The organism is Ruegeria sp. BG8 (assembly GCF_056538325.1).
Genome location: NZ_JBQFSZ010000001.1, coordinates 392986 through 447124 on the forward strand (window position 1 = coordinate 392986; position 54139 = coordinate 447124).

The window sequence follows — 54139 nt, forward strand, 5'->3', positions numbered from 1 at the left end:
CACGCGAGATACCGAGAAAATAGTTGAAGTGACTTAATTTGACCCCGCCCTACGTTTTTGTTATGCCCCGCCCTAGCCGAAAAGCGCCAGACAGCGCTTGGCCATCCGGGCCCGGCACATTTTCGACGCGCGGGCCAGGTCTAGTGTCCGCATATACCGGACATACATGACAAAGTTTAACGAACTGAACTTGAACCCGAAGGTCCTCAAAGCCATTGAGGAAGCTGGATACGAAACCCCTACCCCGATCCAGGAAGGAGCCATTCCGCCTGCGCTTGAGGGTAAAGACGTTTTGGGGATCGCCCAGACCGGAACGGGCAAAACCGCCAGTTTCACCCTGCCGATGATCACCCTTTTGGCCCGTGGCCGCGCGCGTGCGCGGATGCCGCGTTCGCTGGTGTTGTGCCCGACGCGGGAACTGGCGGCGCAGGTGGCGGAAAACTTCGACACCTATACCAAACACCTGAAACTGACCAAGGCACTGTTGATCGGTGGCGTCAGTTTCAAGGAACAAGAGGCTCTGATCGACCGGGGCGTCGACGTTCTGATTGCCACTCCGGGCCGTCTGCTGGACCACTTTGAGCGCGGTAAGCTGCTGCTGACCGGCGTTCAGATCATGGTGGTGGATGAGGCCGACCGTATGCTGGATATGGGCTTTATCCCCGATATCGAGCGCATCTTCTCGCTGACGCCATTCACGCGCCAGACGCTGTTCTTCTCGGCCACTATGGCGTCCGAGATTGAGCGGATCACCGACACTTTCCTTTCCGCCCCTGCGCGGATCGAGGTTGCCCGTCAGGCCACCGCATCCGAGACAATCGAACAGGGCGTGATCATGTTCAAAGGCGGTCGCCGCGACCGTGAGGCCAGCGCCAAGCGCAAGGTTCTGCGCGCGTTGATCGACGCCGAGGGTGACGGATGCACCAATGCGATCATTTTCTGCAACCGTAAGACGGATGTAGATATCTGCGCCAAGTCGTTGAAGAAATACGGCTATAACGCCGCTGCAATTCACGGCGACCTGGATCAGTCGCAACGGATGAAGACACTGGACGGTTTCCGCGACGGGTCATTGCGCCTGTTGGTGGCATCAGATGTGGCCGCGCGTGGTTTGGACATCCCCTCTGTCAGCCACGTTTTCAACTTCGATGTTCCCGGCCATGCTGAGGACTATGTTCACCGCATCGGCCGAACCGGCCGCGCCGGACGCGAAGGCAAAGCTGTGACCATCTGCTCAGGTCGCGATGAAAAAGCGTTGGATGCAATCGAAAAGCTGATCCAGAAGGAAATTCCGCGTCTGGACAACCCGGTTAAAGAAGAACCTAAGGCGGATGCGCCTAAGCCCGAGAAGAAGACCAAAACGTCGGACGCTCCGAAAGGCGAAAACAAGAAGGGCGACCGCAAAAAGGACAAAGACAGCAAGGGACGCGGTCGTCGCGACGACAAGGGCCCAACCGTTGTCGGAATGGGTGACCACCTGCCCAGCTTTATTGCCCTTAGCTTTGATGAGCGCCGCGCAGGCTAAATCGCCAGCACAAGGGCCAGTATTGATACTCCCAAAAGTGTCATCCCGGCGATCTCACGCCGGGTGATAGTTTCTCGGAAAAACAAGATCGAAGCGACAAGGCTCAGGATCAACTCCACCTGCCCCAGCGCTTTGACATAGGCGGCGTTCTGCAAGGTGAACGCCAGAAACCAGCAAAACGATCCGCACAGACTGGTCAGCCCCACAAAAACTGCAGTTCGGCGTGTATCCCAAACCGCGCGCAGCTCGGCCCGGTCGCGCCAGAGCAGCCACAGCCCCATGCTGACGAACTGAAAGGTCACAACGACCGCCAACGTCACAAGCGCCCGAAACCACGCGTCGATATCACCCAGTTCCAGCGAAGCACCGCGATAGCTGACCGAGGAAAACGCGAACAACACGCCAGACCCCAACCCAAGGCGCGATGCGCGGTTCGTCAGGTGCTGCCACCAACGCCCGTCGCCGCCGGGTGTTTTCGACAGCAGCAATACCGCCGTTAGCCCAAGCAGGATCGCCGCAAGTGCCCCAGCTGAGACCTGATCGCCTAGCACTATGAACCCAAGGACCGCAGTTTGAATGACTTCGGTTTTCTTGAACGTAATGCCGACCGCGAAATTACGTTGTTTGAAAAGTGCGACCACACAGATTGTGGCCAGTATTTGAGATGTGCCACCGATGGCCGCGAAGACCCAGAACCAAGCTGTAAAACTCGGTAAACTGTATCCACTGGTCGTCAAAGCGACGATCAGAGCCAAAACCGCCAACGGCATTGAATATGCAAAGCGCGCGAATGTGGCCCCCGCTGCGGATAGCTTCACGCTGCTCAGCGATTTTTGCAGCATGAAACGCACAGTCTGAAAGGACGCAGCGGCGATGGTGACGGGAATCCAAAGGCTCATGCGGACCCTTGTGACCGCAAATCAACCTCTTGGCCAGAGCGGGTGCGGTACAGGATCCTTGGCACGCATGAAATACGCCCGAAAAATATCGGCATAGGATCGGTAAACGTAAGCGTCGTTCTGGGATAGGTAGCCTTCTTTTCCAGACCGATATAGCGCGGGCAATCTGTACCATGGCGCGGATGGGTGCGTGTGATGGACGACGTGCAAATTATTGTTAAGGAACAAAAAGGCCAGAACACTTTGGTCTTCAATGATCACGGTACGCGCCTGTGGGTCATAATGCGCACGATGTTCAAGGAAGGTTCGAATTTTAACCAGACCCAGACCGATGTAAGCGGACAAGATATAGGCCCAAAGGGGCATGCTCGACAGGGATACGATCCACAAAACAACGATCACGCCGAGTATGTGCAACATCCACGCGCGCAAAACGCTCAGATCCTTCAGTCGCCGCGCATCCGAACGCATAAATGCGATCTGGCCGATCGCAGGCCCTAAAATAATCCGTCCAAGCAGGGTGTTATTGGCGGACAAAATCCGTTTTTGACAGGTTCGCAATCCGGCCCAGACCTTTGGATCCATGTAGTTTGACTCAGGGTCGTCATAGGGATCGGTCAGGGTTTCGTCGCGATGGTGGGCCAGATGCATATCGCGAAACCGCTGGTAAGGGATAAACAACGTCAGAGGCAAAGCCATCAATGCCTCATTCAGCCATCTTTGCCGAAACGGGTGCCCATGCAACGCTTCGTGCGTCAAGGAAGAGTGCAATGCCGCGACCATCCCCATGAAAGGGATCGACATCCAAACCGGCAATAAGAAGATCGCGACACCCCACGCCGCGTAGCAGGCCAATATCAGGGCGAAGGTACACCACTCGGGTCCAACGCGCTCAGACATTGCGACCCCAGGAAATCCCGGCCCAGACACGTTCGTAAATGACGTACATGGTTAGCCCGATGGCCGTATTCACAACCGCCAAAGTTCCACCGACTGCAGCGGAACCAGTGGCTATCAGGCCAACCACGGTCATGACCGCAAGCCCCATGGCGTTCCACACCACCGCTTTCACGACTGATCTGCGTCGCGTTTCCATTCCGTTACCCATATTATTGTTATGATTTAAGAATTACGGACCGGCGATTGGTTTGAAAATTCTGAATATGATTAACAACATTCATCATATGTGATAAAATCAAACACATGACGGAAAAAATCGACAAACGAGATCGCGCGGCACAGTTTCGACGACGTCTTGCCCGAGCGATGGAAGACAAACACATAAGCCAAAGCGCTTTAGCACGCGATATCGGGGTCGACAGGTCAACCGTGTCTCAACTGCTGACTGACGAAGGTGCCAGACTGCCCAATGCACATGTCGTTGGCAGTTGTGCCGCTGCACTGGGTGTATCTGCTGACTGGTTGTTGTCCTTGTCTGATCGACCCGAAAGCGCCGCCGAACTGTTGGCAAGTTCCATGTCGATCACAGAAGCCCCACGCGCATTGGTCGACGAACGTATCTTTCAATGGCACAAAGAGGCCGCCGGTTACAAAATCCGTTATGTTCCAGCGACTTTGCCGGACATGTTGAAAACCCGAGCGGTGCTGGAGTGGGAATATGCCCCTCATCTGGGTCGTACCGCAGATCAGGCGATCGGCGCCTCAGAGGATCGGCTAACATGGATGCGTCGCGCCCAATCGGATTACGAGATCGCGATGCCGCTTTACGAAATCGACAGTTTTGCCAATGCAACCGGCTACTATCAGGGGCTGGATGTCGATACACGGCACGACCAAATCAACCATCTGACTACACTGTGCGATCAACTGTACCCGCGATTGCGCATCTATCTTTTCGACGCAAAACGCCTCTATTCCGCCCCCGTCACGATATTTGGATCGTTGTTATGCGTGTTCTATGCAGGCAGCCACTATATGGCGTTCCGAGATCGTGACCGCGTTGAAACCTTTACCCGGCATTTTGACGCTTTGGTGCGCGAGGCGGATGTAGCGGCACGGAATTTTTCAAGCCACCTCAGACAATTGCAGGAAAAGATGCGCTGAATCTGATCCTGTGCTATCGTCAATTGGCGCGAACTTTCGGGCATTCCGACCAAAGACGGAGGAGCACAGGAATGGACGCATTACAAACAGCTCAATATGCGCGCGCCTTGTATTCGGCGCATGGCGACCGCGCCGAGGCCGAAGCGGCGCAGAAGATGCGCGAATGCGAGGCCGCGGGAAACGTACAGCAAGCACAAGATTGGCAGGCGGTCCGTCAAAGCATCCGGCAGATGCGCGGGCCAAATCAGGGCTAGTCAGAGCTTCGGATCGGGGTTCACGGTATGGCCGTCCACGGCGATCACCTGCCCCGAGACCAAACGCGCCGAGTCCGAGGCCAGAAAAACGGCCATATTGGCGATGTCATGCGCCTCGACGAAACGCCCCATAGACGTGCCGGACGCATAGCCGGCATAGACCTGATCGCGGGTCATGCCTTTGGCATCGGCTTCACGTTGTAAGACACCATCCATCCTTGGGCCCTCTACCGCGCCAGGACAAATTGCGTTGGCCCGAATTCCATGCGGCCCAAGCTCCATGGCCAAGGTTTTCATCAGACCGAGCACGGCCCATTTCGCCGCAGCGTAGGGCGCGCGGTACGGATAGCCATATTGCCCAGCGGTTGAGGATGTAAGAACGATGCTGCCGGAGCCCGCAGCTTTCATCATTGGAACAGCGTGTTTGGCGGCAAGGAAAGCACCATCAAGATTGACTGCTACACAGGAACGCCAAGCCGCCAAATCCATGTCTTCAACGGCGTTTGTTGGGCCTGCAATACCCGCATTTGCACACAGCACGTCAATGCCGCCCTTCTCCTTAACGTCTTGGAAAACGGCGATCATGTCTTTTTCGTCAGCCACATCGGCCAGGTGGCTTGTCCAATGCGCAGGCAATTCAGCCAGCGCACTTTCGTCAATATCCGTCACGACAATTGCATAACCGGCGGCATCAAAAGCCTGCGCCATTGCCAGCCCAACACCCGATGCGCCAGCCGTAATCAGGGCACGTTTCTTCATGTGGGTTTGCGGATCGCAGCGCCTGCGCCTTCTGGATAGGGCAATCCTGCCTGCGCTTGCGCGATCCGGGCCATTGCGGCTTCGATCTCGGGCGAAGGCGCGCTGGGACGACGGGATTCCAGGCTGACATGCAGCAAAAAGCTCTCGCCCGTGGCCAGCAGTTTGTCACCTTCATACATGCTGTGAAACACATGCAGTTTTTTACCCTGCCCCAACAACATCTGCGTACGCACCTGGATCTTTGCACCGGCGTGAACCTCATCCACGTAACGGATATGGTTTTCTGCGGTGAAATAGCTGCCACCCGAGGCAATGTAATCCGCGTCACAGCCGATGATTTCCATGAACCGGTCAGTGGCGGCGGCAAAGGCTTCCAGATAACGCGCCTCGTTCATGTGGCCGTTATAGTCGGTCCAGTCCAGCGGCACGGCACGCGACAGTGTGAGGATCGGTTGCGTCAGGTCTGCCTGCTCCAACGTAGGCAGCGCGCCCGGTTTCAAGAGCGCATCATGTTGGTTCAATACCGCACCTGCGCCATAGTTCTGCGCCTTGAGCGCCCGCATCATGCCAACAAGGTTGTTGTCGCGGATACGCTCCAACTCGCGTATCGAATGCATGCCTGACTGCGCATCGGACTGATCCGCGATCAGATCGACCAGTTCGTCGGTAAATTCGGGCACATCCATCAGTTTGGTCCACGGCCATTTAAGTGCCGGACCAAACTGCGCCATGAAATGCCGCATCCCAGCCTCGCCCCCGGCCACGCGATAGGTTTCGAACAGCCCCATCTGCGCCCAGCGGATGCCAAAGCCCATGCGAATGGCCTCATCAACCTCTTCGGTGGTGGCGATGCCGTCCTTGACCAGCCAAAGCGCCTCGCGCCAGACGGCCTCAAGAAACCGGTCCGCAATATGCGCGTCGATCTCTTTTCTGATGTGCAGGGGAAAGAAACCGACGGATTTCAACAGCTCTTGGGCACGTTCGACCATTTCCGGCGGGTTCTTATCGGTCGGCACCAATTCGATCAGTGGCAGCAGGTAAACCGGGTTGAACGGATGCGTCACCACGATCTGTTCGGGCCGCAAAGCGCCGTCTTGCAGTTCCGACGGTTTGAACCCGCTGGTCGACGACCCGATAATCGCACCCGGATCACATGCCGCCTGCAAACCTTTGTAAACCTTTAACTTCAGGTCCAGCCGCTCTGGCACGCTTTCCTGAATCCAAGTAACACCCTGAACCGCCTCGGCCAAATCCGTATGGAACGTCAAGGTGCCCTCAGGGGGCAAAGGCACATCACTCAACCCCGGCAAAGAGCGACGCGCGTTGTCCAAAACCTCTCCGATCTTGCGCTCAGCTTCGGGATCCGGATCAAAGACCCGCACATCCCACCCGTTTAGCAAGAACCGAGCGGCCCATCCGCCGCCGATGACCCCACCGCCGATGATTGCAGCTGATTTTGTCATTAGTCTTAACCCACTGCCGCGACTGGAGCGCGCTTGGTCAGCCCCAGCTTTTCGCGCACCTCTTGCGGGCCGATAACCCGCGCGCCCATGTTTTCGATGATGGTTCCGGCGCGTTCTACCAGTTGCCAGTTTTCAGCAAGAACGCCCTTATCCAGCCAAAGGTTATCCTCAAGCCCCACACGCACATTGCCACCCGCCAACACGGTGGCCGCCACATAGGCCATCTGGTTTCGACCCAAAGAAAACGCGCTAAACGTCCAATCCTGGGGCACGTTGTTCACCATCGCCATGAACGTATTCAGATCATCTGGTGCGCCCCACGGAACCCCCATGCATAGCTGAACCAAAGCGTTCGGCTCCAGAATCCCCTCTTTCACCAGTTGCTTGGCGAACCACAGATGACCGGTGTCAAAGGCCTCGATCTCGGGCTTCACCCCCATATCCGTCATCATCTGCCCCATCGCCCGCAGCGCACCGGGGGTATTGGTCATCACATAGTCAGCTTCGGCAAAGTTCATGGTGCCGCAGTCCAGGGTGCAGATCTCGGGTAGACATTCGGCAATATGCGCAACGCGCTCGGACGCGCCGATCATATCGGTCGCGGCCTCATTGACCGGAAACGGGCTTTCCACACCGCCAAACACGATATCTCCACCCATCCCAGCGGTCAGGTTCAGCACCACATCCACGTCTGCATCCCGAATACGGTCGGTCACCTCGCGATACAAGTCCAGACGACGGCTTGGCGCACCGGTTTCGGGATCGCGAACGTGACAATGAACAACGGCGGCGCCCGCCTTGGCGGCCGCGATCGCACTGTCCGCAATCTGCTGCGGCGAACGCGGCACATGCGGGCTGCGATCCTGTGTCCCCCCCGAACCCGTGACGGCACAGGTGATAAAGACTTCGCGGTTCATTTCCAGCGGCATAGCGTTCTCCCCAAGATATACCGTGATTTAACCAGAGTTTTCCCCAGGCTTGTCCCCGGATTCCGATTTGCGTTCCAACCCGACTCTGACGCAGCCTTGAGGAAACACTTGTCAGAATGCGAATCGAACTTGATGCAATCCGCAAAAAACATACTGCAGCCAGAACATCGCGCCCTGAAAACGGCAGTGCTGGTGCTGGACGAATGCAACACGCTCAGCTTTGCGTCGGCCGTTGACCCGATGCGCGCGGCGAACCGTCTGGCCGACCGTCCCGCTTTTGACTGGGACTACGTTACGGCGACGCCGGAACCTGCAACGCTGACCAGTGCCTTGCAGGTACCCGGTATACCACTTGCGCGACTGCAATCCTGCGACCTTCTGATTGTCGTCGCGGGTTTCCAGCTGGTACGCCATGCAACACCAAGCTTGCTGGCCGGGCTGCGTCGCATTGCAGGTACCGGTGCCGCTCTGGCAGGTATCGACGGCGGCCCTTGGCTCTTGGCCGAAGCGGGGCTTCTGGATGGTCATGCGGCAACCACGCATTGGGAAGACCTCGACAGTTTCGCCTCGCGGTTCCCGGATGTAGACGTGCGCCCCGACCGCTTTACTGTCTCACACAACCGGCTGACATCCGGCGGAGCGATCCCCGCGGTCGAGATGATGTTGCACATAATCGCGGCTCGTCACGGCGCCGGCTTTGCCGCACGTGTGTCCGGTTTGTTTTTGTACGACGGGGCGCCAGCGCCAACAAAACCACAAAGCCGCACCGGCGCACCGCACCGCCATACCGCATTGACCGCAAAGGCGAATGCGCTGATGCAAGCATCTTTAGATGACCCCCTGCCCTTGGCGGACATCGCGGCGACGCTGCACACAAGCCCTCGCACTCTGCAGCAACAATTCCGACTGCGGTTGAATACAACGCCTCAGGATCATTACCTGCAGCTCAGACTGGCCGAAGCGCGCCGACTGGTCACCGACACTGAGATGCCACTGATGGATATAGCCCTTGCCACGGGCTTTGCCTCGCAATCCAGTTTTGCGCGCGCCTTTCGTACGGCCCACGGTCTGTCAGCCCGCGACCTCCGGCAAGAGCGGACCTTCCCCACCCATCACTGACGGGATCCGCTTCATCTGGCCCTAAATATCCCGGGGGAGTCGCGCGCAGCGCGGCGGGGGCAGCGCCCCCTAAAAAGGCAGCGGATGCGCGCGGTGCGCCTCGGAAATATCGGACAGCACTTCAGAAGACAGCTGGACATCCTTGCCATCCAAGATCCGCTCAAGTTGCTCCACTTTAGTGGCCCCAAAAATCGCGCTGGTCATGAAAGGCCGCGTCCGGCACCAGGCAAGCGCCATGTGTACAGGGTCCAATCCGTGCCGCTCAGCAATCGCGAGGTAGGCTGCAACGGCTTCGAACGCGCGCTCGCCCCGCCGCCCACCAACGTCGGGAACCAAGGACATACGCGAGCCTTCGGGCACCGCCCCGCCTTGATACTTTCCGGTCAAAAACCCGGCCGCCAAGGGGGAAAAGGCCAACAGGCCCACATCCTCATGAACGCTTAGCTCGGCCATATCCGTATCAAAGTGGCGACACATCAGCGAGTATTCATTCTGGATCGACGCGACCCTTGGCGCACCCTGTTCCTCGGCGATGCGTAACCACTGCGCGGTGCCCCAGGCACTTTCGTTTGACAGACCAAAGGCTCGGATATTGCCCTTTTCGACCTGGGCCTGAAGAACCGCAAGGCATTCCGACATGTTCTCCAACACCTCAGCAGTGTTGTGCCCGCTGGGCGCATAGCTCCAGTTCTGGCGGAACATGTAACTTCCGCGATTTGGCCAGTGGAACTGGTACAGATCAATGCAGTCCGTTTGCAACCGCCGCAGCGAACCTTCGATTGCCCCGGGAATTGAAGCGGCCGTAATCGGGGCACCATCTCGAACATGCGACATGCCCGCACCCGAATGTTTGGTCGCAAGAATATACCCCGATCGACGCGCCGGGTTTGCGGCATTCCAATTGCCCAGATACGCCTCGGTCCGTCCGATCGTCTCCTTGGCGATTGGGTTTACGGGGTACATCTCGGCCGCATCAACAAAGTTGATCCCCGCATCCAACGCCATGTCCATTTGCCGATGCGCGTCTGCCTCAGAGGTTTGCGACCCAAAAGTCATGGTGCCAAGACACAGATCCGTCACCATCATGCCGGTGCGGCCCAAGGGCTTCAATTCCATCTGTCGATCTCCTGAGAATTTCTTTTGATGCCAGACCTCAAGCCTCGGCCTTCTTTTCCCACCGGCCCGATTCCTCGGACCAGTACTGCGCCGAGCAACCCGCGGACGTCAGGTCTTTCCACTGCCCGCGCGCGTGTTGAACTGCTTGCTCATCATTGCCGTCGAACAAGATACAGACCCGTTCAAGAGCCGTGACCTCTTCGGCTGCGACGGCGGCTCCGTCTACGGCCATGACGCATGCCGGGTCGTTGGTGGCCTCTGGTCCGGTCGTTAGCAAGATCGGCTGGGCCCGGTCATGGGTACCACCGGCACGTCCGTGCGGCAGGAACCCTTCGTCGGGTCCCAACCACAGTTTTTCATCCAGCCAGTCCATCCGTGCAGGATCAGTACCACGCACGGCAATCTTCCACCCAGCTTGCAGCGCCTTTTCCAGCAGCACAGGCAAGGTGTGCTCCAGCGGCTGACGCGTCAGGTGATAGAAATAGACGGCCCCCATACGCTTACTCGAAGTTGTCCTGCACCAAGCGGCTCAACGCGCGGACACCCCAACCTGTGGCCCCTTTTGGCGCATAGGTCGTCTCAGACGCGACCGAGGCCACCCCTGCAATGTCCAAGTGGATCCAGGGGGTGTCTTCTTTCACGAAACGTTGCAGAAACTGTGCGGCAGTTATCGAACCCGCCGGGCGGCCACCGACATTTTTCATGTCTGCAATGCGCGATTTCAACAGATCATCATAGGCTTTGCCCAGGGGCATCCGCCACGCACCCTCGTCTTCGGCTGCGGCCGCCTTGAGGAACGCGTTGCAGAACGTGTCATTGTTCGAAAACACACCCGCATTCTCGTGTCCCAACCCGATAATGATCGCGCCGGTCAAAGTCGCCAGATCAATCATGCCGACCGGTTTGAACCGTTCCTGTGCGTACCACAGGACATCACACAGAACCAAACGCCCTTCGGCATCCGTGTTGATAATCTCGACCGTGTCGCCCTTCATCGACTTGACCACATCACCGGGACGGGTGGCATTGCCCGAGGGCATGTTCTCGACCAGACCGACCAATCCGACAACATTGGCCTTGGCTTTGCGTTTGGCCAGTGCTCGCATGGTGCCTGCAACGACGCCAGCGCCGCCCATGTCCATTGTCATGTCTTCCATGCCACCGGCTGGTTTGAGCGAAATACCCCCGGTATCAAACACGACACCTTTGCCAATCAACACCAGCGGCGCATCGTCCTTGTCGCCGCCCTTCCACTGCATAACCACGACCTTGGATGGGCTGACTGAACCCTGACCAACGCTTAGCAATGTGCGCATACCCAGTTCGGCCAACTGGTCTTCTTCCAGTACTTCGACCTCAAGCCCCAGTGACTGCATCTCGGACAGGCGGTCGGCAAACTCGGTCGTCGTCAGAACATTAGCCGGTTCATTGGTCAGGTCGCGCGTCATCAGAACACCGTCAGCGATCGCATATAGCGGCGCAAAGGCCGCTTCGACCTCGTCGGGTTTCTGATGCGCGATTGTCACCGTCGCCGCATCTTCTGAGTCTTTGGTTTTGTGAACGTCGAAATCATAACTGCGCAGTGCAATCCCCATCGCCAGATGTTCGGACTTGGCTTGATTGGCAGCCATGACCAACAGCGGCTTACCTCCGGCAACTTTGGCAAGTGCGACACCGGCCTTACGCGCCTCATCCTCGGCTGGACGGCGCGGCAGGACGAGGATATTCAATGCGACCGCAGCCATTCCCGCAGGCCATGCCAGAGAAATCACGTCACCTGTTTTGGCTTTGGCGAACCTTTCGCTTTCAACCAGCCGTGCGACGGCCCCACGTGTCAGTCGGTTAGCGCGCCGGGCAGCCGGTCCCATTTTGCCGTCATCAGGGATGATGACCACTACGTGGCCTTCAGCCTGCGCCATCTGGTCTGCGTCAAAAGGCTGAAACTGGATAGGGATAAGACTGCTCATTGCGAACTCCTCAAAAACTGTTCCCCAAGACCTAGCCCGCGTCGGGCGGCTTGACCAGATAGCAGTTTTCCCCGACCGCCAATTGCAGTACAGTTCAGAAAAAATTCCGGCAGGTTCGGGGGAGAAAAAGAAGTGGCAAGACAGGGCAGGCATAAGCCGTCGCGAGCGGGCGCGGTTTACGACTCTACGTCGGGCCCATCTTGGTTCTCAACATTTCAAGCCGCAACGGGGGAAAAGCTGTGATCCTGGATCGCTATTTTGCCCGACGGTTCATCCAAAGTTTTCTACTGATCGGCAGTATTTTTCTGTCTCTTCTGATTCTGATCGACCTGATCGAGCAGGTACGCAGGTTTGATGATGAGAATCTATCCTTTGGTCGGCTTCTACACCTCACGCTACTGAACACGCCCGCAGCTATCAGCGAGATGCTGCCTTTGCTGGTGATCTTGTCGACCATAGCCTTGTTCGTGGGACTGGCCCGCAGTTCAGAGCTGGTGGTGACACGGGCCATAGGTCGATCGGGCATTCGGGCCTTGCTGGCACCGGTAGCATTGGCTCTGCTGATTGGGGCCGCAGCGGTTGCGATCCTGAACCCAATCGCCGCGGCGACATCCGAAGTATACAGTCGGTTGTCGGATTCTTACCGCAACAACGGCAGGTCAGCCTTTTCGATCAGCAGCGAAGGGCTATGGCTGCGCCAAGCCTCTGAGAACGGCCAGTCTGTGATTCATGCGCGCGGCACGACAAATGGCGAAGCGCTGAAACTTAATCAGGTGACAATCACAACCTTTGCGCAGGATGGCACCCCCGTACAACAAGTCCTTGCTGACAACGCGGAATTGGCCCCTGGGAAATGGGTTTTAACAAACGCCAAGGTCTGGTCACTGGCCGCCGACACGAACCCCGAAAGCAGTGCAGTCGAACATGACGTGCTTGAGGTCCCAACCTCTTTGACCCGTCAACGTATTCTGGACACGCTGGGGCAGCAGGGATCAGTGTCGGTCTATGATCTGCCCGAGTTAATACGTGATTTGAGAGATGCCGGGTTTTCGACTAAGCAGTACGAAGTGTGGCTTCAGGTGCAATTGGCGCGACCGTTCTTCCTTGCCTCGATGGTTCTGATTGGCGCGGCCTTCACCATGCGCCACGTTCGTTTCGGAGGCACCGGAATCGCGGTTTTGTCGGCCGTTTTGCTTGGCTTTGCCATCTACTTTGTACGCAACTTTGCCCAAATCCTGGGAGAAAACGGACAATTGCCTATCTTCGTCGCGGCCTGGGCGCCTCCTTTTGCCGCCATCCTTTTGTCATTGGGTCTGTTGTTGCACGCGGAGGACGGCTGATGCGTTTGCTTTCAAGCCTGTTTCTATCTGCGGCTGTGGGTTTGGGCTTGCCAATGGCAACGTCGGCGCAAACGCAACCAGGATTAGGCCCAACCCAAGACACCGCGCAAGAAGAACAGCCGGCCCTGCTTGTCGCCGACAAAATTTTCATTACCCCTGAACGCGTTTTGGTTGCCGAAGGTAACGTCGAAGCCTTTCAGGGCGACGTTAAAATAACGGCAGACCGCATAACCTATGACCGAGATTCCGGGCAACTGACGCTGGATGGGCCGGTCCGCCTTGATCAGGGTGGTGCTACCACCCTACTGGCGGATTCCGCAGAGCTGGACAGCGGTCTTCAGAACGGGCTGCTGATCGGAGCCAGAATGGTCTTTGAACAACAGGTGCAGGTCGCCTCGGTTCAGGCCAAACGTGCAGGGGGCCGCTACACCCAGTTCAACAAAGTTTCCGCTACATCCTGCCACGTCTGCGCGAATGGCAAGCCCCCACTTTGGCAAATCCGGGCCCGCAAGGTGACGCACGACCAATTGGAACGGCAATTGTACTTTGAAGGTGCGCAATTTCGGATTTTGGATTTGCCGGTTTTCTATTTCCCGTACCTGCGCCTGCCCGACCCCACACTGGACAGGGCGACCGGATTCCTTGTCCCTTCTCTACGCACGACGTCGCAATTGGGAACCGGCCTTCAGGTGCCCTACTTCTTCAAACTCGGCGACCACCTAGATCTGACGCTGACACCTTATGTTTCGTCCAGGACGAAAACTCTGGGCTATCGGTATCGTCAGGCGTTCAAACGTGGCCGCATCCAGTTACTGGGCGCACACACGCGGGACGATTTGCAACCCGGAGAGGATCGTGGATATTTCTTTGCGGATGGCTTCTTCAACCTAAACGACGGCTACCGGTTCACCTTCGACATCAAGACAACATCTGATGATGCTTATCTTGCAGATTATGGCCTGCCGGATTTCGACCGTCTGCGGAGCGAAGTCGCCTTGGAAAGGATACAGCGCGACACTGCATTTCGAACCAGTTTTATCCACTATAAAACCCTTAGGGACAGCGAAGAACAGGATGAGATTCCGTCCCGTGTGTTTGACCTCAACTATCAAAAACGGCTTTTCCCCACATCTGTCGGTGGCGAAGTTCGGCTTGGATTTGTAACGCACGCACATGAAAGAACCTCGGACGAAGATGTCTTAGGTCGCGACGTGGCTCGCGCAACATTTGATGCCGAATGGCTGCGCAGTTGGATCTTTACGTCAGGGGTACGCGCTGACGCTCGACTAGGGGCCGCTGTCGATACGTTCAATATTCGGCACGACAGCAACTTTGCGGATCAGGTCACCCGAACAACCCCTCGCGCAGCACTGACGCTGCGCTATCCCATGACGCGGCGTGAACAGTCTGGTGCGACGCAAGTTCTGGAACCAATAGCACAGGTCGGTTGGACCCAGGTGTCCACGAACGACGTTCCTATCGACGAAAGTACCTTTCAGGAGTTCGACCAAGGGAACCTGCTGTCATTGTCCCGCTTCCCGGCACCGGATCGCCGTGAGGACGGCGCCACAGGTGTCATCGGCGTCAACTGGGCGCGCTATGGTGCCAATGGTTGGAGGGCACTGGCAACCGTCGGACAGGTGTTTCGAGCCGATGCTGATCCCGAATTCAACCTGACATCTGGCTTGCAGGGTACGACGTCTGATCTACTGCTGGCGGGACAATTGCAAACAGCAAACGGCTGGTCACTGGCAGGACGCGGGTTAGTGAACGGAGATTTCAGTTTTGCCAAGGCCGAAATGCGGGCCGCGTGGCAACAAAGTTCAGCCGGTGTCGCAGGCAGCTATATCTGGCAGGAACCTGATCCGGACGAAAACGCCGATGATGAGATTTCGGAAATTCGGCTGGACGGGCGATACCGTGTAGATCAAAACTGGATGACCCGCGCCCTTGCACGATATGATTTGAGCGAATCCGAACCCATCCGCTACGGGCTTGGCGTGACATATCAAAACGAATGTGTACAGGTTAACATGACCGTCAGCAGACGCTTTACTTCGTCGACTACTATTGAGCCTTCGACAGAATTCGGGTTTACCGTAGCTCTGACGGGTTACTCCGTTGAAGGTGGCGGCCAACAGTTCAAGAGAAGATGCAGTTGATTTCAGGTTTCTCCAGTCTCGCTCGTTCCTGCCTGTGCAAAGCGGCAGCACCCGTGTTGGCCATGGCGCTAAGCCTTGGTGCTATTTCTGCAGATGCGCAGGGCCTCTTTTCGCCAGCGATCAAGGTTAACCAGGACATCGTCACCTGGTACGAGCTTGAACAACGCCAGCAGTTCCTCAGCGTATTGGGTGCACCCGGCTCATCCGATGAAGAAGTTCGGCAAGCCCTGATTGATGACCGCCTGCGCAAGCAAGTCATGCGAGAGGCTGGAATTTCGATCAGCCCCGAAAACATTCAGCTAGGCATTGATGAATTCGCGTCGCGCGGCCGCTTAGAAACGGAGGAGTTTCTGAGTTTGCTGGCCGAGGCAGGCGTTTCGCGTGAGACTGTCCGCGATTTTGTCGCCGACCAATTGTCTTGGCGTGATTTTATTTCGGCACGTTTCCTGTCTCAGGCTCGCCCGTCTGAGGATGAGGTTAACCGAGCCCTCGGTCAGGCAGGCGGCGGCGGTCTTCAAGTGCTTTTGTCCGAAGTCATCATACCGGTCAATCCGCAGACTGTAGCGCAAGTAAACCAGTTGGCCGAAGAGATTTCACAGGTCGAAGGATTTGGTGCCTTTTCCGCTGCCGCAACCCAGTATTCTGCGGCTGGAACCAGAAACAACGGCGGGCGGTTGGATTGGTTGAACATCACTGACTTGCCTCCCGCTCTGCAGCCCGTGATTCTCGGCCTTAAAAATGGTGACGTGACACAACCGATCACGCTCCCTAACGCTGTGGCCTTGTTCCAGCTTAGGGGCCTACGCGAAATCGCATCTGGCACACCAACCTATTCCAAGATCGACTATGCAATCTACAACTTGCCCGGCGGTCGCAGCGCTGAAACCCTAGCCCGAGCAGCCAAGCTGCGTGAAGAAATCGACAATTGCGATGACCTGTATGGCCTCGCTAAAGACCAACCCGAAGAAGTATTGCAGCGGATTGAGGCGGCACCAGCAGAAATCCCCCGCGACGTTGCGCTGGAATTGGCGAAACTGGACCTGAACGAAGTTTCGACCAACCTGACAGGAAACAATGGTCAGACCCTGCGGTTCCTGATGCTGTGCACCCGCACTTTGGACCGCGGCGAAGAAACATCGCGCGTGGACGTAGCCAACGCCCTGACGCAACAGCGCTTGCAAGCGTTTGCGGACAGCCTTTTGGAACAGCTGCGCGCGGACGCGATAATTATCGAGCAATGACAACCCCAATCGCGCTCAGCTGTGGCGACCCGGCCGGAATAGGCCCTGAGATAGCCGCGAAAACATGGGCAAATCTGCGGTCAACTTGCCCGTTTTTCTACATCGGCGACGCGCGTCATCTGCCATCAGACACGCCTTACCAAAAGATCCATGACCCGGGGCAAGCAGTTCAGGTTTCCTCCGAAGCCCTACCGGTTCTCCAACTGGATTTCCCGGCAGAAAACACGCCAGGTGAGCCCTCTCCGGCCAACGCTCCCTACGTGATCGAGTCGATCGAAAAAGCAGTGGCTCTGGTCAAAGCAGACCAAGCGTCAGCCATTTGCACAGCACCTATTCACAAAAAGGCGCTAATTGACGGTGCAGGCTTTGCCTATCCCGGACATACCGAGTTTTTGGCGGCGCTGGCGGGGCGTAGCCGTGTCGTAATGATGCTGGCCAGTGACCAATTGCGCGTCGTGCCTGCCACAATCCATATCCCGCTATCCCGGGTAACAGCCGAGCTAACCCCTGACCTTCTTCGCGAAACGATCACTATTACCGCCGAAGGCTTGCGCGCTCAGTTTGGAATTGCGCGTCCTCGCATCGCTGTTGCGGGCTTGAACCCACATGCTGGCGAAGGCGGTAAAATGGGTCATGAAGAATTGGACTGGATTGGCCCACTCATCTCAAGCCTGCCAACTGAAACCTACTCCGTAACCGGCCCTCATCCTGCAGACACACTTTTTCATGCAGCCGCGCGCGCTCGGTACGATGCAGCGATTGCGATGTATCACGATCAGGCCCTGATCCCGATCAAGACACTGGATTTCGACCGGGGTGTAAACGTCACACTGGGCCTTCCGTTCATCCGAACATCGCCTGACCACGGAACAGCACTGGATATTGCAGGCAAAGGCGTAGCCAACCCGACAAGCCTGATTGAGGCCCTGAAGTTAGCCCAACGTATGGCAAAAAGCCCTTGATCCTTCACCTGGCTGAAAATATCCCCGCCGGAGGCAAAAAAATTCTGGCGCTTCTCCTTCAACCCGCGCCACGGTAACCGGATCATGAGCGCCATAGACAACTTACCCCCGTTACGGGCCGTCATTGCAGAGCATCAGCTTTCAGCGCGCAAATCGTTGGGGCAGAACTTTCTTCTGGACCTCAACCTAACCGCCAAAATAGCGCGCCAGGCAGGTGACCTAAACCAATGTGACGTGCTCGAAATCGGGCCCGGACCCGGCGGCCTGACGCGCGGCCTGTTATCTGAGGGCGCACGTAAAGTCGTGGCGGTAGAAAAAGACACGCGCTGCATCGCTGCGTTGCATGACATTGCCGCTGCGTATCCCGGCCGCCTCGAAGTCATCAACGGCGACGCACTTGAAATCGATCCATTGGCCCACCTGACCCCACCGATACGCGTGGCTGCCAACCTGCCTTATAACGTTGGCACAGAATTGCTTGTTCGCTGGCTGACGCCCGCGGAATGGCCGCCGTTCTGGCAGAGCCTGACTTTGATGTTTCAACGCGAAGTCGCTGAACGGATCGTCGCGCAACCTGGCAGCAAAGCATATGGCCGTCTGGCAATTCTTGCCCAATGGCGCGCCGACGCCCGCATTGCGATGTCATTGCCGCCCGGCGCGTTCACACCACCACCAAAAGTATCCAGCGCTGTGGTCCATCTGACGGCCTTGCCTCAGCCGCGTTATCCTGCCGACGCAGCGACCTTATCCCGCGTCGTGGCCGCCGCCTTCAATCAGCGTCGAAAAATGCTAAGGGCATCGCTGAAAGGTATTGCACCTGATATCGAAGACCGCCTTATGACCGCTGGCATCCAGCCGACAGAACGGGCCGAACAGGTGCCGCTCGAAGCGTTTTGCGCCCTGGCTCGTGAAATCAAGCCCGTTTAAAACAAAAAAAGCCCCGGCATTTTCAGGCCGGAGCTTTGGATGGGAATACAGGAAACGTTTATTCAGCCGCTTCCGGTGCGTCGCCCTTGTCAGAAGGTGCCTCTTCGGCAGCCGGTGCAGGCTTAGGCTTGCGCGCGCGTGGTTTACGGGCAGGCTTTTCCTTTTTCTCGGGTGCTTCCGCCTCTTTCGCCTCAGGGGTTTCGACCAAACCGGATTCCGGTGAGGCCTCTTGGGCGGTGAAATCCATGACGTCAGGCTGCGGTGCCTCTGCCGGGTCGGCTTGCCGGGCAGCTTCGCGCTCCTGACGTTCTGCGCGTTCGCGATCGCGTTCTGCCTGACGTTCACGGTTTTGGCGTTCTTGCTCTTCGCGGCGGGCTTCCATTTCGCGCTGCGCTTCGCTCAGCAACCGCAGATAATGCTCTGCGTGTTGCTGAAAGTTTTCAGCGGCCACACGGTCATTGGACAGCTGCGCATCGCGTGCAAGCTGATTGTATTTGTCAATAATCTGCTGGGGCGTGCCGCGCACTTTGCCCTCTGGGCCCGAGCTGTCGAAAACCCGGTTTACAACGTTGCCGCCAGAAGGACGATTGCGGTTATTCTTGGCCCGTGAGCGGGATTTGGAAGATCTCATCTACTTTAGTCAGCCTTGTCATTCACTGCCGATTACGTCGCGTCTCGCACTGCTCAATGGCTTTAGCCGGAACGCGATGTCGACTTTTTTGGGCTTGGCGTCAGGGGCCCGCTGCAACAGCGTCAACCTCTCCGACTGATCCTGAGTAAACACGTCCTACGCGATCAGACAAGGGGTTTGTCCAAATTTTCGCAGCTTTTTTACATCAATCGGCGCTTTTCAGCCTCATAAACGCCGGTTACCCCGGCATTCTTGCGAAAACGACGCGATCTCGGCCGTCCAGATCGGGAATAATGCGTGTTTCCGCAAGGCCCGCCGCTTGGAATAAGGCTGCAACGCTATGGCCCTGAGTTGGGCCGATCTCGACCAGCAACCGCCCACCCGGCAAAAGGAAATCTGGTGCCCCGGCTGCGATCTGGCGGTATGCACCCAACCCGTCGCCCTCATCGGTCAAGGCCATTCTCGGCTCATGCTCGCGCACTTCAGGCGACAAGGCGTTCATCTCAGGCAGCGAAATATAAGGGGGATTGGAAACAATTAGATCGAAACGACCCTCAATGTTTTCAAACCAATCCGAGCGTGTGATTTCAATTCTGCCTTGAACCTTGTGCTGAACGGCGTTCGCGCTGGCCTGAAGGCAAGCAGCCTCGCTCAGATCCGCGCCCAAACCCGTGGCGCTGGTTCGTTCGGCCAGTAAGGTCACCAAAATACAGCCGGAACCAACCCCGAGATCAAGCACACGGTCAAAAGGCTCGCTCAAGACTGCCTCGACCAATATCTCTGTCTCTGGTCGCGGGTCCAGCACGTCGCTGCTGACCCTGAAACGACGGCCGTAGAACTCTCGCTCGCCCAACAAATGAGACACCGGAATGCGGATAGCGCGAAGCGCAATCAATTGCTCGTAACGTTCCGCAATTTCGGGCGAAAGTTCCTCAGGCGCGATGAGCGTCACGCGACTGGCTTCAATCCGCGCCGCATGCGCAAGCAGAACCCGCGCATCGCGCGCGGGGTCATCAACACCTGCCGCCCGCAGTCGCGCCGTTGCAGCGACCATCGCCTGGGCGGCTGTTAGCGCAGAAATCATTGCGACATCTCCGCCAAAAGACGGGCCTGATCATCTGCGGTCAGGGCGTCAATGATTTCATCCAAATCACCCTGCATGACCTGATCCAGCTTATACAGCGTCAGGTTAATCCTGTGATCTGTCATGCGCCCTTGCGGGAAGTTATAGGTGCGAATGCGTTCGGATCGGTCCCCCGATCCAACTTGACTGGCCCTGTCGGCCGAACGCTCGCTGTCGATCCGTTGACGTTCCAAATCATAGAGGCGGGTCTTTAACACCTGCATCGCGATCTCACGGTTGCGATGTTGCGATTTTTTCGAACTGGTCACCACCAACCCGGTGGGCAAGTGCGTGATCCTGACCGCCGAATCGGTGGTATTGACATGCTGCCCACCTGCCCCGGAGCTGCGCATCGTGTCGATGCGAAGGTCATTGGCATCAATCTGGATGTCCACGTCTTCCGCCTCGGGCAAAACCGCCACTGTGGCCGCAGACGTGTGGATGCGTCCACCACTTTCGGTTTCGGGCACGCGCTGTACCCGGTGCACGCCGGATTCGTACTTCATCCGGGCAAAAACGTTATCGCCCTTGATGTGAGCAACGACTTCTTTGATCCCACCCAGATCCGAGGCCTGTTCTTCGATGATTTCAAATCGCCAACCGCGCGCTTCAGAATAGCGTTGGTACATACGAAGCAAATCACCTGCGAATAGTGCAGCCTCATCCCCGCCTGTACCGGGGCGAATTTCCAACATGGCCGGGCGCGCATCCGCCTCATCACGCGGCAAAAGCGCCAGTTGCAATGCGCGTTCTGCCTCCGGGATCCGGGCCTGCAGATCGGGAATTTCTTCTTCGGCCAGTTCTTTCATGTCGGGGTCGGACAGCATGGCTTGCGCCTCGGCAAGGTCCGCCACCAGTTGTCGCCATCCCATGATCTGATCAACCACAGGCTTAAGATCCGAGTATTCTTTGGCCAAAGCCGCAATATCCCCGCCCGACGCACCATCGGCCATGGCCGCTTCGAGGTATTGGAATCGCTGAGTTATCTGTTCAAGGCGTTCTTCGGGGATCATCCCGGCGGTGTCTATCAAACCGGGGCTTTGGTCAAGGGCCGAGCTTGTGTTAGGCTATCCCGTATGAAGGGGTTGGTTTTCATTTTATCGCTGGTCGCAGTACCTGCCATGGCGGATTACGTCGGGCCGGACGGGAAAGTGCGCGACTGTTATTGCACGGACAAGTCAGGATCGCGCGTGGAACTGGGCGAGATGATCTGCCTACAGGTCGATGGTCGCATGTTCATGGCCCAGTGCCAGATGTCGCTGAACGTGCCGATGTGGCGCGAGGTGCAAGAGGGATGCTTGTCGTCAGGGCTGCAGAGCAGCAAGCCACCCATCAACTCGGTGACGGTTTACCCCAAAATCTGAACGGCCAAAGCGCAATCGACCGTAGATTCGCAGTGTTTCACCGTCCTGCTGCGCGGTGGTGTAGTCGGGAAAGCCGATCCCTTTTGTGCGGGTGACATAGGTGATCATGCCGTCGTTAACCGAACCCGCCAGAACCGAAGTACGCGGTGCGGTTCTGGCAATCGCGTCAAATCTCGCCAACCCTTCGGGCCCGGTTTCAACAACCCGAATGACACCGCCGCGCAAATTCTCATCCGCATCACCGATTGGTGCAACATGCCAATCCGCCGTATCAGAGGGCGCGAACCGTACATAGCCCAAGGCCAATACAGCCAACGCGACCCCCAGCCAAAGCAACATTTTCTTCATCCCGACCTCTTTCTTTCAGCAGACCATATGCCGTTTACATCATCCGGCAAGATGGGACGAATTGGCCTACCGCGACGTCACACCCGGCAGAATACACAGCAATTCGAAAAGAAGGTTGGCCGCCGTCAGCGCTGTGTTGCCCGAAGCGTCATAAGGCGGGGAAACTTCGACCAGGTCGCAACCGACCACGTTAAGGCCTCTTAACGCCTGGATGAGTTGCAATGCTTGCGGCGTTGTCAGCCCGGCAATTTCGGGTGTGCCCGTTCCGGGGGCAAAAGACGGGTCCAAGCTGTCGATGTCGTATGAGATGTAAACGGGGTGCTCGCCAATATCTTTGCGGATTTGCGCACCAATCACTGTCAGATTCTGTTGCCACAACTCCCACGCTGGAAACTGCTTGAAACCCCAACCTTTGGCCTCGGTCAAATCCGATGCGGAATAGCCCGAACCGCGAAGACCTATTTGGAACGTCTTGTCAGGGACGATCAAACCTTCCTCATATGCGCGACGGAAAACTGTGCCGTGGGTCTCTTTCTCACCAAACATTTCGTCATTCACATCGGCATGGGCATCGACATGTACCACCGCTACAGGCCCATGTTTGGCAGCAATCGCGCGTAGGATTGGCAGGGTAATTGCGTGATCTCCGCCCATCGCGACCGGCGTGACATCCTGCGCCAGAATGGCGTCATAGCTTTCCCGGGTGATCTTGAGGCTATCAGCCAAGGAAAATGTATTGATGGCGAGATCACCGATATCGGCAATCTGAAGGCTGTCAAACGGCGCAGCAAACGTCGCCATGTTGTAGGGTCGGATCATCGCGCTTTCGCTGCGGATTTGCTTGGGCCCGAACCGTGCACCAGACCGCCACGAGGTGCCTATATCCAAAGGAACCCCTAGAATGGCAACATCCAAACCCGCCAGCGACTCGGCCTGCGGTAGTCGCATAAACGTATTTGGCCCCGAAAACCGCGCCAGATCATTGCCGCTGATCGGTTGGTTGAACTCTGCCATGCTGATACGCCTCTTGTCCGGTAGTGTTGGTTCACCGATACCGGAAAGATGGCTAACCAATGGTTAAGGCTGCAGCTTGTTCCACCCCAAAAGGCAAATGATCTGAGTCGCCACATGAGCCCCGGCAATCGCCGTTGCGCCGGATGTGTCATAGGGCGGAGAGACCTCGACCACATCGCCACCCTTGATGTTGATCCCGGCAATATCACGCAGGATGATCTGGGCCTGAATGGAACTCAGCCCACCCCAAACCGGCGTACCGGTGCCGGGGGCAAAAGCCGGGTCCAGACCGTCAATGTCAAAGCTCAGATACACCGGGCTATCACCCAGAATTCCTTTGATCTTTTGAGCCACTGCGGCGGGCCCGGCCTCGTAAACCTCGCGGGCATCAATGATGTTTACGCCCAACGTGTCCTCGTTCGTTGTGCGAATTCCAACCTGAACCGAACGCTTTGGGTCAACGATCCCCGATTTCACCGCCTTGTAGAACATTGTCCCGTGATCGACCCGAGACATATCATCATCCGCCCAGGTGTCCGTATGAGCATCGAATTGCAACAGAGACATCGGCCCATATTTTTCGGCATAGGCTTTCAGGATCGGGAAACTGATATAGTGGTCGCCCCCCAATGCGACCGAGGCGACATCTGCGGTCAGAATGGTGCGAATATGATCAGTCAGGGTATCGGGAAACGCCGGAATATTGGCATAGTCATAAGCCATGTCACCATAGTCGATGATCGCCAATTCGCTCAGGGCGTCAAACGGCCACCCGTAGGGCGCATCCGGCGACTGCAGCGCACTGGCTTCTCGGATCGCGCGGGGCCCCAGTCGGGTTCCGGGTCGGTTGGTCACCGCCTGATCAAAAGGCACGCCGGTTACGGCAATATCCGCACCCTTTAACTCTTTGGTGTACAACCGCCGCAGGAACGAGGTCGCGCCGCCGAAAGTGTTTTCGAAGGACAAGCCCTTGAGTTCATCATTGGTGAACGCTTCGTCCACCTGATTTTTTGCGTCTTCCAGTGCCATTTCTATCCCCGTTCAGCCCAATGGCTGCGCCTTTTCGACGATGCGCGCAAAAAAGGATGCCCCCACTGGCGCAACATCGTCGTTGAAGTTGTATTTTGGGTGGTGCAACCCGGCGCTGTCGCCCTGCCCAAGGTTCAGATAGGCCCCCGGTCGCGCGTTCAGCATGTAAGAGAAATCCTCGGCCCCCATGTTGCGGGTCATGTTGTCGACCACGTTATCTTCGCCCGAGATTTCGCGGGCCACATCCGCCGCGAACCCGGCCTTGGCCGCATCGTTGATGGTGGCGGGATAATTCACCTCATAATCCAGCCGCGCCTCAACCCCGTAAGAGGCCGCCTGCCCCTGTACGATCTGTTCCATCCGCTCCATCACCATTTTCTGGACCGACGGGTCAAAGGTGCGCACAGTGCCGTTGATATAGGCGGTGTCGGGGATCACGTTGTTGACCGTCCCGGTGTGGATCTGCGTGACCGAGACCACCAGATCGTCCAGCGCATGGTGATTGCGGCTGACGATGGTTTGCAGCGCCTGCGCGATGCCACAGGCGGCCATGACCGGATCGCGGGTCTCATGCGGCATGGCCCCGTGGCCGCCAACGCCCTGAATATGGACGTGGAACGTATCCACCGCCGCCATGATCGCGCCCGGCGTGGTGTAAAACGCCCCCTCGGGGATGCCAGGCGCGTTGTGCAGGGCATAGACCTGCGAGATGTCGAACCGGTCCATGATGCCGTCTTCGACCATCACGCCCGCGCCGCCGCCCTCTTCCTCGGCGGGCTGAAAGATCAGCGCCACGCGGCCAGCAAAATTTCGCGTCTCGGCCAGATAGCGCGCCGCCCCCAGCAGCATGGTCGTATGCCCGTCATGACCACACGCATGCATCTTGCCCGGATTGGTCGAGGCATAGTCCATGCCCGTCTCTTCGGGGATCGGCAGCGCGTCCATATCGGCGCGCAGGCCAATCGTGGGCCCATCCGCCCGCCCGTTGATGATCGCAACGATGCCGGTTTTGGCGATCCCCTCATGCAGTTCATCCACCCCGAATTCACGCAGGCGATCGGCGACAAAGGCGGCGGTCTCAAAGCATTCGAACTCCAGTTCGGGAATGGAATGCAGGTGCTGACGCCATGCGGTCATATCGGCGGCGAAATCGGCAATTCGGTTGACGACGGGCATCTGGGGTGGACTCCTGATCCTGACTGCGGAATGGATGCATCTGACACGGGAACGAAAGGGTTCGCAATGGCTGAAAATCCCCTGATCCACGACAGTGACGCGGGTATAGAACGTCTTTTGGAAATCATGCGTCGTTTGCGTGACCCCGAGTCCGGTTGTCCGTGGGATATCGAACAGGATTTCGCCACTATCGCCCCCTACACAATCGAAGAGGCTTATGAGGTCGCCGACGCCATTGAGCGTGAAGCCTTTGACGAATTAAAGGGCGAGTTGGGCGACCTGCTGTTTCAATCCGTCTTCCACGCGCAAATGGCTGAAGAAGCGGGTCATTTCACCTTTCAGGACGTGGTGCGTACCATGTCGGACAAAATGGTTACTCGCCATCCCCACGTATTCGGTGACGAATCCCGCGATAAATCCGCCGCGCAACAAACGCAGGACTGGGAAACCATCAAAGCAGCAGAACGCGCAGGTAAGGAACAAAAAGGGGCTCTGGATGGCGTAGCAGCCAACTTGCCTGCCCTTCTACGCGCCCACAAATTGCAAAAACGAGCCGCCCGTGTCGGCTTCGACTGGCCCGACGCAAGCCATGTGCTGGCCAAGATCACCGAAGAAGCCGCCGAATTGGAGGAAGCCCGCGACAGCATGGACCCCGATGCGCTTGAGGATGAATTCGGAGATTTGCTGTTCGTAATGGTCAACTTGGGTCGCCACCTTGGCATAGAACCCGAGGCCGCTCTGCGTCGTACAAACGCCAAGTTCACCCGACGCTTTGAGCAGGTCGAGGCGCGCCTTGCCGCCCGGGGCAAAACGCCCGTTCAAAGCGATCTGGCTGAAATGGACGCCCTTTGGAATGAGGTGAAAACCGAGGAACACCGCGCCAATGGCAAACTCCCGCCGGTGAAAGCGGTGAGCGACTCGTAATACGGGTAGACAACTCCGCGCGCACTTGCGAGTGTCCGACCTTCACGATGCCCGGAGACAGCCATGCCCCCTCGCAAGATCATCATCGACACCGATCCCGGACAGGATGATGCCGTCGCCATTCTGTTGGCCCTCGCCAGCCCGCAAGAGATTGAGGTTTTAGGCATAACCACTGTCGCCGGAAACGTCCCTCTGGCACTAACGTCCAAGAACGCCCGGATTGTGTGCGAGCTGGCGGGTCATACAGAAGTACCTGTCTATGCCGGGTGTGACCGCCCGCTGAAAAGGCAATTGGTGACCGCGGAACACGTACATGGAAAAACAGGTCTGGATGGACCGAACCTGCCCGATCCGAAGATGGAACTGTCGGACGGCCACGCGGTGGATTTTATCATTGAGACTCTGCGCGCCCATGAACCGGGCACCGTAACGCTCTGTCCTTTGGGGCCTTTGACCAACATCGCGACCGCGTTTGAAAAAGCACCGGACATCGTTGAACGCGTGCAGGAAATCGTTCTGATGGGCGGTGCGTATTTCGAGGTCGGCAACATTACTCCGACGGCAGAGTTCAACATTCACGTCGACCCAGAAGCCGCTGATATCATTTTTAAATCCGGACGCCCAATCGTTGTGATGTCATTGGACGTGACACACAAGGCGTTGGTTACCAAGCCCCGGAATGACGCGTTCCGTGCGATCGGTAACAAAGCCGGAATAGCCGTCGCTGAGATGACCGATTTCTTTGAACGATTCGACAAAGCGAAATACGGCAGCGAAGGCGCCCCCCTGCACGATCCTTGTGTGACCGCTTACCTCATCCAGCCTGAGTTGTTTTCCGGCCGGCATGTGAATGTCGAGATCGAAACACAATCCGAACTGACGATGGGTATGACGGTGGCCGACTGGTGGGGTGTCACAGACCGCAAGCCTAATGCGCTGTTCGTGGGTGACCTTGATGCCGATGGTTTTTTTGCCCTTCTTACGGAAAGGCTGGCCCGACTATGAGCGCCGCACTCCGATTGGCACGCCCAGAAGATCTGGAGCGCTTGATGACCCTTGTCACCGCATTCCACACCGAGGCAGGCATCGCTCAGGACACGGATCAAACCCGAAACACGCTAATGCCTCTGCTTGAAGGCATCCCGCACGGATGCATCTACCTGATCGGTCCCGGTCGTGCGCCGCTTGGATACATCATTATGACCTTCGGCTGGTCTGTCGAGTTCGGCGGCATGGACGGTTTTGTGGACGAAATTTACATTCGTCCAGCCGTCCGAGGTCGTGGGATCGCCTCCGAAGTCATGTTGGCGTTGCCAAAAGCCCTCGCTGGTGCCGGGCTAACCGCCCTGCACCTTGAGGTCGACCGAACCAATGAAACCGCGCAGAAACTGTATCTGCGCACCGGCTTCAAGCCGCGCGATCGGTATATGTTGATGAGCAAAAAGCTCTGATAGCAGTCTGGTATTCAGCCCCCCAGCGAATACGCGTTAGCGCATCTCGCCGCTGTACATGTAGGTGGGCGAATCCATGTGTTTTACTGGGTCCGACGCTGAAACCGACTGACCACTTACCGGATAAAAACCAGGTGCCGAGCAGGCTCCCAGAAAAACGGTGCTGATCACAGAAGCAACGATAAGGAATTTCGAACCAGTCATGGCGTTCTCCTTGTCAATAATGTGATCATGCTACGAGCGTTGGCACGCGCTCAAATAGGGAAAAGTTCACACAAAATTGCCATTATGTTGCCACAATCCTGTCAACTGTTTGCAATCGCAGCAAAAAATAATTTAAATTAATTGAGTAATCTTTACCTAACGTCACCTTTTCACAATTTTAAGGTGAGTTTAAGAAATTTTTAAACCCCACAAAGGGGTACACATCCAATCACGTGCATAGCTGATTCCCTTCGGAATCGAACCTAAGTACGAAAAAAGACCCGGCTTTCTTTGAGAAAGCCGGGCTTTGGCTAGATCTGCTGGCGCTGTTATCGCTTTAGGATCGACGCGCCTGCGTATTCGGCGACTTCGCCCAGGGTCTCTTCGATGCGGATCAGTTGGTTGTACTTGGCCAACCGGTCCGAACGCGCCAATGAGCCGGTTTTGATCTGACCGCAATTGGTCGCCACCGCCAGATCGGCAATGGTTGCGTCCTCGGTCTCGCCCGAGCGGTGCGACATCACGTTGGTGTACCGCGCACGGTGGGCCATATCGACGGCGCGCAGCGTTTCAGTCAGCGAGCCGATCTGGTTCACCTTGACCAGCATTGAGTTCGCGCAGCCACGCTCGATCCCTTCGGCCAGACGCGCGGGGTTGGTCACGAACAGGTCGTCGCCGACCAACTGTACCTTGTCGCCGATGGCGTCGGTCAGGGCTTTCCAGCCGTCCCAGTCGTCTTCGGACATGCCGTCTTCGATGGAAATGATCGGATAGTCGTTCACCAGCGCCGCCAGATAGTCGGCGTTTTCCTCAGAGGTGAGCGTCGTGCCCTCGCCCGCCAGAACGTATTTTCCGTCCTTGTAATATTCGGTTGCGGCGCAATCCAGCGCGAGGTGGATTTCCTCGCCCGGTTTGTAGCCCGCCTTTTCGATGGACTTGAGGATGAAATCCAGCGCCTCACGGGTGCTGGCGATGTTGGGCGCAAAGCCGCCCTCGTCACCGACACCGGTGGCCAGACCGGCGGCCGACAGCTCTTTCTTCAGGGTGTGGAACACCTCGGACCCCATGCGCACCGCCTCGCGGATGTTGCTGGCCGAGACCGGCATGATCATGAATTCCTGAATGTCGATCGGGTTGTCGGCGTGTTCGCCGCCATTGATGATGTTCATCATCGGCACCGGCAGAACGCGGGCCGAAGTTCCGCCCACATAACGGTACAAGGGCTGCGTGGTGAAATCCGCCGCCGCCTTGGCGGTGGCCAGCGAGACGCCCAGAATCGCGTTTGCGCCCAGACGGCCCTTGTTCTCGGTCCCGTCCAGTTCGATCATCGCCTGGTCGATGGCCACCTGTTCGGTCGCGTCGAAACCCACCAGCTCCTCGGCGATCTCACCGTTCACGGCGGCAACGGCCTCGAGCACGCCTTTACCCATGTAGCGCGCGGTGTCACCGTCGCGCTTTTCAACCGCCTCATACGCGCCCGTTGACGCACCTGAAGGCACCGCAGCACGGCCCATCGTGCCGTCCTCCAGTACTACGTCAACCTCAACCGTCGGATTGCCCCGACTATCAAGTATCTCCCGTGCGTGTATGTCGATGATCGTGCTCATGAGGCCCGTTCCTATGGCTGTCTCTGGTTGCAAGCCTCATACCAGCAAGCGGCCAAAAGTAAACCAACTGTCCCGCGGAGAATGACGTGTAAAGGGCCTGTTTGCGCAAACCTGCGTCGATGCGTCAGGCCATCGCCGAAATGTCGCGTGCCAGACGGCGTTCGCGCAGGAATGTATAAAGGCCAGAAGATAAGATCAGCAATGCTCCGGCAATGGTCAGGGTATCCGGGCGTTCGCCAAACATTATCATTCCTGCCGCGATTGAAAACACCAGCCGTGTGTATCGAAATGGGGTCAGGGCCGAGGCATCGCCGACCCGCATAGCCGTCACGATGCCATAGTATCCCAGCACGCTGACCGTGACGGCACCGATGAGGGGCCAGTATTGCTCTGACCCGAGCTGAACCAAAGGCTGCCCCTGCGCGATCATCAGAACCGCCCCTCCGAGGATAGCGGCAAGGTAGGCCTGCATCGCCACCACGGCTGATGCGATGTCTGCGTGCAGCTTCCGAGTGATCAGATCCCGCGCGGCGATCGCAACCACACTGATGACAACCAGCAGCGTCTCAGGCTGGAAACCGGATAGGCCCGGTCGGATGATCAGCAGAACGCCAATAAAGCCAACGAAAACCGCGCTCCACCGCCGCCAACCGACTTGCTCACCCAGAAAAAGCGCGGCCCCCATCGTCACCGCCAATGGCAAGGCCTGAAACACCGCCGCAACCGTGGACAGATCAACCAACGCCAGAGCGGTTATGAACGCGATGGCGCCAATCCCCTCACTAACGGCACGCATGACCGGTAAAGGTTGCCACGCAGCGGCGTCGAAAATGCGCCTGCGGGTGACGATCGCCATCCCGGCAAAGATCAGACCACAGATCAAGCCCAGAATAATCATGATCTGACCAGTCGGCACGGATACCGACAGGATTTTGATAAACATGTCCTCAAGCGCAAAGGCTGCCATCGCGCCGACAACCAGCAATATGCCGTTCACGTTGTTCATGATCTTTTCCGTCAAACAAGGCGCAGGCCAGGCTAAGAGGCGCGCTATGTCACTGAAAGCTCAAGCCGGGGACCCAAGCAAGCACTATCCGCTTGGGCAATTATGAATTCCCGTGCGATGACTGTTTCGGTTTTGTGATGGATCAGTCCTGTTCCAGCGGAACGCCGTACAATTCCAAGCGGTGCCCTTTTAGCTTGTACCCAAGCTTGGCCGCGATTTTTTCCTGCAATGCTTCGATCTCGGGGTCGACGAATTCGATGACCTCACCCGATTGCATGTCGATCAGATGGTCGTGATGGTCCCGTTCGGCATCTTCGTAGCGTGCCCGCCCGTCGCCGAATTCCAACCGCTCTAGAATACCGGCCTCTTCGAACAGCTTTACCGTTCGATAGACAGTTGCAATGGAAATCCCAGAATCGACTTCGGAAGCACGCGCGTACAGCTCCTCGACATCCGGATGATCCTCGCTTTGCTGCAGCACTTGCGCAATAGTACGGCGCTGGCCTGTCATGCGCAGGCCCTTGGCTTCGCAGCGGGCGATGATCGTATCGGACATAGTGACCCTCGGGGTTTCTTCGGTTCTCTGTCTTAGTACGTCTGCGCGGTCGGCGCCACAGCAGATTTACCTTTCACGCAGCCCGTCGCAGATCAGCCCAAACCGGCAAATGGTCCGATGCGATATGCGCAGGACGCGCGTCATGAACCCCGTGCAACACAGCCTCAAGACCTGCGCCCAGCGCTATCCGGTCCAATGCGCCAAGGGGCTGCGGTGCGGGAAAACTGGGTACTGGTGGCAGAAACCGCATGGCTGGCGCAAGATGATCCAGAACCGGTTGACGTGACCATTCGTTGAAATCCCCGGCCCAAACGGTGGGCATCTTGTCCAGATCCTCGTCAAAGCGCCTGATATGCGTTATCTGCTGCCGTCGCGACGCAGGTAACAACCCCAAGTGCATTCCCATGACACGCAGAGGGCCAATCGGGGTGTCGAATTCCACGCGCACAGCGCCCCGCGGTTCAAGCCCCGGCAGATCGTGATGACCGGTTTGCCGAACCGAGATTTTGTCGCCGCGCCATATCACTGCATTTCCGTGCCACCCTAGGCTGCCCGCCCCCCCAAGATCGACGATCTGCCATCCGGCCTCGTCCAGCATGAAATGCGGAAGCGCCGCAGGGCGTGGAGGCAGGCGTTTGTCCGCCTCCTGCAAGACGACAATGTCCGCTTTCATACTGTCGATAACCTGCATCGTCCGCTGCGGTTGACGGCGAAAATCCAAACCAACGCATTTCTGAATGTTGTAACTGGCAATACGCAGTGTTGGCGGCATATGGGTCCTATCATGTGGCTGCCCTCAAAGTGCCACGTAGATCTTCGGACGCAAGACCCTGTAACTCTTGTTTCTGTGCCGTACTCTTTATTTGAACGGTCTTTGTGCAAAACCCGACCGATGGACGCTTGCCGCTTTTTGTGCGATTTCAGCAGAAGCCCGGTATCACACAAGCGTTACCCAAGGCCCTATCTTTCGAAAAGACGAGCGCCAACATGGTTTCAAACGAGGCCCAAGCAAACAACTCGACCAAGGCCAGCATCGTCCTTGTCATGGGCGGTATGCTGTGGGGTCTTTACTGGATACCGGTGCGGTTTTTCTATGATCTTGGGTTAACCGGACCATGGCCGGGTCTCGCAATGTACAGCGCCGCGCTTTTGGTTCTGGTCCCGCTTGTTTGGTCCGAGCGTCGCCAACTGGCGCTTCAATGGCGAGACCTCGTGTTAAGCGGCATGTTCACCGGAGCCGCGTTCAGTCTGTATTCCATCAGCCTAGTTTATACCGAGGTCGTCCGTTCGATCCTGTTGTTCTACCTGACACCAATCTGGGGAACATTGCTGGGTCTGTTCTTTCTGGGCGAGCGCCTGAGCTGGCAACGTTTCGCTGGGTTGGTTTGCGGCGTTGGCGGCTTACTGGTCGTTCTGGGGGATTCAGGTTTTATTCCCTGGCCAAGCAACTTGGGCGATTGGATGGCGCTTGCGTCGGGCTTTTGCTGGGCTTTGGGAACGCTGGGTTTATACCGAACTGCCAGCGTGTCGGTCTCGGGGCAAATCTTTGCTTTTGTACTCGGCGCGTTAATCCTGTCGCTGATCAGCCTGTTGTTTCTGGATGGGCCGGTCTTACCGTCCGTTGAAAAAGGCGACTATCTCTGGGTTCTGCAGCTTGTGCTGCTGTCCTCATTCTACACCTTACCAATGGTTTTCATGACCATCTGGCCCGCCACCAAGCTGTCACCCGGGCGTGTGGGTTTGCTGCTGATGAGCGAGGTCGTCGTTGGCCTTGCTTCAGCCGCCGCATTCGCCGGAGAGCCCTTTGGACTTCGTGAACTTTTGGGGGCCATTTTGATCGTCAGCGCGGCCGTGTTAGAAATTCTACGAAAGTAATATGGGACGTCGCTACGTTCCGCAAAATGTCGCGTGAACGACCTCTTGTTCTGTTGGCGGGTTCTTAAGGTCCGCTGCATCGGGTTGGTCTGAATACGGGTTCGACAACACGGTATTAAACCGGTGGAACGGCTCATAGTCCCCATTTACTGCGGCCGTGATCATCTGCTCGACCCGGTGGTTGCGCGGGATATACGCCGGATTGGCCGCGCGCATTGTATCTGTTGGCAACGCTTCACGTTGTATTCGCTGTTGCCAACCTTCCGACCACTGATCAAATGCTTGCGGGTCGGTGAACTGATCCCGCGCTTTGCCGTCGCTCAAGGCGCGGAACGTATTGGTGAAATCGGCCTGATTTTGCGCCATACGGGCCAACAAATCCGATATCATCTGCTGGTCACCTGCGTCTGTGCTCAATAGCCCCAACTTGGCCCGGAACCGTGTCAGCCAGTGTTCCTGAAGCATGTCCGGCATGGCATGCACAATCTCGGTCGCTTCCTCTACGGCCGCATCTTTGTCATCCATCTGCTGGATCAAAGATGTCGCCAGTTGAGCTGCATTCCAAACGGCAATATCGGGCTGGTTGGAATACGCATAGCGCCCCATACGGTCGATCGAGCTGTAGACAGTGTTCGGGTGATAGCTGTCCATAAAGGCGCAGGGACCGTAGTCGATGGTCTCTCCTGCGATCGAGCAATTGTCGGTGTTCATGACACCGTGAATGAACCCGACGCTCATCCACGCGGCAATCAACTGTGATTGGGCCTCAACCACTGCACGCAACAGTCCCATGGGGCCTTGGGCCTGAGGATAGTGTCGCTGGATCGCGTATTCCGTCAGGCTGCGCAGACTGTCCAGTTGGCCACGTGCCGCAAAGACCTGAAATGTGCCCACCCTAAGGTGGCTGCGCGCAACACGGGTAAGTACCGCGCCGGGCATCGGTCCTTCGCGCAGAACGATTTCGCCGGTTTCAACCGCGGCCAGCGCTCTCGTCGTAGGGACGCCCAGCGCATGCATGGCCTCGGACACCACGTATTCGCGCAATACCGGGCCCAGCCAAGCACGACCATCGCCTTGGCGGCTAAACGGCGTCGGGCCCGACCCCTTGAGTTGGATATCCCGGCGGATCCCGTCCTGACCGACGGTTTCCCCCAACAACACAGCACGTCCATCGCCAAGCTGGGGGTTGTAGCTGCCAAACTGATGACCGGAATACAATTGCGCTATCGGCTCGGCCCCTTCGGGCAAAGTGTTGCCAGCAAAAGCCTGCGCCATTTCCTGTGCATCACCTGGTGTGATGCCGAGAACTTGCGCTAACGCCTCGTTAAATGCGATCAGGTGCGGTGCGCGTACAGGCACCGGAGCTTGACGTGCGTAAAAGTTGTTGGCAAGCCGCGCATAGCTGTTGTCAAAAGGGATCGTTAGGGTCATGGCGCAAACATATTCCTGATCCGCGCGAATACCATAGCGGATCGCGTGCTCTCGTGCATAATCGGCGCAAATCGTATGAGGCCCCGATGACCGCGCAAGAGATTATCGACCACCTTAACCTGCAGCGTCACCCCGAGGGTGGCTGGTTCCGCGAGACATGGCGCGCCGACAACCCGGGACGGGCCACGGGAACATGCATCTATTTCTTGTTGGCCGAAGGGGAAAGCAGCCACTGGCACCGCGTCGATGCGGCGGAAATCTGGCTCTACCACGCGGGCGCACCGCTGACCTTATCCCTCAGCGCCACCGAACAGGGGCCAGCGGTCGATCATTTGCTGACACCCGACCTTGCGCACGGCGCGCCGCAAATCATTGTTCCCAAGGGTCACTGGCAGGCCGCGCGCACGACCGGAGCATTCACATTGGTCAGTTGCACGGTTTCACCGGGGTTCGAGTTCGATGGGTTCGAACTGGCCCCCGCCGGGTTTGACATCCCGCGCGGGTGAATGATGGATCACCGGGCCCTCATCGCTTCTCTGACCCCAGAGGAAAAAGACCGCCTGCAAAGCCGGTCCAACATAGCTGGGCTGAAACATCTGGGCGTTTATCTGCTGGCTTTGACCGCAACCAGCGCCGGTATCGTTTACCAAGCCCCCTTTTGGCCGGTTCTTGTGTTACCGCAAGGCGTGCTGCTGGTGTTCCTGTTTACCCTTAGCCACGAATGCACGCACAAGACACCATTTCGCTCTGGTTGGCTGAACGAGGTCGTCGGGCATCTTGTCTCAATTCCCATTGCCCTGCCCTTTACTTGGTTCCGCTATTTCCACTTGGCCCATCACAAATGGACCAATCACCCGGAAAATGATCCCGAGTTGGGCGGCAAACCCCGCCCGGATAGTTGGCCCAGTCTTATGATCTATCTCAGTGGTTGGCCTTATTGGCACGGGATGGCGCGTGTCCTTGTGCAAAACGCCTTTGGCCGAATCGACGCGCCCTACCTGCCGCTGCGCCAACACAAGGTTATGAGGGTTGAGGCTCGGGTGCTCTTGGGCGTCTATGCGATAGCGGCCGTTAGTCTACTGGTGTCGCCTTTGGTGTTCTGGCTCTGGCTGCTGCCGGTTCTAATCGGTCAGCCGTTCCTTCGGCTCTACCTGTTGGCTGAACACGGGCTGTGCCCCCCGGTCGCCAATATGCTTGAGAATTCAAGGACCACTTTCACCAACCGCCTGATCCGCTTTATCGCCTGGAACATGCCCTATCATGCGGAACACCATGCATTTCCGAATGTCCCTTTTCACCAGCTACCCGCGTTGCACAGGTGGACACAGGCGCATTTGAGAACGACGTCAGACGGGTATGCCGCGTTTGCGGTGGAGTATGGGCGGTCGGTTGGGCATTAACAGACTATTCAGTGAAGTTGGGTACGAAGAAGCTGAAATTTGCGGATTTCAGATGAACCAAATCGCCGTCGTGATTTTTACCGGCCAAGCGCACAGTGCTGAACCAGAAGCGGAAACTAAGATAGCCTACCAGATTGGTTTCTAGCGCCTCTTTTTCCGTCCTAGTCAGGCCGTCCAACGCGTCCTGCCCGTTCAGCAAAAAATTACTATACTCCACCCAAAATTCGTCATCTCGATCTTCAAAGCTAAACTCTACTTGAAGAGCCTCGGTGTGTCCTTCTCCCCAGTCACCAAGGAAAGTGACACTTGCCTGGATTGGAAGAAAATATGACCGATACATACAGGCCGTCACCTGTGCACGTGTATCTAGATTTGGTGCACCTGCCGACCTTGCCCGACTAGACTCTGCGGGGAAAAAGTTGCCCGGCCTCTTATTCTCAATCGGTTTTTTTTGAAAACCACTCAGTTCCGCAGACAAGGAAACCGGGGCAAAATGTTCAGGGCAAGAATGCTCTGCCACCTGCATGGACACGTTGGTGTCAGGTGTTTTTGGAGAGACAACTTCCCACTCGCGCGCATGGGCACCTTGACTAACAACCAAGAATACCGCGCCGTATAGTAGGCCCCAAAACCTATTCATTTATTTCTCTCGCGTATTCTATACCGACGTAGAAAGACGCTCGAACATCAACAGGCATCGTGCCTTCACCATCCTTTTGGTCGAAATCGACATCCGTTGCAAAAAACTCCACTTGTGCGCGTCCGAGATAAGGGTTTCTGGGTGCTCCGAAACTACGCGCACCTGGAGCTTTGATTTCACCTTCTTCGGATAAGAGCCTTGAATGCGTGTATAAAATTCTTAGCTGATCGGTCGTCGGAGCCAGTGACCATTGCGATTGAACCACGAAGTTCCCAATTTCCCCCGTCATGTCAAATTCGGCGTTCGCAAAAGTGAGAGAACCGCTGTATTCACAAAAATAGAGTTTCCCGCTCAGGGTCAGGTCGTTAGCTTTCCCAAACCCACGTTTAGCGTTACCCGCGACAGCAAACCGTGCACTCGACACACTTTTTCGCGGCCTTGGACCAGCATCGTCTTCAACAACTTCACCCGATCTCCTTATGGTAATCGAGTTCTGGGGCAGGCTATTTTCCAGAAAAAATGGATAGAAGTTGGAGCCGGTTGCCCTTAGCCACTTTTCAAAGTGCATCGAAACAAGGGCTTCGGGCTGCTCGCATTGGGAATCCGTCTCGTACTGCAACGGGGTAGCCTCAGCCTCACTCCAAGGGCTTCCTAGACTGATCTCTAAATCCGCGCTTTCGGCCAAGTTCGCATTCGCCAAAACAAACAGACACGCCAATGCAGGCACATTCAAAAACCGAAAACTCAAAAACGAAAACATATAAACTAACTTATAGGTTGTACTTCAAAATACAACCAGCTCAGCCTGCGGCGACACTACTCACCACGCCGCCACCGACAAGTGCTTTGACCCCGGTTGTCCCCGGGCACGAAGTCGGTAACCCTCGGGCCACACGGACGGCGAGATAGGCAAAGGCCTGAGCCTCGAGCATGTCACCGTCCAGCCCCACGGCCTCGACCGGGTCGACCGGGCAGTCCAGCCCTGCGCGCAGCATCTCCATCAACACCGGATTGCGACGGCCGCCACCTGTAACCAACACGCGCGCGGGGGGTTTGGGGCAATGCTCCATCCCTTGCATGACGCCTGCCGCGCACATGCCGGTCAGGGTCGCCACGGCGTCGGCGTCGGACAGTTCCTGTACCAGCCTGATCATCTCGGCAAAGTCGTTCCGGTCCAAGGATTTCGGCGGCATCTTGCTAAAGAACGGTTCAGACAGGAACAGCTCAAGCGCGCCCATCTCAACCGTTCCTTCACGGGCAAGCGCACCGTCTTTATCCATCGGAATGCCAAGGCGGGTTTGCATCAGATCGTCTACAGGGGCATTCGCGGGACCTGTGTCAAAGGCCAGCAAAGCACCGGGCGCTTCGGGCGTGTCGAAACCGGGGTCCACGTAGGTTAGGTTTCCAACCCCGCCCAGATTCAGAAAACAAAGCGGCTCTCTAGCCCCAATCCATTTCGCGCAGGCAAAGTGAAAAAACGGCGCAAGCGGCGCACCCTCGCCCCCCATAGCCACGTCATCGCTGCGAAAATCCCACACGACCGGCACACCCAAAGCTTGGGTCAAACCGTCGCCGTCGCCGACCTGCAGCGTCCCTCGTCCCCGTGGCTCATGCGCCAGCGTTTGACCGTGGAAGCCGATCAGATCAATCTCGTCAAATTCAGACAGTGCCTCGGCATGCGCAATTGTCACCAGTTCCGCAGCAGCATCCACATCGGGCCCGTGCCACTGGCCCAAAGCGGCCCTTAGAACAGAGCGTTCATCCTCGGAATACGCGCGATACCCACTGGGGCCAAACTCATGAATGCGCAGCCCGTCCGTTTCGATTACCGCAGTGTCCACGCCATCCAGAGACGTTCCCGACATTGCGCCCAATGCCCTGACGGTACCTGTTTTACTGATCGCCCGGCCCATGCTTATCCTCGTGTATGCGTCACGCTCGTTCCGTTGGCGTGTTGGCCACAACCTGCACGGTAACGCGAACCCAAGGCAAGCCACATCGACCGCATCCCATGCATTTCGTGCAAAAGGTGCCTTTTCCTTGCCACCCCCACCGCCTATACACTGCCCCGCAACATAAACCCAAAGGGCACGGATATGACCTACCACCCCAAATCGGATTTCATCGCCACGATGATCGAGCGCGGCTTTCTCGCCGACTGCACCGATTATCAGGGCCTTGACGAGGCGCTGATCAGCGGGGTGCAAACGGCTTATATCGGCTATGACGCTACTGCGCAGTCGCTGCATGTAGGTCACCTGATGAACATCATGGTGTTGCGCTGGCTGCAAAAGACCGGCCACAAGCCGATCACCCTGATGGGCGGTGGCACCACCAAGGTGGGTGACCCCTCGTTCCGGTCAGATGAACGCCCCCTGCTCGGCCCAGAACAGATCGACGCCAATATCGCAGGGATGCAGAAGGTGTTCGCCAAGTACCTGTCGTATGATGACAGCGACACCGGCGCGTTGATGCTCAACAATGCGGAATGGCTGGACAGTCTGAACTACCTCGATTTCCTGCGCGATATCGGGCGCCATTTTTCGGTTAACCGGATGCTGTCTTTCGAGTCCGTTAAATCGCGGCTGGACCGCGAACAATCGCTGAGCTTTCTCGAATTCAACTACATGATCCTGCAAGCCTATGACTTCCTTGAGCTGAACCGCCGCTATGGCTGTGTTCTGCAAATGGGCGGCAGCGATCAGTGGGGCAATATCGTCAACGGGATTGACCTGACCCGCCGGGTGCTGGATCAGGAAATCTATGGCCTGACCACTCCGTTGCTGACCACCAGCGATGGCCGCAAGATGGGTAAGTCGCAAGGCGGGGCCGTCTGGCTGAATGGCGATATGCTGAGCTCTTATGAATTCTGGCAGTTCTGGCGCAACACCACTGACGCCGATGTGGGTCGGTTCCTGAAAATCTTTACCGAGCTACCGGTTGATGAATGCCACCGTCTGGCCGCTTTGGAGGGTTCCGAGATCAACGAGGCCAAAATCCGCCTTGCAAATGAGGTCACTACCCTTTTGCATGGTGCCGAGGCCGCAGCGACCGCCGAAGCAACGGCACGCGAAGTGTTCGAAAAAGGCGGTGTTGGCGATGATCTTCCAACGCTGACTTTGGGTGCGGATGATCTGCCTACCTCGATCGTTCAGTTGATCGTCAAATCCGGGCTGGCCAAGTCAGGCAAAGAGGCCAAGCGCCTGATCGCCGAGAATGGGGCCAAACTGGACGACGCCCCTTTGACAGATGCAGGGATGATGATTGACGCCGGAGCGCTGTCTTCTCCAATAAAACTAAGTGCTGGGAAGAAGCGCCACGCGCTGGTGCAGCTGGGTTAACCCCAGTCTTTCGCAAACAAAAAAACGGCCACCCAAATGGGTGGCCGCTGTCGTTTCAGGGGTGAGACAACTTAGCCTCTGCGACCGTTGCCGTTGCTGCCACCATTGCCAGCTCCGCCACCGCCATTGCCGGCACCGCCGCCTTGGCCGTTGTTGCCGCCGCCGTTGCCGGTTCCAGGACCCGATCCACCGGTGTTGCCACCGCCATTTCCGGGGTTGCCATTGTTCCCGTTGCCGTTTCCGGGGCCACCGTTGTTTCCGCCATTGCCGCCACCGTTGTTTCCACCGTTGCCGCCGCCGTTGTTCCCACCATTGCCGGAACCGCCACCGCCATTGCCAGCGCCGCCGCCTTGGCCGTTGTTTCCGCCACCGTTACCGGTTCCGGGACCCGAACCACCAGTGTTGCCACCGCCATTTCCGGGGTTGCCATTGTTCCCGTTGCCGTTTCCGGGGCCACCGTTGTTTCCACCGTTGCCGCCGCCGTTGTTCCCACCGTTGCCGCCACCGTTGTTCCCACCGTTGCCGCCACCGTTGTTCCCGCCGTTGCCGCCACCGTTGTTTCCGCCGTTGCCGCCACCGTTGTTCCCACCGTTGCCGCCACCGTTGTTCCCGCCGTTGCCGCCACCGTTGTTTCCGCCGTTGCCGCCACCGTTGTTTCCACCGTTGCCGCCGCCGTTGTTACCACCGTTGCCGCCGCCGTTGTTACCACCGTTGCCGCCACCGTTGTTTCCGCCGTTGCCGCCACCGTTGTTACCGCCGTTGCCACCACCGTCACCGGGGCCACCGCCACCATCACCGGGGCCACCACCACCGTCACCGGGGCCACCGCCACCGTCACCGGGGCCGCCGCCACCATCACCGGGGCCGCCGCCGCCATCACCGGGGCCACCACCACCGTCACCGGGACCGCCGCCACCGTCACCGGGGCCACCACCACCATCACCGGGGCCTGCGCCGCCATCGCCGGGGCCTGCGCCACCGCCGTCACCGGGAGCACCAGCTCCACCGCCCTGGTTAGGGTCGCTGTTGCGGTCCTCTCCTCGGGCAGTCGTAGATCCGATCGAAGCAGTCGGCAGATCCGTCAGCAGTGCGGCAAGCCCGGGACACTGGTCTCCGGTGACTTGCAGCGTGGTCGCGAAATCCGCCTGACCCTGCAAACGCTCCAGGAAACTCGGCGTAACCTGCGCACAGTCGCAAAGCGACGCGTAGTCCCCCGCCCTGGTCGCATCCCGCGCCGTTTTCCAGTTACAAACTTCAGGCGCGGCAGAGGCCTCACCTACAAACATTACTCCTGCCAATGGGACGACAAATAGTCCGCTAGCAGTACCTTTTAAAATTTTTCGCATCACAGCACCTCCATTCGCAAAAAACACCCGAAATGCGGATTTTCTTCAGTCACGAAGTGGCGAGTGAGCGTGAACGCTACATGAACCAAAAATGAGGAAAGCTTAAGACGGCCAAAATGATCCACGACCGGCCATTTTACCGATCACTGGACACTGAGGGCACGCTCACGTTAATGAACAAGTGTTCATATCATTCGAAGGAGCCCGCAATGCACCTGTCCAATACATCTGCAATCATTACCGGCGGTGCTTCGGGGCTGGGTGAGGCCACCGCCCGCCACTTTGCCGATCAGGGCGCGCAGGTCACGATACTGGACCGCGATGCAGAACGTGGCACACAAGTCACCAACCAGATCGGAGGGCAGTTTATCCAAACGGACGTCACTGATGAAGGTTCGGTTGCCGATGCTGTCGCTTTCGCCAAACAGAAAATGGGGCGTATCACGGCTGCGGTAAACTGCGCTGGGATAGCCTTGGGAATCAAAACAGTAGGACGCGACGGTGCCCATCCGCTCGACGCATTTCAACGCACGATTGACATTAACCTTGTCGGCACATTCAACGTATCGCGCCTTGCGGCAGCGGAGATGGCGAAGAATGATCCGGAACCAGATGGCGCGCGTGGGGTGATCATCAACACAGCGTCGATTGCTGCGTTTGACGGTCAAAAAGGTCAGGCAGCTTATGCCGCATCAAAAGGTGGGGTAGTGGGAATGACGCTGCCCATGGCTCGGGATCTGGCCTCGACCGGCATTCGGGTTATGGCCATCGCGCCGGGTATTTTCATGACGCCGATGCTGGCAGGTCTTCCCGAAGAGGTGCAACAACAACTGGCCGCGGACGTCCCCAACCCTGCCCGCCTTGGCGACCCGCTGGAATACGGACGACTGGCCGGTTTCATCGTCGAGATGGGGTATCTGAACGGAGAGATCATTCGCATCGACGGAGCCTTACGGATGCGATAGGTCTTTCCCATGACTGAGTGGGAGAAAATGCAGGCCGGGCAATGGTATTGCTGCCTTGCGCCCGAACTGAACGCATTGCGCGCACGGGCCCGGCAAGCCGTTCATGCGCATAACACTTGCCCTCCGGATGCGCGCGGTGCAATGGCTGAAGAACTGCGCACCCTCTTTGCACAGGTCGGAGAAAACTGCTTTCTCGAAGCCCCGTTCCATTGCGCCTACGGGTTAAACATTCACCTTGGCGACCGGGTTTATTTCAACGCTGGCTGCGTTGTTCTGGACACCGCGATGATCACGGTGGGTGATGGCACGATGTTTGGCCCGCAGGTTCAAATCTATTGCGCACAGCATGCCAAAGACCCGGCCGAGCGCGCAAAAGGTCTGGAAATCGGCTTACCCGTTACCATAGGACAGAACGTCTGGGTCGGTGGCGGTGCGATCCTGATGCCCGGGATCACGATTGGAGACGACGTAATCATCGGCGCGGGCAGTGTCGTGACCAAAGACGTAGCACCCGGAAAAACCGTGGTGGGTAACCCTGCCCGTTTAATCGCCGGTTCCTAAGCGCTTTCGGCCTTTTCCTCAAGCATCAGCCATTCTTCTTCGGCCGCTGCCAGTTTTTCCTGCCGCTCGACCAATGCATCGGTCGCTTTTTGGAATTTCACCGGCTCGCGGGTGAAAAGCTCGGGGTCGGACATAAGCTCTTCTAATTTACCAATCTCGGCTTCGAGGCGTTCGATCTCGGCAGGCAATTTTTCGAGCCTATGTTTTTCTGAGAAAGACAGACCTGATTTCGGCTGGCTGTCTTTCTTGACCTTCGGCTTCGAAGTCTTTGTTTTCTCTTCTTTGTTTGGAACCAAATCGCCCCGCTGCGCGACATAGTCGGACCATCCACCTGCATAGACCGTTGCCCGCCCGTTCCCTTCCATAGCGATGGTTGTGGTAGCAACACGATCCAGAAAATCCCGATCGTGGCTGACCAAAAGAACCGTGCCGTCATAGTCGTCCAACAATTCTTGCAGCAGATCTAACGTTTCCACATCAAGGTCGTTCGTAGGTTCGTCCAACACCAGCAGATTGGACGATTTGGCCATCAACTTGGCCAGCAGCAAGCGAGCTTTCTCTCCTCCGGACAAAGACTTAACAGCCGCTCTTGCCTGCCGCTCGTCGAACAGAAATTCCTTTAGGTACCCCACGACGTGCTTGGGCTGACCACCGACCATGACCTGATCGGCCTTGCCCGAAACCCGCATTTCGGGATCACCGGTCAGGCTGTCCCACAAGGTCATCTCGGGATCGAGTTGAGCGCGTGTCTGGTCGAAAACCGCGATCTCAAGATTGGTGCCCAAGGTGACAGACCCTTCGTCAGGGGTTTCCTGCCCCAAAAGCATCTTCAAAAGCGTTGTTTTACCCACGCCATTGGGCCCGACAAATGCGACCCGATCGCCGCGTTGCGCCAAAAGGTCAAAGTTTCGGACAATCTGTTTTTCATCAAAAGACTTTGATAAAGCCTTGGCCTCAATAACCTTTCGCCCGGATTTTGGCCCGGCCTCCAACGTCATGGCCGCCGAGCCCTGACGTTTGATCTGCGCCGCTTTCTCAGCCCGCAGCGCTTGCAACGCACGCACCCGGCCCTGATTGCGTTTGCGGCGGGCGCTGATACCCTCAACAGCCCATTTGGCTTCGGATTTTATCAGACGGTTCAGTTTGTGGCGCTGTTGGTCTTCTTCTTCCCACACCTTGTCGCGCCATGCTTCGAAGGCCTCGAACCCTTTTTCCTGACGCCGAACAGCGCCTCGGTCAATCCACAGGGTTGCACGCGTCAGGGCCCGCAGAAAGGCACGGTCGTGAGAAATCAAAACAAATGCCGCACGGGTCGACCCCAGTTCGCGTTCAAGCCAAGCGATGGCTTCGATATCCAGATGGTTGGTCGGCTCGTCTAACAACATCAGGTCGGGCGCTTCGGCCATCAACTTAGCCAATGCTGCCCGCCGACGCTCCCCCCCCGAGGCCGTCTCGACTGGGCGCGCGGGATCGAACTTGAGGCCTTCGCCCGCGCGTTCGACCTTGTACAGCTCTCCCGGCTCCAGACCGCTTGAGGCATAGTCGCCAAGCGTGGCAAACCCCTGCATTCCGGGGTCCTGTTCCATATAGCCGACGGATTTGCCAGGCGGCACGACGATATCGCCGCGATCTGCTTCAACCAATCCGGCCATCACTTTCATCAACGTGGATTTACCCGACCCGTTTCGCCCGACCAGAGCCACGCGATCGCCCGGCTGAACAACCAGGTCCAACTCGGAAAACACCGGTTCACCTCCGAAAGTCAGAGAAATGCCGGACATCTGCAACAAAGGAATTCTCGCCATGCCCGCCAGCTAAACCGGTAGGACCTAAGCGTCAACGCCGATTACCCTGCAACCGACCTCAGCAATCGCTTACGCGCCGGCGGAATCGCCTGGATCTCAAGCCCTGTGAACACGTGCAGGGTGTTCATGTTTCGATCGACCACAGCATGATCGCTGACCCATCCGCCCATCATCAGGTATGTGCGCAACAAAGGCGGCATCCGCAGCATCGCCTTTTTCACATCCGGTCGCCGCCGAAGGCGGGCGGCAAATCGAAAAACATCCGGTGCCTTGACCCGTGGCAACCAGCGTTTGGGCGCCAGATGACGGTGTTTTAGCATGGCAAAGGCATCCAGATATTCTGCAGTCTCGGTTCCTGCAAAAGACGAGCATCCGAAAAGCATTTCGATCTTGTTACGATCAACGTAATCCGTCATGGCACCCCAGGCGACACGCAGGATATCCGGGTCGGTCCAGTCGGGATGAACGCAAAAGCGCCCCATCTCGACCATCTTGCCCTGGAACCCTTCCAAAGCGGATAGATCGTAGAATTGTGCGGAATAGCTGCGGTTGATCTCAGCACCATGCGCCATGGTCAACATCCGGAAACAACAGACTAACTGTCCTTCTGATCGCGTGTCTTCGACCAGAACATGTGAACACACTGGATCAAAATCATCCTTGTCCGTTTGATCGGTGGCGAAGGCCAGACTGCGCAAGTTTTGCGCGGCGACTATGTCCTGTGGCGTCTCTGCCAAACGAGCGCGATACCTGCCCTTACCAAGCAATATTGCCATGGTCGCATCCTCTACGGTTGTTGAACCGTTTCGTGTTGCCACGCGGGTAGCATAGTAACTATGACCCCTATGTGACGACCACAAGCGTCACCCGACAATTAGTTCGTCGCGCCCGGAATGTTTGCAGGGTTAAAGTTGCCGATATTGCCCAGAAGCTGACGCAGGAAACCTGTGCCTTGGATGCCGGAGTCAGTCACGCGGCGGTCGAGTGTAACGACGATGCCATCTTCGAGGCCAAACCGTTCGATGTTGCGAACAACGCCGCCCTGATCAAAGCTGATTGCGACCAACTGTCTCTCGACCACCTCCGGTCGTTTGGGTCCATAGTGACGCACTGTCGAACGCACGTAGTAAAAGCCCGAGTCCCGAACCACCCCTGAGGATGACGGCGCACCGACGGCTTCAACCACAGTTTCGCGGGTATCCACGCCGACTTGGATCTCGGCCAGCTGTTCAGGCGGTGGAACGTATCCATGATTCTCGAAAATAGGTGTGCACGCCGCGGCCATTGCCAAACAGGCCGCAAAAGCAAACGTTCTGGACGCTGGTATCAACCTGTTCACAACCTTTAACATTCACACCCTCTTGCGCTGGTCCCTTGTGGACCCTATCCGCTTACATCAAACCGCAGCCCCGGTTCAACACAGGAAAGGGTCACGAATGAGCAACCATTTATCTCTGCGGGTAGCCGATCTGCCCCAAAACGCACCGACCCCTTTTGAATTACGCCCCGATGCCAAAGCGCTGGACGCCATCAAAGATGAACTTGGCCTGCTGGGTCTACGTAAGGTCAGCTTTGCCGGCGACGTGCGGGCACAAGGTAAACGCGATTGGGTTTTGAACGGCAAACTGGGCGCCACGGTGATTCAGCCCTGCGTCGTGACTCTGGAACCGGTAACCTCTCGTATCGACGTGCCCGTTACGCGTGTTTACCTGGCGGACTGGTCTGACCCGGACGAAGAGGAATTCGAAATCCCCGAAGGCGACGAGTCGGAACCTCTTGGGGCCGAGATCGACCCCGTTACTGTCATGATCGAAGCTTTGTCGCTTGCCCTACCTCAATATCCGCGAAAAGACGGCGCGAAACTGGAACAAGCCGACTATACTGAGCCGGGCAAACAGGCCATGACGGATGACGACGTCAAGCCCTTTGCAGGCCTCGCCAGCTTGCGGGATGCGATGAAAAAAGACGAGTGACACGGGTTTGTTTTCCTGTCATAGCAGGCGCTCAGAAAAATCGCTTGAACATGTCGAGAATCGCAGTATTTTCGCGCGCTCATCGGAATTTGGGTTGGACATTGCGGGGCTCGTCCCCTAAACGCGCGTCAAACCACGCAAAAAACGAAGAATGAAACCCGGTCGGCAGCGAATCTGCAGACCCTCAGTAGACAAAGGTTGAGACCATGGCTGTCCAACAGAACAAAGTTTCCAAGTCGCGCCGCAACAACCGCCGCGCACATGACGCTCTGGTTGCTGCAAACCCGAACGAATGCGCAAACTGCGGTGAGCTGAAGCGCCCGCACCACGTCTGTGCCTCCTGCGGCCACTATGATGACCGTGAAGTCGTCGCTCAGGCCGACGAAATCGACCTGGACGAAGACGCGGCCTAAGCCTTTTCAAGCGCAGGCCCTGGCATGACAGAACAGCCCACGCACGCCGGACGGATTACCATTTCGGTCGACGCAATGGGCGGAGATTCGGGGCCCGCCGTTGTTGTGGCGGGCATCGCCAAATCGGCGGACAAGAACCCCGATATCGCATTCATCCTGCATGGGCCTGAAGAAGCACTGCGCAAACTTGTTGCCAAACGACGTGTCCTGAATGGGCGCGTCGTTTTTCGTGATTGCACCGATGTGGTCACGATGGAAGATAAGCCCAGCCAAGTAGTACGCCACGGCAAAAAGACCTCGATGTGGTCCACGCTCGAGTCGGTCCGCCAAGGCGAAGCGCATGGTGCCGTGTCATGCGGAAATACAGGCGCTTTGATGGCCCTGTCGATGATGCGGTTGCGCAAACTGCCGGGCGTCAACCGTCCGGCGATCGCGATTCTGTGGCCTTCGCGCAACCCACAAGGGTTCAACGTCATGCTGGACGTTGGCGCAGATGTCCGCGCCGACGCTAAGGATTTGCTGCAATATGCGCTCATGGGGGCCTCGTATGCGCGCAACGGCATGTTGTTGGAGCGCCCTCGGATCGGTCTGCTGAACGTCGGAACAGAAGAGCATAAGGGGCGCGCCGAACTGAAAGAAGCCCACGCGTTAATTGCCGATTTTGCAGATCAGGCGAGCTTTGACTTTGTGGGCTTTGTTGAAGGCAGCGATATCCCTGGCGACAAGGCAGATGTCATTGTAACCGATGGGTTTACAGGCAACGTGGCCATCAAAACCGGTGAGGGCACGGCCAGCCTGATCGGTGACCTTTTGCGCCAAGCCTTCAAGTACTCTCCGCTGTCGCGGTTGGCCTCTGTTCTTGCGATCACATCGCTGCAGCGTTTGAAGAAGCGTATCGACCCGCGCCGTGTCAATGGAGGGGTTTTTCTGGGCCTAAATGGCACAGTGATCAAATCACATGGTGGCGCGGATGCGACCGGTGTTTCGGCCGCTGTGAAGTTGGCCTTTACTCTGGCACAGTCGGGGTTCTCTGAAAAATTGGCGGCACGGGTTGCATCGACGGTCGAGCTTGCACAAGATGCCGCACACGCACCGCCCAAGGCGGGTGAATAACAAAAAAGGCAGTACCCCAGAATGGCAGGCCGTTCAGTTGTTGTAGGTGTCGGACACTATTTGCCAGAGCGCATCGTTCCGAATTCCGAGTTTGAAAAAACGCTCGATACGTCAGACGAGTGGATCAGAACCCGATCCGGCATCGAACGCCGCCACTTTGCAGCGGATGACGAGACAACATCAGACATGGCCACCAAGGCTGCCGAGGCCGCTTTGGCTGATGCGGGGCTAACAGCCGACGATATTGACGCGATTGTTCTGGCAACATCGACCGCCGATCTGACATTTCCGTCTGCAGCGACGATGGTGCAATCGCGCTTGGGAATGACCAAGGGTTTTGCATTCGACGTGCAGGCCGTGTGTGCGGGATTCGTATATGCCCTGACAAATGCCAACGCATTGATCCTGTCCGATCAGGCCAAACGCGTGATGGTCATCGGTGCCGAGACATTTTCGCGAATCATGGACTGGACGGACCGCTCGACCTGCGTGTTGTTCGGCGACGGCGCAGGCGCGCTGATCCTCGAACGGCAAGAAGGCGAAGGAACTTCGGACGACCGCGGGATTCTTGCAACCGATCTGAACTCGGACGGGCGCTACAAAGACCTACTCTATGTTGATGGCGGGGTGTCCACGCAGACAACCGGTTATCTGCGGATGAAAGGCAACCAGCTATTCCGCCAAGCGGTTGAACGTTTGACGTCAACTGCCGAAACTTGCTTAGGAAAAGTCGGTTTGGACCACGAAGATGTGGACTGGATTGTGCCGCATCAGGCCAATATCCGCATCATTCAAGGCACAGCCAAGAAACTGGGCGTACCGATGGACCACGTGGTTGTGACGCTGCAAGACCACGGCAACACGTCCGCTGCTTCTATCCCCCTTGCCATGTCTGTCGCTAAACAGCGCGGTCAATTCAAAGAGGGCGATTTGCTGGTAACCGAGGCAATCGGGGGTGGATTGGCTTGGGGCTCTGTCCTCTTACGGTGGTAACAGGCGCAAAACGGCTTACACACCCTCTTGCAATTCATTGATATTGACAGTGAATTTGCCCTGACCCTATGCTTTACCATCAACAGGGGAATAAGCATGGGCGACAAAACACTGACCCGAATGGATCTGAGCGAAGCCGTTTTTCGCGAAGTCGGTCTTTCACGCAACGAAAGCGCGCAATTGGTTGAAAGCGTTCTGAACCACATGTCGGACGCTTTGGTGCGTGGCGAACAGGTAAAGATTTCTTCGTTTGGCACGTTCAGTGTTCGGGACAAAACCGCAAGGATCGGTCGCAACCCCAAAACCGGTGAAGAAGTTCCAATCCAACCCCGCCGCGTGCTGACCTTCCGTCCGTCGCACCTGATGAAGGATCGCGTCGCCGCCGGGAACCGCAAGTAACAGCAGGACGGCAGAGCCATGAGCAAGTCTCGCGACGCGTTTCGCACCATAAGTGAAGTTGCGGATTGGCTGGGCGTTCAGGCTCATGTGTTGCGATTCTGGGAAAGCCGTTTCAGTCAGGTGAAACCAGTGAAACGTGCGGGCGGGCGTCGATACTACCGCCCCAATGACATGCTTCTTCTTGGTGGGATCAAGAAGCTGTTGCACGAGGACGGGATCACAATCAAAGGCGTTCAGCGCATCCTGCGGGAAGAGGGTGTGGCCCATGTCGCATCGCTGTCCCAAGGGTTGGAAGAATCTGCGCCCCAGTTGGATGAGGCGAAAGACGACGTGGTCGTCCCCTTCACCGCCAAACCCGCACCCGAGCAACAAATTACGCTGGACCTTGGCGAGGACGAGGCGCAGAAACCTGCACCACCGACAGAGCCAAAGGTTGAGAAAGCGAAAGCCGACACTCCAACCGCGCCCGAGAAAAAGGCGCAGCCACAGGTCTTGGACAAGGCCCCGCTGTTGGGTGGAATTGCAAGTCAGGCATGGAATCGAACCGACTTTGACGATCAGCTTTTGCGCCAAATTGCACCGGTTGCCAAAGAGCTGCGGGCCGTTCTGAACAGAATTGAGAACCGATCGGCGGGATAAGAAAAAAGGCGATGATTTCCTCTTGCCCCCGCCGGGAAAGTCTTTATGAACACTCCAACGTCGGGCTATGGCGCAGCCTGGTAGCGCGTCCGTCTGGGGGACGGAAGGTCGCAGGTTCGAGTCCTGCTAGCCCGACCAAATCACACCGACGTTTATGGCAGACAGGCCAGATCCCGCTCTGGCACACGGGGGGATCGGAATGACAGGCGTATGCCCGAACCAGCAGATCGAAGAAATGATCAAGCGCGGCGAGATCACGGCCGCGCCTGAAATCATCGCCGCTCAGGTTCAACCCGCCAGTCTGGATTTACGTCTTGGAACAGTGGCTTACCGTGTTCGTGCGTCATTTTTGGCAGGCGAAGGCAGATCGGTCGAAGACAGGCTGGCCGAGTTTGAGATGCACCGCATAGACATCACCGACGGCGCGGTTCTGGAAAAAGGCTGCGTTTATCTGGTGCCCCTGATGGAAGCTCTTGCCCTTCCCGATAGCGTGACCGCAGTGGCCAACGCCAAAAGCTCGACCGGGCGGTTGGATCTGTTGACCCGGACGATCACAGATGGCGGCACCGAATTTGATCGGGTGCCGGCGGGCTACACCGGCCCACTTTACGCCGAGATTTGCCCGCGCTCTTTCTCGGTCCTTGTTCGCCCGGGAATGCGTCTGAACCAAATCCGGTTCCGTCAGGGCCAGGCGGTACTGAGCGATGCGGAACTGACATCCTTGCACAACGACTCGCCGCTGGTTGATGGACCTGCCGTCATTCAAGACGGGCTGGGCTTTTCCGTTGATCTGCAATTGCCTGACACGGATCTGGTCGGGTACCGGGCAAAACCACATACCGGTGTCATCGATCTGGATCGGATCGGCGAATATGACCCGCAGGAATACTGGGAAGAAGTGCGCACACGCGACGGACGCATTATTCTGGACCCCGGCGCTTTTTACATACTGGTCAGCCGCGAGGCGGTTCATATTCCGCCTATGTACGCTGCCGAAATGGCCCCGTATCTGGCGATGGTGGGCGAATTCCGCGTCCACTATGCGGGCTTCTTTGACCCCGGTTTCGGCCACGCAGCCGCCGGAGGTGCTGGATCGCGCGGTGTGCTAGAGGTTCGCTGCCACGAGGCCCCGTTTGTTCTGGAGCACGGACAGGTCGTGGGACGATTGGTTTACGAAAAGATGTCGGAAATGCCCACGCAGCTTTACGGCGCAGGTATTGCGTCGAACTATCAGGGACAGGGGCTGAAACTGTCCAAGCACTTCAAGGCTGTTAGTTAGAACTTCATAAAGCGCCGCATTTGGCGGGTCATCCGCTGTGCCTGCTTCATGCCCTGTGCCTGACGCCCTGCACCAGCCTGCATTTGCTGCGACGCTTTTGCGTTCGGAGGCGTGTCAGAGTTTTCGCCGGACTTGCGGCCTATTCGGCTAGCCATGTCAAATCCAGTGTCCACGCCTTTGTTGACAAGGCGACGCATGACCTGACGTACGATCATGTCAATAATCCGATTGGCATTCATGGTTCTGCTCCGTTTTCTGTGCTCAACATAGGTGATTCACGTGACAACAAAAGGGCTGTGTGATCACTCTTCCTCGAACAACTCTGTCTGGTCTTCGTCTTCGGCGTCTTCGAGCCCTTCAGCCAAAGGCACAGAGCCCGGAGGGGGTCTGTTTTCCAGCAAACCGGCCGCACGCAGTTCTTTTAGGCCCGGCAAATCACGCGCATTCTCAAGCCCGAAATGATCCAGAAACTGTGGCGTCACGACAAATGTCACGGGACGGCCAGGCGTCATACGACGACGCCCCAGTCGAATCCACTCCATCTCAAGAAGTTGATCAATCGTTCCGCGAGAAACCGATACACCCCGAATTTCCTCAATCTCGGCCCGTGTGCAGGGCTGGTGATAGGCAACGATGGCCAATGTCTCGATAGCTGCTCGGCTAAGCTTGCGGGTTTCGACCGTTTCCTTCTGCATCAGGAAACCCAAATCAGGTGCTGTACGTATGGCCCAGGCGTCTCCGACCGGAACGACACGCACACCGCGCCCCTCATACCTTTTTTGAAGCATTTCAACGGCCTGCGCCGCGTCGCTTCCGTGCGGCATCCTCACTTCAAGATCGGCAATCGTGACCGGCTCAGCGCTGGCGAACAACACTGCTTCGACCATGCGTTCCTGTTCAGCCAGAGGCGGTGCCTCGAACAGGGTGCCAGTGCCGTCGTCTTCGGGGGCGTCAGTCACGTGTTTCAGTCCTCTTACGCAAATGGATTGGGGCAAAGGTATCGCTTTGCTTCATCTCCATATGTCCTTCTTTCACCAACTCCAGCGAAGCCGCAAAGGTCGCTGCGGTTGCCGACCGACGGCGCACAGGGTCCGCGTCCCAACCGTCTGGCAAATAGGTTTCCATATCGGTCCAGGTGCCAGCAAAGCCGATCAATGGGCGCATCCGCTCCAGCGCCTGCTCCATCGTGAAAACAGCATCGCGGTCCATGACAAATGGGCGAAACTCGTCGCGGGTGCGGATACGGGCGTAGCCCTGCATCAGGTCCAGCAAAGTGGCCGAGTAGGTCACGGTCCGGATGCGCGTGACATCCTCGCCCTGCCCGCGTTTGAAGAAGTCCCGCCCAAGTTGGTCTCGCGCCATAAGACGCGCGGCAGCGTCCCGCATCGCCTGCAAACGTTCAAGCTGGAACGCAAGGTGTGCGGCCAGTTCTTCACCCGAAGGACCTTCGTCATCCGGGTCGGGTGGCAATAACAAACGTGATTTCAGGAAAGCCAGCCATGCCGCCATGACCAGATAGTCAGCGGCCAATTCGATCCTGAGTTGCCGCGCTTTTTCGACAAAGGTCAGGTACTGCTGCGCCAGAGCCAGTACCGAGATTTTGCGCAGATCGACTTTTTGCGTTCTTGATAACGTCAAAAGCACGTCAAGTGGCCCTTCAAAGCCATCGACATCGACGATTAGCGCTTCGGCCGCCAGACGATCCGCGACCGAGACCGGGTCTTCGTTAAAGAGGTTATCCTGCATACACCTGACCGCCCATTAGGCGAGATAGTTCCGCCTCGGCGGCTGGGATGTCAAGTTCTGCTGGCTTTTGCCGCATTCCCAGGGCTTTTTCCGCGCGGTTTTGTGCCTGAGCGGTCATAGGCCCCGCTGCTTCAAGAACACGAGCGCGCGCATCAAACGTTCCGTTGCAATGCAAAACCACATCGCATCCGGCGGCAAGGGCCTGCTGCGCAACGTCCTCTGGTGCGCCGCTCAGTGCCTTCATCGAGATGTCGTCTGTCATGATCAGCCCGTCGAAACCGATTTTCTCGCGGATCAAGCCAATCATAGCAGGGGAAATCGTCGCTGGTTGAGGATCAATACGGTCATAGACCAAATGCGCAGTCATACCCATCGGCAAGTCATTCAACGCCCGAAACGGGGCAAAGTCGGCTTGCTCCAACGCATCTTGTGACAAGTCGACATGGGGCAGATCGTGGTGGCTATCCAGCGTGGAAAGGCCGTGACCGGGCATATGCTTAACGATAGGCAAGACACCACCATCCAGATGAGCTTTGGCCACCGTGCGGCCCAAGCCTGAGACCATGCCCTGATCCTCACCATAGCAGCGGTTCTTGAGGAATGGATGTGTGTCTTCGCGCGCCAAATCGACCATCGGTGCGCAATTGCTGTCGATCCCCAACTCAAACAGCTCGGCAGCAATAAGGCGATACCGCAAGTACATCGCACGCTCGGCCTCTGCCCCGGCACGCTGCACATGATCCAGTGGCGGCAACCATTCGCGCGCAATGGGTGCGCGCAAACGTTGGACGCGGCCGCCCTCTTGGTCGATCGTGATCGGACAATTGCGGCCGACGGCTTCGCGAAAATCATCGCACAGCGCGCGCACTTGATCTGCTGTATCGACATTGCGCGCAAACAGGATGAACCCGAACGGGTTCATCTCTTGGAACAGGTCCCTTTCAGATGGCGTCAGGCGCAGACCTTCGGCATCCGTGATAACGGCGCCAAATGTCACCGCGCGGCAACCGGGATACAGTCAGCCCCTTGGCCCTGTAGTGCCGCGCAGAATTGGCGCGAG

At 57.3% G+C, this 54139-nt stretch carries 60 protein-coding genes and 1 tRNA gene (1 of these 61 cut by a window edge); 27 read left to right on the plus strand and 34 right to left on the minus strand.

Annotated elements, in window-relative coordinates:
- The first annotated feature begins 166 nt into the window (after positions 1-166).
- Positions 167-1525, plus strand: coding sequence for a DEAD/DEAH box helicase (locus tag ACR0DG_RS01980; RefSeq protein WP_480693798.1), 1359 nt, complete (start codon positions 167-169; stop codon positions 1523-1525).
- Here the strand turns inward: ACR0DG_RS01980 and ACR0DG_RS01985 are convergent.
- Genes ACR0DG_RS01985 through ACR0DG_RS01995 form a run of 3 tightly spaced genes read right to left on the minus strand, consistent with a single transcriptional unit; the run spans position 1522 to position 3520 of the window.
- The gene (locus tag ACR0DG_RS01985) at positions 1522-2424 is read right to left on the minus strand and encodes an EamA family transporter (protein ID WP_480693800.1); all 903 of its coding nucleotides are present in this window, start codon (positions 2422-2424) and stop codon (positions 1522-1524) included. The two genes, ACR0DG_RS01980 and ACR0DG_RS01985, sit on opposite strands and share 4 nt — an antisense overlap.
- Before the next feature lie 21 nt (positions 2425-2445).
- Positions 2446-3324 (minus strand): fatty acid desaturase, encoded by an 879-nt coding sequence (locus ACR0DG_RS01990; protein ID WP_480693802.1) that lies wholly within the window; start codon positions 3322-3324, stop codon positions 2446-2448.
- Positions 3317-3520 (minus strand): DUF2061 domain-containing protein, encoded by a 204-nt coding sequence (locus ACR0DG_RS01995; protein WP_480693804.1) that lies wholly within the window; start codon positions 3518-3520, stop codon positions 3317-3319. Before ACR0DG_RS01995 ends, ACR0DG_RS01990 begins: the two co-directional genes overlap by 8 nt.
- 107 nt (positions 3521-3627) lie before the next feature.
- On the opposite strand from ACR0DG_RS01995, the gene ACR0DG_RS02000 reads away from it, so the two are divergent.
- Both ACR0DG_RS02000 and ACR0DG_RS02005 read left to right on the plus strand, forming a co-directional pair.
- Positions 3628-4488, plus strand: a complete 861-nt coding sequence (locus tag ACR0DG_RS02000; RefSeq protein WP_480693806.1) for a helix-turn-helix domain-containing protein — start codon at positions 3628-3630, stop codon at positions 4486-4488.
- Between the two features lie 71 nt (positions 4489-4559).
- Positions 4560-4742, plus strand: coding sequence for a hypothetical protein (locus tag ACR0DG_RS02005; protein ID WP_480693808.1), 183 nt, complete (start codon positions 4560-4562; stop codon positions 4740-4742).
- Here ACR0DG_RS02005 and ACR0DG_RS02010 read toward each other — a convergent pair whose 3' ends face one another.
- Genes ACR0DG_RS02010 through bcoG form a run of 3 tightly spaced genes read right to left on the minus strand, consistent with a single transcriptional unit; the run spans position 4743 to position 7893 of the window.
- Positions 4743-5501 carry an SDR family oxidoreductase gene (locus ACR0DG_RS02010; protein ID WP_480693810.1) on the minus strand — a complete coding sequence of 253 codons (759 nt, stop codon included), beginning with the start codon at positions 5499-5501 and terminating at the stop codon, positions 4743-4745.
- Positions 5498-6964: a carnitine 3-dehydrogenase gene (locus ACR0DG_RS02015; protein ID WP_480693812.1), complete on the minus strand. Its 1467-nt coding sequence runs from the start codon at positions 6962-6964 to the stop codon at positions 5498-5500. The genes ACR0DG_RS02010 and ACR0DG_RS02015 overlap by 4 nt, the downstream gene beginning before the upstream one ends.
- 5 nt (positions 6965-6969) lie before the next feature.
- On the minus strand, positions 6970-7893 hold the full coding sequence (bcoG, locus tag ACR0DG_RS02020; protein ID WP_480693814.1) for a 3-dehydrocarnitine:acetyl-CoA trimethylamine transferase BcoG: 924 nt from the start codon (positions 7891-7893) through the stop codon (positions 6970-6972).
- A 132-nt stretch (positions 7894-8025) separates the two neighbouring features.
- Between bcoG and ACR0DG_RS02025 the strand changes: the two genes are divergently transcribed.
- The gene (locus tag ACR0DG_RS02025) at positions 8026-9012 is read left to right on the plus strand and encodes a GlxA family transcriptional regulator (RefSeq protein ID WP_480693816.1); all 987 of its coding nucleotides are present in this window, start codon (positions 8026-8028) and stop codon (positions 9010-9012) included.
- A gap of 69 nt (positions 9013-9081) precedes the next feature.
- On the opposite strand, the gene ACR0DG_RS02030 is transcribed toward ACR0DG_RS02025, so the two are convergent.
- The 3 genes from ACR0DG_RS02030 to ACR0DG_RS02040 are packed head-to-tail and all read right to left on the minus strand — an operon-like array spanning position 9082 to position 12095.
- Positions 9082-10128, minus strand: a complete 1047-nt coding sequence (locus ACR0DG_RS02030; RefSeq protein WP_480693818.1) for an aldo/keto reductase — start codon at positions 10126-10128, stop codon at positions 9082-9084.
- A 37-nt stretch (positions 10129-10165) separates the two neighbouring features.
- Entirely contained in the window at positions 10166-10624 is a 459-nt protein-coding gene (locus ACR0DG_RS02035; protein WP_480693820.1) for a DNA polymerase III subunit chi, read from the minus strand.
- A gap of 4 nt (positions 10625-10628) precedes the next feature.
- A complete protein-coding gene (locus ACR0DG_RS02040) occupies positions 10629-12095 on the minus strand; it encodes a leucyl aminopeptidase (RefSeq protein ID WP_480693822.1) in 1467 nt (488 codons plus the stop codon).
- Positions 12096-12334: 239 nt separating this feature from the next.
- Here ACR0DG_RS02040 and lptG point away from each other — a divergent pair, with 239 nt between their 5' ends.
- The 5 genes from lptG (at position 12335) to rsmA (ending at position 18727) form a co-directional block, all read left to right on the plus strand.
- Positions 12335-13435 carry an LPS export ABC transporter permease LptG gene (gene lptG, locus ACR0DG_RS02045; RefSeq protein WP_480693824.1) on the plus strand — a complete coding sequence of 367 codons (1101 nt, stop codon included), beginning with the start codon at positions 12335-12337 and terminating at the stop codon, positions 13433-13435.
- Positions 13435-15597, plus strand: coding sequence for an LPS-assembly protein LptD (locus ACR0DG_RS02050; RefSeq protein ID WP_480693826.1), 2163 nt, complete (start codon positions 13435-13437; stop codon positions 15595-15597). Before lptG ends, ACR0DG_RS02050 begins: the two co-directional genes overlap by 1 nt.
- Positions 15588-16838, plus strand: a complete 1251-nt coding sequence (locus ACR0DG_RS02055; protein ID WP_480693828.1) for a peptidylprolyl isomerase — start codon at positions 15588-15590, stop codon at positions 16836-16838. Before ACR0DG_RS02050 ends, ACR0DG_RS02055 begins: the two co-directional genes overlap by 10 nt.
- Positions 16835-17800 (plus strand): 4-hydroxythreonine-4-phosphate dehydrogenase PdxA, encoded by a 966-nt coding sequence (pdxA, locus tag ACR0DG_RS02060; RefSeq protein ID WP_480693830.1) that lies wholly within the window; start codon positions 16835-16837, stop codon positions 17798-17800. Before ACR0DG_RS02055 ends, pdxA begins: the two co-directional genes overlap by 4 nt.
- Positions 17801-17884: 84 nt before the next feature.
- The gene (rsmA, locus tag ACR0DG_RS02065) at positions 17885-18727 is read left to right on the plus strand and encodes a 16S rRNA (adenine(1518)-N(6)/adenine(1519)-N(6))-dimethyltransferase RsmA (RefSeq protein ID WP_480693832.1); all 843 of its coding nucleotides are present in this window, start codon (positions 17885-17887) and stop codon (positions 18725-18727) included.
- Positions 18728-18785: 58 nt separating this feature from the next.
- On the opposite strand, the gene ACR0DG_RS02070 is transcribed toward rsmA, so the two are convergent.
- The 3 genes from ACR0DG_RS02070 to prfA all read right to left on the minus strand — a co-directional run bounded on the left by ACR0DG_RS02070 (position 18786) and on the right by prfA (position 21494).
- Positions 18786-19358, minus strand: a complete 573-nt coding sequence (locus ACR0DG_RS02070; protein WP_480693834.1) for a DUF4167 domain-containing protein — start codon at positions 19356-19358, stop codon at positions 18786-18788.
- 238 nt (positions 19359-19596) lie between these two features.
- Positions 19597-20442 (minus strand): peptide chain release factor N(5)-glutamine methyltransferase, encoded by an 846-nt coding sequence (prmC, locus tag ACR0DG_RS02075; protein WP_480693836.1) that lies wholly within the window; start codon positions 20440-20442, stop codon positions 19597-19599.
- On the minus strand, positions 20439-21494 hold the full coding sequence (gene prfA / locus ACR0DG_RS02080; protein WP_480694969.1) for a peptide chain release factor 1: 1056 nt from the start codon (positions 21492-21494) through the stop codon (positions 20439-20441). The genes prmC and prfA overlap by 4 nt, the downstream gene beginning before the upstream one ends.
- Before the next feature lie 63 nt (positions 21495-21557).
- Between prfA and ACR0DG_RS02085 the strand changes: the two genes are divergently transcribed.
- Complete coding sequence (locus tag ACR0DG_RS02085) at positions 21558-21845, plus strand: hypothetical protein (protein ID WP_480693838.1); 288 nt, start codon at positions 21558-21560, stop codon at positions 21843-21845.
- On the opposite strand, the gene ACR0DG_RS02090 is transcribed toward ACR0DG_RS02085, so the two are convergent.
- From ACR0DG_RS02090 to ACR0DG_RS02105, 4 genes are all read right to left on the minus strand, one after another.
- Positions 21786-22193 (minus strand): DUF1499 domain-containing protein, encoded by a 408-nt coding sequence (locus tag ACR0DG_RS02090; RefSeq protein ID WP_480693840.1) that lies wholly within the window; start codon positions 22191-22193, stop codon positions 21786-21788. The genes ACR0DG_RS02085 and ACR0DG_RS02090 overlap by 60 nt on opposite strands.
- 66 nt (positions 22194-22259) lie before the next feature.
- Positions 22260-23207: an agmatinase gene (gene speB, locus ACR0DG_RS02095; protein ID WP_480693842.1), complete on the minus strand. Its 948-nt coding sequence runs from the start codon at positions 23205-23207 to the stop codon at positions 22260-22262.
- Between the two features lie 63 nt (positions 23208-23270).
- Complete coding sequence (speB, locus tag ACR0DG_RS02100) at positions 23271-24236, minus strand: agmatinase (protein ID WP_480693844.1); 966 nt, start codon at positions 24234-24236, stop codon at positions 23271-23273.
- Between the two features lie 12 nt (positions 24237-24248).
- Positions 24249-25412: a M20 aminoacylase family protein gene (locus ACR0DG_RS02105; RefSeq protein WP_480693845.1), complete on the minus strand. Its 1164-nt coding sequence runs from the start codon at positions 25410-25412 to the stop codon at positions 24249-24251.
- A gap of 66 nt (positions 25413-25478) precedes the next feature.
- On the opposite strand from ACR0DG_RS02105, the gene mazG reads away from it, so the two are divergent.
- From mazG to ACR0DG_RS02120, 3 genes are all read left to right on the plus strand, one after another.
- Positions 25479-26336: a nucleoside triphosphate pyrophosphohydrolase gene (mazG, locus tag ACR0DG_RS02110; protein WP_480693847.1), complete on the plus strand. Its 858-nt coding sequence runs from the start codon at positions 25479-25481 to the stop codon at positions 26334-26336.
- 63 nt (positions 26337-26399) lie between these two features.
- On the plus strand, positions 26400-27341 hold the full coding sequence (locus ACR0DG_RS02115) for a nucleoside hydrolase (RefSeq protein WP_480693849.1): 942 nt from the start codon (positions 26400-26402) through the stop codon (positions 27339-27341).
- Positions 27338-27787, plus strand: coding sequence for a GNAT family N-acetyltransferase (locus ACR0DG_RS02120; protein ID WP_480693851.1), 450 nt, complete (start codon positions 27338-27340; stop codon positions 27785-27787). Before ACR0DG_RS02115 ends, ACR0DG_RS02120 begins: the two co-directional genes overlap by 4 nt.
- A gap of 36 nt (positions 27788-27823) precedes the next feature.
- On the opposite strand, the gene ACR0DG_RS02125 is transcribed toward ACR0DG_RS02120, so the two are convergent.
- From ACR0DG_RS02125 to ACR0DG_RS02145, 5 genes are all read right to left on the minus strand, one after another.
- Positions 27824-27991 (minus strand): hypothetical protein, encoded by a 168-nt coding sequence (locus ACR0DG_RS02125; protein ID WP_480693852.1) that lies wholly within the window; start codon positions 27989-27991, stop codon positions 27824-27826.
- A 329-nt stretch (positions 27992-28320) separates the two neighbouring features.
- Entirely contained in the window at positions 28321-29598 is a 1278-nt protein-coding gene (eno, locus tag ACR0DG_RS02130; protein ID WP_480693854.1) for a phosphopyruvate hydratase, read from the minus strand.
- 124 nt (positions 29599-29722) lie between these two features.
- On the minus strand, positions 29723-30604 hold the full coding sequence (locus ACR0DG_RS02135) for a DMT family transporter (protein ID WP_480693856.1): 882 nt from the start codon (positions 30602-30604) through the stop codon (positions 29723-29725).
- A gap of 142 nt (positions 30605-30746) precedes the next feature.
- Positions 30747-31160: a Fur family transcriptional regulator gene (locus ACR0DG_RS02140; protein ID WP_475161288.1), complete on the minus strand. Its 414-nt coding sequence runs from the start codon at positions 31158-31160 to the stop codon at positions 30747-30749.
- Positions 31161-31233: 73 nt separating this feature from the next.
- Entirely contained in the window at positions 31234-31932 is a 699-nt protein-coding gene (locus tag ACR0DG_RS02145; protein WP_480693858.1) for an endonuclease/exonuclease/phosphatase family protein, read from the minus strand.
- A 215-nt stretch (positions 31933-32147) separates the two neighbouring features.
- Here ACR0DG_RS02145 and ACR0DG_RS02150 point away from each other — a divergent pair, with 215 nt between their 5' ends.
- A complete protein-coding gene (locus ACR0DG_RS02150) occupies positions 32148-33035 on the plus strand; it encodes a DMT family transporter (protein ID WP_480693860.1) in 888 nt (295 codons plus the stop codon).
- 12 nt (positions 33036-33047) lie between these two features.
- On the opposite strand, the gene ACR0DG_RS02155 is transcribed toward ACR0DG_RS02150, so the two are convergent.
- Positions 33048-34466 carry a protein adenylyltransferase SelO gene (locus tag ACR0DG_RS02155; protein WP_480693862.1) on the minus strand — a complete coding sequence of 473 codons (1419 nt, stop codon included), beginning with the start codon at positions 34464-34466 and terminating at the stop codon, positions 33048-33050.
- An 86-nt stretch (positions 34467-34552) separates the two neighbouring features.
- On the opposite strand from ACR0DG_RS02155, the gene ACR0DG_RS02160 reads away from it, so the two are divergent.
- Positions 34553-34972 (plus strand): cupin domain-containing protein, encoded by a 420-nt coding sequence (locus ACR0DG_RS02160; protein WP_480693864.1) that lies wholly within the window; start codon positions 34553-34555, stop codon positions 34970-34972.
- Positions 34973-35866, plus strand: a complete 894-nt coding sequence (locus ACR0DG_RS02165; RefSeq protein WP_480693866.1) for a fatty acid desaturase — start codon at positions 34973-34975, stop codon at positions 35864-35866.
- A gap of 4 nt (positions 35867-35870) precedes the next feature.
- On the opposite strand, the gene ACR0DG_RS02170 is transcribed toward ACR0DG_RS02165, so the two are convergent.
- Genes ACR0DG_RS02170 through ACR0DG_RS02180 form a run of 3 tightly spaced genes read right to left on the minus strand, consistent with a single transcriptional unit; the run spans position 35871 to position 38419 of the window.
- Positions 35871-36506 (minus strand): hypothetical protein, encoded by a 636-nt coding sequence (locus tag ACR0DG_RS02170; RefSeq protein ID WP_480693868.1) that lies wholly within the window; start codon positions 36504-36506, stop codon positions 35871-35873.
- On the minus strand, positions 36499-37266 hold the full coding sequence (locus ACR0DG_RS02175) for a hypothetical protein (RefSeq protein WP_480693870.1): 768 nt from the start codon (positions 37264-37266) through the stop codon (positions 36499-36501). The genes ACR0DG_RS02170 and ACR0DG_RS02175 overlap by 8 nt, the downstream gene beginning before the upstream one ends.
- 40 nt (positions 37267-37306) lie before the next feature.
- Positions 37307-38419 carry an anhydro-N-acetylmuramic acid kinase gene (locus ACR0DG_RS02180; protein ID WP_480693872.1) on the minus strand — a complete coding sequence of 371 codons (1113 nt, stop codon included), beginning with the start codon at positions 38417-38419 and terminating at the stop codon, positions 37307-37309.
- A gap of 183 nt (positions 38420-38602) precedes the next feature.
- On the opposite strand from ACR0DG_RS02180, the gene tyrS reads away from it, so the two are divergent.
- On the plus strand, positions 38603-39847 hold the full coding sequence (gene tyrS, locus ACR0DG_RS02185) for a tyrosine--tRNA ligase (protein ID WP_480693874.1): 1245 nt from the start codon (positions 38603-38605) through the stop codon (positions 39845-39847).
- 71 nt (positions 39848-39918) lie between these two features.
- Here the strand turns inward: tyrS and ACR0DG_RS02190 are convergent, their stop codons facing one another.
- Positions 39919-41133, minus strand: a complete 1215-nt coding sequence (locus tag ACR0DG_RS02190; RefSeq protein WP_480707026.1) for a hypothetical protein — start codon at positions 41131-41133, stop codon at positions 39919-39921.
- Between the two features lie 269 nt (positions 41134-41402).
- Between ACR0DG_RS02190 and ACR0DG_RS02195 the strand changes: the two genes are divergently transcribed.
- Both ACR0DG_RS02195 and ACR0DG_RS02200 read left to right on the plus strand, forming a co-directional pair.
- Positions 41403-42158, plus strand: coding sequence for a 3-hydroxyacyl-CoA dehydrogenase (locus tag ACR0DG_RS02195; RefSeq protein ID WP_480693878.1), 756 nt, complete (start codon positions 41403-41405; stop codon positions 42156-42158).
- Positions 42159-42167: 9 nt separating this feature from the next.
- A complete protein-coding gene (locus ACR0DG_RS02200; protein ID WP_480693880.1) occupies positions 42168-42719 on the plus strand; it encodes a sugar O-acetyltransferase in 552 nt (183 codons plus the stop codon).
- Here the strand turns inward: ACR0DG_RS02200 and ACR0DG_RS02205 are convergent.
- The 3 genes from ACR0DG_RS02205 to ACR0DG_RS02215 form a co-directional block, all read right to left on the minus strand.
- The gene (locus ACR0DG_RS02205) at positions 42716-44524 is read right to left on the minus strand and encodes an ABC-F family ATP-binding cassette domain-containing protein (RefSeq protein WP_480693882.1); all 1809 of its coding nucleotides are present in this window, start codon (positions 44522-44524) and stop codon (positions 42716-42718) included. The two genes, ACR0DG_RS02200 and ACR0DG_RS02205, sit on opposite strands and share 4 nt — an antisense overlap.
- 41 nt (positions 44525-44565) lie before the next feature.
- Positions 44566-45300: a GNAT family N-acetyltransferase gene (locus tag ACR0DG_RS02210; RefSeq protein ID WP_480693884.1), complete on the minus strand. Its 735-nt coding sequence runs from the start codon at positions 45298-45300 to the stop codon at positions 44566-44568.
- 98 nt (positions 45301-45398) lie between these two features.
- Positions 45399-45875 (minus strand): outer membrane protein assembly factor BamE, encoded by a 477-nt coding sequence (locus tag ACR0DG_RS02215; protein ID WP_480693886.1) that lies wholly within the window; start codon positions 45873-45875, stop codon positions 45399-45401.
- An 85-nt stretch (positions 45876-45960) separates the two neighbouring features.
- On the opposite strand from ACR0DG_RS02215, the gene ACR0DG_RS02220 reads away from it, so the two are divergent.
- The 8 genes from ACR0DG_RS02220 (at position 45961) to ACR0DG_RS02255 (ending at position 51333) form a co-directional block, all read left to right on the plus strand.
- Entirely contained in the window at positions 45961-46497 is a 537-nt protein-coding gene (locus ACR0DG_RS02220) for a YceD family protein (protein ID WP_480693888.1), read from the plus strand.
- A 206-nt stretch (positions 46498-46703) separates the two neighbouring features.
- Entirely contained in the window at positions 46704-46910 is a 207-nt protein-coding gene (rpmF, locus tag ACR0DG_RS02225) for a 50S ribosomal protein L32 (RefSeq protein WP_037316137.1), read from the plus strand.
- Positions 46911-46934: 24 nt separating this feature from the next.
- Positions 46935-48023 carry a phosphate acyltransferase PlsX gene (plsX, locus tag ACR0DG_RS02230; protein WP_480693890.1) on the plus strand — a complete coding sequence of 363 codons (1089 nt, stop codon included), beginning with the start codon at positions 46935-46937 and terminating at the stop codon, positions 48021-48023.
- 21 nt (positions 48024-48044) lie between these two features.
- Positions 48045-49016: a beta-ketoacyl-ACP synthase III gene (locus ACR0DG_RS02235; protein ID WP_480693892.1), complete on the plus strand. Its 972-nt coding sequence runs from the start codon at positions 48045-48047 to the stop codon at positions 49014-49016.
- A 96-nt stretch (positions 49017-49112) separates the two neighbouring features.
- On the plus strand, positions 49113-49415 hold the full coding sequence (gene ihfA / locus ACR0DG_RS02240) for an integration host factor subunit alpha (RefSeq protein WP_008755922.1): 303 nt from the start codon (positions 49113-49115) through the stop codon (positions 49413-49415).
- 18 nt (positions 49416-49433) lie between these two features.
- Positions 49434-50054 carry a MerR family transcriptional regulator gene (locus ACR0DG_RS02245; RefSeq protein ID WP_480693894.1) on the plus strand — a complete coding sequence of 207 codons (621 nt, stop codon included), beginning with the start codon at positions 49434-49436 and terminating at the stop codon, positions 50052-50054.
- Between the two features lie 61 nt (positions 50055-50115).
- Positions 50116-50192, plus strand: a tRNA-Pro gene (locus tag ACR0DG_RS02250).
- A 61-nt stretch (positions 50193-50253) separates the two neighbouring features.
- Complete coding sequence (locus ACR0DG_RS02255; RefSeq protein WP_480693896.1) at positions 50254-51333, plus strand: 2'-deoxycytidine 5'-triphosphate deaminase; 1080 nt, start codon at positions 50254-50256, stop codon at positions 51331-51333.
- Here the strand turns inward: ACR0DG_RS02255 and ACR0DG_RS02260 are convergent.
- The 5 genes from ACR0DG_RS02260 to ACR0DG_RS02280 all read right to left on the minus strand — a co-directional run.
- Positions 51330-51572, minus strand: coding sequence for a hypothetical protein (locus ACR0DG_RS02260; protein WP_480693898.1), 243 nt, complete (start codon positions 51570-51572; stop codon positions 51330-51332). The two genes, ACR0DG_RS02255 and ACR0DG_RS02260, sit on opposite strands and share 4 nt — an antisense overlap.
- 63 nt (positions 51573-51635) lie before the next feature.
- Complete coding sequence (gene scpB / locus ACR0DG_RS02265) at positions 51636-52292, minus strand: SMC-Scp complex subunit ScpB (protein WP_480693900.1); 657 nt, start codon at positions 52290-52292, stop codon at positions 51636-51638.
- A complete protein-coding gene (locus tag ACR0DG_RS02270; protein WP_480693902.1) occupies positions 52285-53079 on the minus strand; it encodes a segregation and condensation protein A in 795 nt (264 codons plus the stop codon). The genes scpB and ACR0DG_RS02270 overlap by 8 nt, the downstream gene beginning before the upstream one ends.
- On the minus strand, positions 53069-54076 hold the full coding sequence (nagZ, locus tag ACR0DG_RS02275; RefSeq protein ID WP_480693904.1) for a beta-N-acetylhexosaminidase: 1008 nt from the start codon (positions 54074-54076) through the stop codon (positions 53069-53071). Before nagZ ends, ACR0DG_RS02270 begins: the two co-directional genes overlap by 11 nt.
- Positions 54073-54139, minus strand: the 3' end of a protein-coding gene (locus ACR0DG_RS02280; RefSeq protein WP_480693905.1) for an SPOR domain-containing protein. It continues 1001 nt past the right edge of the window; 67 of the gene's 1068 nt are visible here — the last part of the coding sequence; the start codon falls outside the window, past its right edge; its stop codon occupies positions 54073-54075. Before ACR0DG_RS02280 ends, nagZ begins: the two co-directional genes overlap by 4 nt.

What these genes read in the sequence shown, in the direction of transcription:
- ACR0DG_RS02170 (WP_480693868.1), bottom strand. Translation starts at nt 36,506, where the DNA reads ATGAATAGGTTTTGGGGCCTACTATACGGCGCGGTATTCTTGGTTGTT.
- ACR0DG_RS02115 (WP_480693849.1), top strand. Translation starts at nt 26,400, where the DNA reads ATGCCCCCTCGCAAGATCATCATCGACACCGATCCCGGACAGGATGAT.
- ACR0DG_RS02125 (WP_480693852.1), bottom strand. Translation starts at nt 27,991, where the DNA reads ATGACTGGTTCGAAATTCCTTATCGTTGCTTCTGTGATCAGCACCGTT.
- ACR0DG_RS02005 (WP_480693808.1), top strand. Translation starts at nt 4,560, where the DNA reads ATGGACGCATTACAAACAGCTCAATATGCGCGCGCCTTGTATTCGGCG.
- pdxA (WP_480693830.1), top strand. Translation starts at nt 16,835, where the DNA reads ATGACAACCCCAATCGCGCTCAGCTGTGGCGACCCGGCCGGAATAGGC.
- ACR0DG_RS02195 (WP_480693878.1), top strand. Translation starts at nt 41,403, where the DNA reads ATGCACCTGTCCAATACATCTGCAATCATTACCGGCGGTGCTTCGGGG.
- ACR0DG_RS02145 (WP_480693858.1), bottom strand. Translation starts at nt 31,932, where the DNA reads ATGCCGCCAACACTGCGTATTGCCAGTTACAACATTCAGAAATGCGTT.
- ACR0DG_RS02010 (WP_480693810.1), bottom strand. Translation starts at nt 5,501, where the DNA reads ATGAAGAAACGTGCCCTGATTACGGCTGGCGCATCGGGTGTTGGGCTG.
- ACR0DG_RS02155 (WP_480693862.1), bottom strand. Translation starts at nt 34,466, where the DNA reads ATGACCCTAACGATCCCTTTTGACAACAGCTATGCGCGGCTTGCCAAC.
- ACR0DG_RS01995 (WP_480693804.1), bottom strand. Translation starts at nt 3,520, where the DNA reads ATGGAAACGCGACGCAGATCAGTCGTGAAAGCGGTGGTGTGGAACGCC.
- speB (WP_480693842.1), bottom strand. Translation starts at nt 23,207, where the DNA reads ATGGCAGAGTTCAACCAACCGATCAGCGGCAATGATCTGGCGCGGTTT.
- ACR0DG_RS02140 (WP_475161288.1), bottom strand. Translation starts at nt 31,160, where the DNA reads ATGTCCGATACGATCATCGCCCGCTGCGAAGCCAAGGGCCTGCGCATG.
- ACR0DG_RS02105 (WP_480693845.1), bottom strand. Translation starts at nt 25,412, where the DNA reads ATGCCCGTCGTCAACCGAATTGCCGATTTCGCCGCCGATATGACCGCA.
- ACR0DG_RS02255 (WP_480693896.1), top strand. Translation starts at nt 50,254, where the DNA reads ATGACAGGCGTATGCCCGAACCAGCAGATCGAAGAAATGATCAAGCGC.
- ACR0DG_RS02175 (WP_480693870.1), bottom strand. Translation starts at nt 37,266, where the DNA reads ATGTTTTCGTTTTTGAGTTTTCGGTTTTTGAATGTGCCTGCATTGGCG.
- ACR0DG_RS02035 (WP_480693820.1), bottom strand. Translation starts at nt 10,624, where the DNA reads ATGGGGGCCGTCTATTTCTATCACCTGACGCGTCAGCCGCTGGAGCAC.
- ACR0DG_RS02000 (WP_480693806.1), top strand. Translation starts at nt 3,628, where the DNA reads ATGACGGAAAAAATCGACAAACGAGATCGCGCGGCACAGTTTCGACGA.
- prfA (WP_480694969.1), bottom strand. Translation starts at nt 21,494, where the DNA reads ATGATCCCCGAAGAACGCCTTGAACAGATAACTCAGCGATTCCAATAC.
- ACR0DG_RS02050 (WP_480693826.1), top strand. Translation starts at nt 13,435, where the DNA reads ATGCGTTTGCTTTCAAGCCTGTTTCTATCTGCGGCTGTGGGTTTGGGC.
- ACR0DG_RS02205 (WP_480693882.1), bottom strand. Translation starts at nt 44,524, where the DNA reads ATGGCGAGAATTCCTTTGTTGCAGATGTCCGGCATTTCTCTGACTTTC.
- ACR0DG_RS02015 (WP_480693812.1), bottom strand. Translation starts at nt 6,964, where the DNA reads ATGACAAAATCAGCTGCAATCATCGGCGGTGGGGTCATCGGCGGCGGA.
- ACR0DG_RS02055 (WP_480693828.1), top strand. Translation starts at nt 15,588, where the DNA reads ATGCAGTTGATTTCAGGTTTCTCCAGTCTCGCTCGTTCCTGCCTGTGC.
- ACR0DG_RS02030 (WP_480693818.1), bottom strand. Translation starts at nt 10,128, where the DNA reads ATGGAATTGAAGCCCTTGGGCCGCACCGGCATGATGGTGACGGATCTG.
- ACR0DG_RS02190 (WP_480707026.1), bottom strand. Translation starts at nt 41,133, where the DNA reads ATGTTTGTAGGTGAGGCCTCTGCCGCGCCTGAAGTTTGTAACTGGAAA.
- rsmA (WP_480693832.1), top strand. Translation starts at nt 17,885, where the DNA reads ATGAGCGCCATAGACAACTTACCCCCGTTACGGGCCGTCATTGCAGAG.
- ACR0DG_RS01980 (WP_480693798.1), top strand. Translation starts at nt 167, where the DNA reads ATGACAAAGTTTAACGAACTGAACTTGAACCCGAAGGTCCTCAAAGCC.
- bcoG (WP_480693814.1), bottom strand. Translation starts at nt 7,893, where the DNA reads ATGCCGCTGGAAATGAACCGCGAAGTCTTTATCACCTGTGCCGTCACG.
- ACR0DG_RS02165 (WP_480693866.1), top strand. Translation starts at nt 34,973, where the DNA reads ATGATGGATCACCGGGCCCTCATCGCTTCTCTGACCCCAGAGGAAAAA.
- ACR0DG_RS02025 (WP_480693816.1), top strand. Translation starts at nt 8,026, where the DNA reads ATGCAATCCGCAAAAAACATACTGCAGCCAGAACATCGCGCCCTGAAA.
- ACR0DG_RS02245 (WP_480693894.1), top strand. Translation starts at nt 49,434, where the DNA reads ATGAGCAAGTCTCGCGACGCGTTTCGCACCATAAGTGAAGTTGCGGAT.
- ACR0DG_RS02040 (WP_480693822.1), bottom strand. Translation starts at nt 12,095, where the DNA reads ATGAGCAGTCTTATCCCTATCCAGTTTCAGCCTTTTGACGCAGACCAG.
- ACR0DG_RS01985 (WP_480693800.1), bottom strand. Translation starts at nt 2,424, where the DNA reads ATGAGCCTTTGGATTCCCGTCACCATCGCCGCTGCGTCCTTTCAGACT.
- eno (WP_480693854.1), bottom strand. Translation starts at nt 29,598, where the DNA reads ATGAGCACGATCATCGACATACACGCACGGGAGATACTTGATAGTCGG.
- ACR0DG_RS02270 (WP_480693902.1), bottom strand. Translation starts at nt 53,079, where the DNA reads ATGCAGGATAACCTCTTTAACGAAGACCCGGTCTCGGTCGCGGATCGT.
- ACR0DG_RS02070 (WP_480693834.1), bottom strand. Translation starts at nt 19,358, where the DNA reads ATGAGATCTTCCAAATCCCGCTCACGGGCCAAGAATAACCGCAATCGT.
- ACR0DG_RS02200 (WP_480693880.1), top strand. Translation starts at nt 42,168, where the DNA reads ATGACTGAGTGGGAGAAAATGCAGGCCGGGCAATGGTATTGCTGCCTT.
- ACR0DG_RS02180 (WP_480693872.1), bottom strand. Translation starts at nt 38,419, where the DNA reads ATGGGCCGGGCGATCAGTAAAACAGGTACCGTCAGGGCATTGGGCGCA.
- ACR0DG_RS02150 (WP_480693860.1), top strand. Translation starts at nt 32,148, where the DNA reads ATGGTTTCAAACGAGGCCCAAGCAAACAACTCGACCAAGGCCAGCATC.
- ACR0DG_RS02260 (WP_480693898.1), bottom strand. Translation starts at nt 51,572, where the DNA reads ATGAATGCCAATCGGATTATTGACATGATCGTACGTCAGGTCATGCGT.
- ACR0DG_RS02160 (WP_480693864.1), top strand. Translation starts at nt 34,553, where the DNA reads ATGACCGCGCAAGAGATTATCGACCACCTTAACCTGCAGCGTCACCCC.
- ACR0DG_RS02135 (WP_480693856.1), bottom strand. Translation starts at nt 30,604, where the DNA reads ATGAACAACGTGAACGGCATATTGCTGGTTGTCGGCGCGATGGCAGCC.
- ACR0DG_RS02120 (WP_480693851.1), top strand. Translation starts at nt 27,338, where the DNA reads ATGAGCGCCGCACTCCGATTGGCACGCCCAGAAGATCTGGAGCGCTTG.
- ACR0DG_RS02235 (WP_480693892.1), top strand. Translation starts at nt 48,045, where the DNA reads ATGGCAGGCCGTTCAGTTGTTGTAGGTGTCGGACACTATTTGCCAGAG.
- speB (WP_480693844.1), bottom strand. Translation starts at nt 24,236, where the DNA reads ATGGCACTGGAAGACGCAAAAAATCAGGTGGACGAAGCGTTCACCAAT.
- ihfA (WP_008755922.1), top strand. Translation starts at nt 49,113, where the DNA reads ATGGGCGACAAAACACTGACCCGAATGGATCTGAGCGAAGCCGTTTTT.
- rpmF (WP_037316137.1), top strand. Translation starts at nt 46,704, where the DNA reads ATGGCTGTCCAACAGAACAAAGTTTCCAAGTCGCGCCGCAACAACCGC.
- mazG (WP_480693847.1), top strand. Translation starts at nt 25,479, where the DNA reads ATGGCTGAAAATCCCCTGATCCACGACAGTGACGCGGGTATAGAACGT.
- ACR0DG_RS02210 (WP_480693884.1), bottom strand. Translation starts at nt 45,300, where the DNA reads ATGGCAATATTGCTTGGTAAGGGCAGGTATCGCGCTCGTTTGGCAGAG.
- ACR0DG_RS02085 (WP_480693838.1), top strand. Translation starts at nt 21,558, where the DNA reads ATGAAGGGGTTGGTTTTCATTTTATCGCTGGTCGCAGTACCTGCCATG.
- ACR0DG_RS02215 (WP_480693886.1), bottom strand. Translation starts at nt 45,875, where the DNA reads ATGTTAAAGGTTGTGAACAGGTTGATACCAGCGTCCAGAACGTTTGCT.
- prmC (WP_480693836.1), bottom strand. Translation starts at nt 20,442, where the DNA reads ATGATTTCTGCGCTAACAGCCGCCCAGGCGATGGTCGCTGCAACGGCG.
- plsX (WP_480693890.1), top strand. Translation starts at nt 46,935, where the DNA reads ATGACAGAACAGCCCACGCACGCCGGACGGATTACCATTTCGGTCGAC.
- ACR0DG_RS02090 (WP_480693840.1), bottom strand. Translation starts at nt 22,193, where the DNA reads ATGAAGAAAATGTTGCTTTGGCTGGGGGTCGCGTTGGCTGTATTGGCC.
- tyrS (WP_480693874.1), top strand. Translation starts at nt 38,603, where the DNA reads ATGACCTACCACCCCAAATCGGATTTCATCGCCACGATGATCGAGCGC.
- ACR0DG_RS01990 (WP_480693802.1), bottom strand. Translation starts at nt 3,324, where the DNA reads ATGTCTGAGCGCGTTGGACCCGAGTGGTGTACCTTCGCCCTGATATTG.
- ACR0DG_RS02220 (WP_480693888.1), top strand. Translation starts at nt 45,961, where the DNA reads ATGAGCAACCATTTATCTCTGCGGGTAGCCGATCTGCCCCAAAACGCA.